This is a genomic window from Variovorax multivorans, assembly GCF_051216835.1.
In the GTDB taxonomy this organism is placed as follows: domain Bacteria; phylum Pseudomonadota; class Gammaproteobacteria; order Burkholderiales; family Burkholderiaceae_C; genus Variovorax.
In genome coordinates this window covers 53,414-108,335 of sequence record NZ_JBPJZL010000014.1, presented here as the reverse complement: position 1 = coordinate 108,335, position 54,922 = coordinate 53,414, and the positions used below count along the sequence as shown (strand labels likewise).

Annotated in this window: 54 protein-coding genes, 1 tRNA gene and 1 pseudogene (2 of these 56 cut by a window edge); 24 read left to right on the top strand and 32 right to left on the bottom strand. The window is 65.8% G+C overall.

Translation table 11 applies throughout. From position 1 onward, the window contains the following. Positions 1-717, top strand: partial view of a PilT/PilU family type 4a pilus ATPase gene (locus ACSFCA_RS29460; RefSeq protein WP_097197835.1) — the 3' portion only. The gene continues 420 nt to the left of window position 1, outside the view; 717 of the gene's 1,137 nt are visible here — the last part of the coding sequence; its start codon lies off the left edge, out of view; the stop codon is at positions 715-717. Positions 718-728: 11 nt separating this feature from the next. Here ACSFCA_RS29460 and ACSFCA_RS29455 read toward each other — a convergent pair whose 3' ends face one another. Together ACSFCA_RS29455 and ACSFCA_RS29450 are read right to left on the bottom strand one after the other, a co-directional pair. Beyond that, positions 729-2,279, bottom strand: a complete 1,551-nt coding sequence (locus tag ACSFCA_RS29455) for an MFS transporter (protein WP_435461948.1) — start codon at positions 2,277-2,279, stop codon at positions 729-731. Then, positions 2,276-2,758 (bottom strand): MerR family transcriptional regulator, encoded by a 483-nt coding sequence (locus ACSFCA_RS29450; RefSeq protein ID WP_258352673.1) that lies wholly within the window; start codon positions 2,756-2,758, stop codon positions 2,276-2,278. Before ACSFCA_RS29450 ends, ACSFCA_RS29455 begins: the two co-directional genes overlap by 4 nt. 87 nt (positions 2,759-2,845) lie before the next feature. Between ACSFCA_RS29450 and ACSFCA_RS29445 the strand changes: the two genes are divergently transcribed. Further along, entirely contained in the window at positions 2,846-3,754 is a 909-nt protein-coding gene (locus ACSFCA_RS29445; protein WP_435461949.1) for an NAD(P)-dependent oxidoreductase, read from the top strand. Between the two features lie 51 nt (positions 3,755-3,805). Here the strand turns inward: ACSFCA_RS29445 and ACSFCA_RS29440 are convergent, their stop codons facing one another. The 3 genes from ACSFCA_RS29440 to ACSFCA_RS29430 form a co-directional block, all read right to left on the bottom strand. Then, complete coding sequence (locus tag ACSFCA_RS29440) at positions 3,806-4,624, bottom strand: BON domain-containing protein (RefSeq protein WP_258352671.1); 819 nt, start codon at positions 4,622-4,624, stop codon at positions 3,806-3,808. Continuing rightward, a complete protein-coding gene (locus tag ACSFCA_RS29435) occupies positions 4,621-5,265 on the bottom strand; it encodes an SIS domain-containing protein (RefSeq protein WP_093057690.1) in 645 nt (214 codons plus the stop codon). Before ACSFCA_RS29435 ends, ACSFCA_RS29440 begins: the two co-directional genes overlap by 4 nt. Before the next feature lie 87 nt (positions 5,266-5,352). Then, the gene (locus ACSFCA_RS29430; RefSeq protein WP_258352670.1) at positions 5,353-5,727 is read right to left on the bottom strand and encodes a YraN family protein; all 375 of its coding nucleotides are present in this window, start codon (positions 5,725-5,727) and stop codon (positions 5,353-5,355) included. Positions 5,728-5,781: 54 nt separating this feature from the next. Here ACSFCA_RS29430 and rsmI point away from each other — a divergent pair, with 54 nt between their 5' ends. Beyond that, positions 5,782-6,732, top strand: coding sequence for a 16S rRNA (cytidine(1402)-2'-O)-methyltransferase (gene rsmI, locus ACSFCA_RS29425; protein WP_435461950.1), 951 nt, complete (start codon positions 5,782-5,784; stop codon positions 6,730-6,732). Positions 6,733-6,734: 2 nt separating this feature from the next. On the opposite strand, the gene ACSFCA_RS29420 is transcribed toward rsmI, so the two are convergent. The 9 genes from ACSFCA_RS29420 to ACSFCA_RS29380 all read right to left on the bottom strand — a co-directional run bounded on the left by ACSFCA_RS29420 (position 6,735) and on the right by ACSFCA_RS29380 (position 15,639). Then, positions 6,735-7,463 (bottom strand): glutathione S-transferase, encoded by a 729-nt coding sequence (locus ACSFCA_RS29420; protein ID WP_435461951.1) that lies wholly within the window; start codon positions 7,461-7,463, stop codon positions 6,735-6,737. A gap of 87 nt (positions 7,464-7,550) precedes the next feature. Then, on the bottom strand, positions 7,551-8,054 hold the full coding sequence (locus tag ACSFCA_RS29415) for a pentapeptide repeat-containing protein (protein WP_258352667.1): 504 nt from the start codon (positions 8,052-8,054) through the stop codon (positions 7,551-7,553). 292 nt (positions 8,055-8,346) lie between these two features. Continuing rightward, complete coding sequence (locus ACSFCA_RS29410) at positions 8,347-9,030, bottom strand: hypothetical protein (protein WP_435461952.1); 684 nt, start codon at positions 9,028-9,030, stop codon at positions 8,347-8,349. 29 nt (positions 9,031-9,059) lie between these two features. Next, positions 9,060-9,722 (bottom strand): SH3 domain-containing protein, encoded by a 663-nt coding sequence (locus tag ACSFCA_RS29405; protein WP_435477461.1) that lies wholly within the window; start codon positions 9,720-9,722, stop codon positions 9,060-9,062. Continuing rightward, positions 9,706-11,019: an N-acetylmuramidase family protein gene (locus ACSFCA_RS29400; protein ID WP_435461954.1), complete on the bottom strand. Its 1,314-nt coding sequence runs from the start codon at positions 11,017-11,019 to the stop codon at positions 9,706-9,708. Before ACSFCA_RS29400 ends, ACSFCA_RS29405 begins: the two co-directional genes overlap by 17 nt. Then, a complete protein-coding gene (locus ACSFCA_RS29395) occupies positions 11,019-13,682 on the bottom strand; it encodes a type VI secretion system Vgr family protein (RefSeq protein ID WP_435461955.1) in 2,664 nt (887 codons plus the stop codon). Before ACSFCA_RS29395 ends, ACSFCA_RS29400 begins: the two co-directional genes overlap by 1 nt. A 239-nt stretch (positions 13,683-13,921) precedes the next feature. Continuing rightward, complete coding sequence (locus tag ACSFCA_RS29390; protein WP_435461956.1) at positions 13,922-14,782, bottom strand: inositol monophosphatase family protein; 861 nt, start codon at positions 14,780-14,782, stop codon at positions 13,922-13,924. A 67-nt stretch (positions 14,783-14,849) separates the two neighbouring features. After that, positions 14,850-14,924: transfer RNA gene (locus ACSFCA_RS29385), tRNA-Arg, on the bottom strand. Between the two features lie 43 nt (positions 14,925-14,967). Next, positions 14,968-15,639, bottom strand: a complete 672-nt coding sequence (locus tag ACSFCA_RS29380; protein WP_307617305.1) for a TetR family transcriptional regulator — start codon at positions 15,637-15,639, stop codon at positions 14,968-14,970. A 177-nt stretch (positions 15,640-15,816) separates the two neighbouring features. On the opposite strand from ACSFCA_RS29380, the gene ACSFCA_RS29375 reads away from it, so the two are divergent. From ACSFCA_RS29375 to ACSFCA_RS29360, 4 genes are all read left to right on the top strand, one after another. After that, positions 15,817-17,100, top strand: coding sequence for an efflux RND transporter periplasmic adaptor subunit (locus ACSFCA_RS29375; RefSeq protein WP_258352661.1), 1,284 nt, complete (start codon positions 15,817-15,819; stop codon positions 17,098-17,100). 18 nt (positions 17,101-17,118) lie between these two features. Continuing rightward, positions 17,119-20,280, top strand: a complete 3,162-nt coding sequence (locus ACSFCA_RS29370; RefSeq protein ID WP_435461957.1) for an efflux RND transporter permease subunit — start codon at positions 17,119-17,121, stop codon at positions 20,278-20,280. Next, positions 20,273-21,694 carry an efflux transporter outer membrane subunit gene (locus ACSFCA_RS29365; protein WP_435461958.1) on the top strand — a complete coding sequence of 474 codons (1,422 nt, stop codon included), beginning with the start codon at positions 20,273-20,275 and terminating at the stop codon, positions 21,692-21,694. Before ACSFCA_RS29370 ends, ACSFCA_RS29365 begins: the two co-directional genes overlap by 8 nt. Before the next feature lie 116 nt (positions 21,695-21,810). Continuing rightward, positions 21,811-22,422 (top strand): c-type cytochrome, encoded by a 612-nt coding sequence (locus ACSFCA_RS29360; protein WP_258352659.1) that lies wholly within the window; start codon positions 21,811-21,813, stop codon positions 22,420-22,422. 48 nt (positions 22,423-22,470) lie between these two features. Here the strand turns inward: ACSFCA_RS29360 and ACSFCA_RS29355 are convergent, their stop codons facing one another. From ACSFCA_RS29355 to ACSFCA_RS29345, 3 genes are read right to left on the bottom strand one after another with little or no spacing between them, the layout of a single operon-like run. After that, on the bottom strand, positions 22,471-23,040 hold the full coding sequence (locus tag ACSFCA_RS29355; protein WP_435461959.1) for a DUF2946 family protein: 570 nt from the start codon (positions 23,038-23,040) through the stop codon (positions 22,471-22,473). A gap of 4 nt (positions 23,041-23,044) precedes the next feature. Then, positions 23,045-24,067: a YheT family hydrolase gene (locus ACSFCA_RS29350; RefSeq protein WP_435462011.1), complete on the bottom strand. Its 1,023-nt coding sequence runs from the start codon at positions 24,065-24,067 to the stop codon at positions 23,045-23,047. Between the two features lie 53 nt (positions 24,068-24,120). After that, positions 24,121-24,573 carry a YybH family protein gene (locus ACSFCA_RS29345; protein ID WP_093057704.1) on the bottom strand — a complete coding sequence of 151 codons (453 nt, stop codon included), beginning with the start codon at positions 24,571-24,573 and terminating at the stop codon, positions 24,121-24,123. Positions 24,574-24,790: 217 nt separating this feature from the next. Between ACSFCA_RS29345 and rutA the strand changes: the two genes are divergently transcribed. The 6 genes from rutA to rutF are packed head-to-tail and all read left to right on the top strand — an operon-like array spanning position 24,791 to position 29,101. Next, positions 24,791-25,903, top strand: coding sequence for a pyrimidine utilization protein A (rutA, locus tag ACSFCA_RS29340; RefSeq protein WP_435461960.1), 1,113 nt, complete (start codon positions 24,791-24,793; stop codon positions 25,901-25,903). A gap of 13 nt (positions 25,904-25,916) precedes the next feature. After that, positions 25,917-26,708 carry a pyrimidine utilization protein B gene (gene rutB, locus ACSFCA_RS29335; protein ID WP_435461961.1) on the top strand — a complete coding sequence of 264 codons (792 nt, stop codon included), beginning with the start codon at positions 25,917-25,919 and terminating at the stop codon, positions 26,706-26,708. 22 nt (positions 26,709-26,730) lie between these two features. Beyond that, on the top strand, positions 26,731-27,123 hold the full coding sequence (rutC, locus tag ACSFCA_RS29330; RefSeq protein ID WP_435461962.1) for a pyrimidine utilization protein C: 393 nt from the start codon (positions 26,731-26,733) through the stop codon (positions 27,121-27,123). Positions 27,124-27,128: 5 nt separating this feature from the next. Beyond that, entirely contained in the window at positions 27,129-27,935 is an 807-nt protein-coding gene (gene rutD, locus ACSFCA_RS29325; protein WP_435461963.1) for a pyrimidine utilization protein D, read from the top strand. Then, a complete protein-coding gene (locus ACSFCA_RS29320) occupies positions 27,932-28,531 on the top strand; it encodes a malonic semialdehyde reductase (protein WP_258352653.1) in 600 nt (199 codons plus the stop codon). The genes rutD and ACSFCA_RS29320 overlap by 4 nt, the downstream gene beginning before the upstream one ends. A gap of 12 nt (positions 28,532-28,543) precedes the next feature. Next, positions 28,544-29,101: an NADH-dependent FMN reductase RutF gene (gene rutF, locus ACSFCA_RS29315; protein WP_435461964.1), complete on the top strand. Its 558-nt coding sequence runs from the start codon at positions 28,544-28,546 to the stop codon at positions 29,099-29,101. 130 nt (positions 29,102-29,231) lie between these two features. On the opposite strand, the gene rutR is transcribed toward rutF, so the two are convergent. Then, complete coding sequence (rutR, locus tag ACSFCA_RS29310) at positions 29,232-29,939, bottom strand: HTH-type transcriptional regulator RutR (protein ID WP_093057710.1); 708 nt, start codon at positions 29,937-29,939, stop codon at positions 29,232-29,234. 206 nt (positions 29,940-30,145) lie between these two features. Here rutR and ACSFCA_RS29305 point away from each other — a divergent pair, with 206 nt between their 5' ends. From ACSFCA_RS29305 to ACSFCA_RS29275, 7 genes are all read left to right on the top strand, one after another. Then, positions 30,146-31,147, top strand: a complete 1,002-nt coding sequence (locus ACSFCA_RS29305; protein ID WP_258352651.1) for an isopenicillin N synthase family dioxygenase — start codon at positions 30,146-30,148, stop codon at positions 31,145-31,147. A 308-nt stretch (positions 31,148-31,455) separates the two neighbouring features. Continuing rightward, positions 31,456-31,842: a VOC family protein gene (locus ACSFCA_RS29300; protein ID WP_435461965.1), complete on the top strand. Its 387-nt coding sequence runs from the start codon at positions 31,456-31,458 to the stop codon at positions 31,840-31,842. 66 nt (positions 31,843-31,908) lie between these two features. Next, a complete protein-coding gene (locus tag ACSFCA_RS29295) occupies positions 31,909-33,015 on the top strand; it encodes a BMP family ABC transporter substrate-binding protein (protein ID WP_097197819.1) in 1,107 nt (368 codons plus the stop codon). A 4-nt stretch (positions 33,016-33,019) separates the two neighbouring features. Beyond that, positions 33,020-34,549 (top strand): ABC transporter ATP-binding protein, encoded by a 1,530-nt coding sequence (locus tag ACSFCA_RS29290; RefSeq protein ID WP_435461966.1) that lies wholly within the window; start codon positions 33,020-33,022, stop codon positions 34,547-34,549. A gap of 19 nt (positions 34,550-34,568) precedes the next feature. Next, positions 34,569-35,690, top strand: a complete 1,122-nt coding sequence (locus ACSFCA_RS29285; RefSeq protein WP_435462012.1) for an ABC transporter permease — start codon at positions 34,569-34,571, stop codon at positions 35,688-35,690. Then, complete coding sequence (locus ACSFCA_RS29280) at positions 35,687-36,619, top strand: ABC transporter permease (RefSeq protein ID WP_435461967.1); 933 nt, start codon at positions 35,687-35,689, stop codon at positions 36,617-36,619. The genes ACSFCA_RS29285 and ACSFCA_RS29280 overlap by 4 nt, the downstream gene beginning before the upstream one ends. Continuing rightward, positions 36,616-37,290: a cysteine hydrolase family protein gene (locus tag ACSFCA_RS29275; RefSeq protein WP_435461968.1), complete on the top strand. Its 675-nt coding sequence runs from the start codon at positions 36,616-36,618 to the stop codon at positions 37,288-37,290. The genes ACSFCA_RS29280 and ACSFCA_RS29275 overlap by 4 nt, the downstream gene beginning before the upstream one ends. 1 nt (position 37,291) lies before the next feature. Here ACSFCA_RS29275 and ACSFCA_RS29270 read toward each other — a convergent pair whose 3' ends face one another. Then, positions 37,292-38,050, bottom strand: a complete 759-nt coding sequence (locus ACSFCA_RS29270; RefSeq protein ID WP_435461969.1) for a hypothetical protein — start codon at positions 38,048-38,050, stop codon at positions 37,292-37,294. Positions 38,051-38,096: 46 nt separating this feature from the next. Here ACSFCA_RS29270 and ACSFCA_RS29265 point away from each other — a divergent pair, with 46 nt between their 5' ends. Genes ACSFCA_RS29265 through ACSFCA_RS29255 form a run of 3 tightly spaced genes read left to right on the top strand, consistent with a single transcriptional unit; the run spans position 38,097 to position 40,160 of the window. After that, complete coding sequence (locus tag ACSFCA_RS29265; RefSeq protein ID WP_435461970.1) at positions 38,097-38,696, top strand: LemA family protein; 600 nt, start codon at positions 38,097-38,099, stop codon at positions 38,694-38,696. Positions 38,697-38,706: 10 nt separating this feature from the next. After that, positions 38,707-39,615, top strand: a complete 909-nt coding sequence (locus ACSFCA_RS29260; RefSeq protein WP_435461971.1) for a TPM domain-containing protein — start codon at positions 38,707-38,709, stop codon at positions 39,613-39,615. A 5-nt stretch (positions 39,616-39,620) separates the two neighbouring features. Beyond that, complete coding sequence (locus ACSFCA_RS29255) at positions 39,621-40,160, top strand: TPM domain-containing protein (protein WP_435461972.1); 540 nt, start codon at positions 39,621-39,623, stop codon at positions 40,158-40,160. On the opposite strand, the gene pdeM is transcribed toward ACSFCA_RS29255, so the two are convergent. Further along, positions 40,157-40,837: a ligase-associated DNA damage response endonuclease PdeM gene (pdeM, locus tag ACSFCA_RS29250; protein WP_435461973.1), complete on the bottom strand. Its 681-nt coding sequence runs from the start codon at positions 40,835-40,837 to the stop codon at positions 40,157-40,159. The two genes, ACSFCA_RS29255 and pdeM, sit on opposite strands and share 4 nt — an antisense overlap. Positions 40,838-40,914: 77 nt before the next feature. Between pdeM and trxC the strand changes: the two genes are divergently transcribed. Next, positions 40,915-41,364, top strand: coding sequence for a thioredoxin TrxC (gene trxC / locus ACSFCA_RS29245; RefSeq protein WP_435461974.1), 450 nt, complete (start codon positions 40,915-40,917; stop codon positions 41,362-41,364). A gap of 5 nt (positions 41,365-41,369) precedes the next feature. On the opposite strand, the pseudogene ACSFCA_RS29240 reads toward trxC, so the two are convergent. From ACSFCA_RS29240 to atpD, 12 genes and pseudogenes are all read right to left on the bottom strand, one after another. Further along, positions 41,370-43,983, bottom strand: a pseudogene (locus tag ACSFCA_RS29240) (ligase-associated DNA damage response DEXH box helicase). Then, the gene (locus tag ACSFCA_RS29235) at positions 43,980-45,635 is read right to left on the bottom strand and encodes an ATP-dependent DNA ligase (protein ID WP_435461975.1); all 1,656 of its coding nucleotides are present in this window, start codon (positions 45,633-45,635) and stop codon (positions 43,980-43,982) included. Before ACSFCA_RS29235 ends, ACSFCA_RS29240 begins: the two are co-directional and overlap by 4 nt. Beyond that, complete coding sequence (locus tag ACSFCA_RS29230) at positions 45,632-46,660, bottom strand: ligase-associated DNA damage response exonuclease (RefSeq protein WP_435461976.1); 1,029 nt, start codon at positions 46,658-46,660, stop codon at positions 45,632-45,634. The genes ACSFCA_RS29235 and ACSFCA_RS29230 overlap by 4 nt, the downstream gene beginning before the upstream one ends. A 39-nt stretch (positions 46,661-46,699) precedes the next feature. After that, the gene (locus ACSFCA_RS29225; protein WP_258352637.1) at positions 46,700-47,227 is read right to left on the bottom strand and encodes a DUF3617 domain-containing protein; all 528 of its coding nucleotides are present in this window, start codon (positions 47,225-47,227) and stop codon (positions 46,700-46,702) included. A gap of 77 nt (positions 47,228-47,304) precedes the next feature. Further along, on the bottom strand, positions 47,305-48,012 hold the full coding sequence (locus ACSFCA_RS29220) for a phosphatase PAP2 family protein (protein WP_435461977.1): 708 nt from the start codon (positions 48,010-48,012) through the stop codon (positions 47,305-47,307). Between the two features lie 25 nt (positions 48,013-48,037). Continuing rightward, positions 48,038-49,201, bottom strand: a complete 1,164-nt coding sequence (locus ACSFCA_RS29215) for a Gfo/Idh/MocA family protein (RefSeq protein WP_435461978.1) — start codon at positions 49,199-49,201, stop codon at positions 48,038-48,040. 156 nt (positions 49,202-49,357) lie between these two features. Then, entirely contained in the window at positions 49,358-50,320 is a 963-nt protein-coding gene (locus ACSFCA_RS29210; RefSeq protein ID WP_258352630.1) for a substrate-binding domain-containing protein, read from the bottom strand. A 43-nt stretch (positions 50,321-50,363) separates the two neighbouring features. Beyond that, the gene (locus ACSFCA_RS29205; protein ID WP_435461979.1) at positions 50,364-51,395 is read right to left on the bottom strand and encodes an ABC transporter permease; all 1,032 of its coding nucleotides are present in this window, start codon (positions 51,393-51,395) and stop codon (positions 50,364-50,366) included. Further along, a complete protein-coding gene (locus ACSFCA_RS29200; protein WP_435461980.1) occupies positions 51,358-52,896 on the bottom strand; it encodes a sugar ABC transporter ATP-binding protein in 1,539 nt (512 codons plus the stop codon). The genes ACSFCA_RS29205 and ACSFCA_RS29200 overlap by 38 nt, the downstream gene beginning before the upstream one ends. Beyond that, the gene (locus ACSFCA_RS29195) at positions 52,893-54,062 is read right to left on the bottom strand and encodes an ROK family protein (protein ID WP_435462013.1); all 1,170 of its coding nucleotides are present in this window, start codon (positions 54,060-54,062) and stop codon (positions 52,893-52,895) included. Before ACSFCA_RS29195 ends, ACSFCA_RS29200 begins: the two co-directional genes overlap by 4 nt. 230 nt (positions 54,063-54,292) lie before the next feature. Next, positions 54,293-54,712 carry a F0F1 ATP synthase subunit epsilon gene (locus ACSFCA_RS29190; RefSeq protein ID WP_093057730.1) on the bottom strand — a complete coding sequence of 140 codons (420 nt, stop codon included), beginning with the start codon at positions 54,710-54,712 and terminating at the stop codon, positions 54,293-54,295. Between the two features lie 18 nt (positions 54,713-54,730). Next, a protein-coding gene (atpD, locus tag ACSFCA_RS29185) for a F0F1 ATP synthase subunit beta (RefSeq protein ID WP_435461981.1) crosses the window boundary here: on the bottom strand, positions 54,731-54,922 show its 3' portion. 1,209 nt of this gene lie beyond the right edge of the window; only the last 192 of its 1,401 coding nucleotides appear in the window; its start codon lies beyond the right edge, outside the window; it ends in the stop codon at positions 54,731-54,733.

Here is a 54,922-nt window from a genome sequence, read left to right as displayed (position 1 = left end):
TCGGGCAAGTCGACCACGCTGGCCGCGATGATCGACTGGCGCAACGAGAACTCGTACGGCCACATCGTGACGGTGGAAGACCCGGTCGAGTTCGTGCATCCGCACAAGAATTGCGTGGTGACGCAGCGCGAAGTGGGCATCGACACCGACAGCTGGGAAGCCGCGCTGAAGAACACGCTGCGCCAGGCGCCCGACGTGATCCTGATGGGCGAAATCCGCGACCGCGAGACCATGGAGCACGCCGTGGCCTTCGCCGAAACCGGCCACCTTTGCATGGCCACGCTGCACGCCAACAGCGCCAACCAGGCGCTGGACCGGATCATCAACTTCTTCCCAGAAGAGCGTCGCGCACAACTGCTGATGGACCTGTCGCTGAACTTGCGTTCGCTGGTCTCGCAGCGGCTGGTGCCAACCGAAGACGGCCAGGGCCGCGTGGCCGCGGTTGAAGTGCTGCTGAACACGCCGCTGATTTCCGACCTGATCTTCAAGGGCGAGGTCGGCGAAATCAAGGAGATCATGCGCAAGAGCCGCAACCTGGGCATGCAGACTTTCGACCAGGCACTGTTCGACCTGTTCGAAAGCCACTCGATCACCTTCGAAGATGCCATCCGCAACGCGGACTCGGCGAATGACCTGCGGCTGCAGATCAAGCTGAACAGCCAGCGTGCGCGCAGCACAGACCTGGCCGCCGGCACCGAGCACTTCGCTATCGTTTAAGCGGCAATCGCTCAGTCGATCGTTCGCTGCCACGCAGCGAAGATTCCTGCCGCCAGCGCAACCACCGCCATCGCGGTGAACCCGTCCAGCGAGGCCATGAACGTGGCCTGCTGTTCGAGTGTGCGATACAGCGTGCCCAGCGCCATGGCATGCGCCTCACCGGCAGCGTGGCCCACCGCCGCGAACCCATGGGTCAACGAATCCAGCGCCTGCATGAAGCTCGTGTTCGCGGCATTGGCCGATTCGCTCAGCCGCACCTCGTGCAGCGCCAGCCGGTGCTGCTGCAGCGCGATCACGCTCGAGGTCGCGAATGAAATCGCCAGCTGGCGCACGAGGTTCTTGAGCCGGTAGCCGTGCGCGAACTCTTCAGCCGCGAAAGGCTTGAAGGTGAGGTTTGCCACCGGCAGCACGACGAAGAGCATCAGCAGCCCGCGCAACAGCAGCGGCACGAGCAAAGCCTCGCGCCCTGCCTGCGGCGTGACCCGCGACAGCCACCACGCTGCCAGCGCCGCAATGCCAAAGCCCGTGACGATGAGCCACTTCTTGCGAGCCAGCCGCGCCGAGTACTTCAGGTAGACGAACACCAGCAGCCCGGTCGCAAGCGAGGCCGCGCCCGTGAAATAGCCGGTGTTGCCCACGGTGAAGCCGAGCCCGCCTTCCATCATCCGCGGCAGCAGGTAGCTGAAGCCCGTCGAGAGGTAGTAGTAGACGACGTAGAGTGCCAGCCCCACGCGGAACGACGCGTTGCGCAGCGCATGCAGCCGCACCAGCGGCGCAGGATGCTGCCATTGCTGCCAGCCGAACCATGCGAGCCCCGCCACTCCGGCGATGGTGAGGCCGATCAGCGCGGGCGAGCCGGTGAACAGCTCGAAGTGCGAGCGCGTCAGCACCACCTGCAGCGCAGCCTGCGCGAGCGCGAACACCACGTAGGCGACGTAGTGCGGCTCGGTGCGCTCGTGCGGCCCGACGTCGCCGATGTCGGGCAGCGTCCAGAGCACGAGCAGCCCGATGAGCGCCGCGGCCGGCGCGGTGCTCGCGAACAGCCAGCGCCAGTCGAAGTTGGTCACGAGAAAGGCGCCCGCGATGGGCGCCAGCGCGCCGCCGAAGACGATCAGCACCATGAACGCCTTCAGCGCCTTGGCGCGGCGCGCGGGCGGAATGCCGATCTGGATCAGGATGCGGCAGGCGCCGAGCATCGGGCCGACGAAGTAGCCCTGCACGGCGCGCGCCAGCGTGAGCTGCATCGAGCTGTCGCACAGCGCCGCGCCCACGCCGCCCAGGGCGAAGGCGAACATGCAGACGGCCAGGTAGCGCCGGTAACCCAGCCGCTCGATCCACGCATGCTGATGCAGGATGCCGAGCACCGCGCCCAACGCATAGGCGCTCGAAGCCCACACCAGTTCGTCGGGCGAGGCGTTGACGCCGCCGGCGATGTAGCTGGCGAAGAAGGCGAACAGCGCGTTGTCGAAATAGTCGATGGCCGTGACGAGGCCGATGGCCCAGGGCAGCAGCGCGGCCGCGGCATTACCGCGCGAAGGCCACGCCAGAGCCGAAGTGTTCATGACGCCGGCCGTTCCTTGCGGCGCTGCTCGAGCGCCTCTTCTACCGGCTCGCCGGCGAGGCGGCGCTCCACATAGTCGAGGTCGCGCCGTATTTGAGCCTGTAGCGAAGCCGCCTCCTTGAGCTCGCGGCGGACCTGCGCCACGCGCGCATCGAGCGTGCCCAGCTGCTCGGTGAGCGTTTCGCGCAGCGTCTTTAGTGACGCATTCGACAGCCGCGGGCGCCCGCCTTCGGCCGGCGCCTCCATCGGCTGCTGCAGCATCGTGGTGATGGCCGTGAGCGAAAAACCCAGCGAGCGCATGCGAAGCACGCGCGCCAGCTTGTCGAGGTCGGCCTGCTCGTACAGGCGGTAGCCGCCCTCGCTGCGCACCGGCACCACGATGCCCAGTTCCTCGTAGTACTTGAGCGTGCGCGGAGTCACGTCGAGCCGGGCCGCGGCATCGCGCACGGTGATGGTCTTGGCGGGGCTCGCTTCAGTCATGGTGAAGCGATTCTACCCAAACCTATACGTTCACGTACATGTTTGAGCCATCGCGCCTGTCGCGGAATGGCTTTAAGCTGTCGCCCCATGAGCAGCATCAATACCCGCACCTACGAATCCGTCCCCGCGCAGACAGTGGCTTTCCTCGGCCTCGGCGTCATGGGCGGCCCCATGGCAGGCCACCTGGCCAAGGCCGGCCACAGCGTCACGGTTTACAACCGCACACCCGCCAAGGCACAAGCCTGGGCCGCCGAGTTCGGCCCGCCCGGGCGCCATGCCGCCACCCCGCGCGAAGCAGCCGCTGGCGCCGACATCGTGTTCTGCTGCGTCGGCAACGACGACGACCTGCGCTCGGTGGTACTGGGCGACGACGGCGCTTTCTCCGGCATGAAGAAGGGCGCCGTGCTGGTCGACCACACGACCGCCTCGGCCGACGTGGCGCGCGAACTCTCCAAGGCTGCACAGGCGCTGGGCCTGCACTTCATCGACGCGCCCGTCTCGGGCGGCCAGGCCGGCGCGCAGAACGGCGCGCTCACCGTGATGTGCGGCGGCGACGCAGCGGCATTCGAACGCATCAAGCCGGTGGCCATGGCGTTCTCGCGCGCGGTCACGCTGCTGGGCGAAAGCGGTGCCGGCCAGCTCGCGAAGATGGTGAACCAGATCGCCATCGCGGGCCTAGTGCAGGGCCTGTCTGAAGCCATTGCCTTCGGCCAGCGCGCCGGGCTCGACATGGAGGCTGTGCTGGGCGTCATCAGCAAGGGCGCGGCCCAGAGCTGGCAGATGGAAAACCGCGGCAAGACCATGATCGAAGGCAAGTTCGACTACGGCTTCGCGGTCGACTGGATGCGCAAGGACCTGGGCCTGGTGCTCGACGAAGCCAAGCGCAACGGCGCGCGCGTGCCGGTGACAGCGCTGGTCGACCAGTTCTACGCCGACGTGCAGCAGGCCGGCGGGCGGCGCTGGGACACGTCGAGCCTCATCATTCGACTCAAATGAAAAAAGCCCGCATCAGCGGGCTTTTTTCATTGTGACGCTGCCACCGGTTTGTCAGCGCACCGGCGAGGTCGTCGCGTTGCCCGAAGGCTGCGTCGACGTGGAGCCCGACCCAGGCAGCGGATCCATCGGCGGCAGCGGCACGCGCGAGGTGGAAGACGACGACGAAGGCGTGGACGGCGAGGCCGACGTCACCGGCGCCGGGCCCGTGCCGCCGCGCTGCGCCGCGGCCTGGTTCGCCGCCTGGCTGGCTGCCAGGTCTGCCTCGCTCACTATCTCGACCACGCGCACCACCTTCACCACACCCGAGATGCCGCGCGTGATTTCGGTGGCGCGATCGGTTTCGCGCCGCGTGGCGATGCCCATCAGGTAGACCGTGCCGCGCTCGGTCACCACCTTGAAGGAATTGGCGAAGATGTCCTTGGCGTCGAGCAGCGAGGCCTTCACCTTGCCGGTGATATAGAGGTCGTTCGAGCGGTCCTGGAAGGTGCTCGAGGCGCCGATGGTCAGCTCGTTCACCACCGAGCGCACGTTCACGATGCGGCTCACCTCGTCCTCGACGCGGCGGCGGTCGGCATCGCTGCCCACGGCGCCGGTCAGCAGCACCTGGCGGTTGAAGCTGGTGACGCTCACGTACATCTGGTCGTTGGCGATGTCGCGCACGCGGGCCGCGGCACGCAGCTCGATGCCCTGGTCGTCCAGTTGCGCGCCCGAGCTGCGGCGGTCGGTGGCCACCATGCCCACGCCCACCACGGCCGCGCCACCCACGACGAGCGGCACGCAGGCAGAAAGGCCTGCAACCAATGCGGCGCCCAGGGTCAGGGCAAGGGCGAAACGCTGGGTCGATGTCGTCTTCATGGTCGTCATGGTCATGAGGAAGCTTCCTGTTCTCCGAGTAACTGGGCATCCACGCCGTCGCACAGGCAATGCAGCGCGATCTGGTGGATTTCGTGGATGCGTGCCGCACGCTCGTGCGGCACGCTGATCTGGACGTCGGTTTCGCGCAGCGCGCGGCCGATGGCGCCGCCCGAGCCGCTGCTGCCCGCGCCCGGAGCCGAGGGCACGCCCGAAACGGCATTGCCCAGCAGCGCGACCACGGTCATATCGCGCTCGTGCGCTGCAGCCACCGCGGCCAGCACCGACGCGGACTGCCCGCTGGCGCTCAGAGCGAGCAGCACGTCGCCGGCCTGGCCGAGCGCACGCACCTGGCGGGCAAAGCGATCGGAGTCCGCAGCACTGGCGCTGTCGGCCTCGGGGTCGGTAGTGTCGCCTGGCAGCGCGATGGCGCCGAGCTCGGGCCGCTCGCGTTCGAAGCGGCCCACGAACTGCGCGGCGAACTGGGCCGCCAGCAGGCCAGACACGCCGGCGCCGCAAGCCAGCACCTTGCCGCCGCTGGTCACGCAGGCCAGGATGGCCTGCATCGCTTGAGAGATGGGTTTGCTGAGGACCGGTCCGGTCTGGTATTTGAGGTCGGCACTATCGATGAAGTGCTGCTGAATACGTTGCTCGAGCATGAGGCGGGATGATAACTGGGGGTTGTGAAACAAGACGTGTGAGTTGTGGAGCCCTCGGCAGGGCTTCAGTTCCCCATGCAGGGCACATCAGCCGGCGTCGAAGGCGCCTTGAAGCCAGGTGATTTTCTCCTCGACCAGCACCACGTCGAAACGGCATGGCGGCACCGCGCGCAGCCGGCTCAGGTAGTGCTGCGCGGCGAACACGATGCGCCGCTGTTTCAGCCCGGTGATGCTGCCGCCCGCGCCGCCGTGCGTGCCGGCGCTGCGCTGGCGGACCTCGACGAACACCAGCGTGCCGCCTGAGGAGCCGCGCGGATCGCGCATGATCAGGTCGATCTCGCCGCCGCCGCGCCCGGGCGTCCGATAATTGCGCGCGAGCAGCAACAGGCCGGCGTCCCGCAGGTAGTCGAGCGCGGCGTCTTCCGCCGCATCGCCCCGATGCTTCGTTGTGGTGGTCTTCATGGCTCCCTGCCTGCAATCTTCTTTTTTGTTCGTTCATTCCGACGGAGAAACCTCTTGGCTTCACTCGCCCCTGCTTCTTTCGGCGCCGCCCTCGCGGCCGCGCACGACGCCGCGGGTGCGCAGCATTATCCGCAGGGCACGCTCTACGTGGTCGGCACGCCCATCGGCAACCTGGCCGACATCACGCTGCGCGCGCTGCATGTGCTGCAGTTGGTGGACGTCATCGCCTGCGAGGACACGCGCCACACGCAGAGCATGCTGCGCGCCTACGGCATCGACCGTCCCGGCGCGCGGCTGCTGGCGGTGCACCAGCACAACGAAGCCGAGGCCGCGCAGACCGTGGTCGCGCGGCTCGCGCAGGGCGAGCGCATCGCGTATGTCAGCGACGCCGGCACGCCCGGCGTGAGCGACCCCGGCGCGCGGCTGGCCGCAGCCGTGCGCGCGGCCGGGCAGCGCGTGCTGCCACTGCCCGGTGCCAGCAGCGTGACCACGCTGATCAGCTCGGCAGGCCTGGTGGCCGATGGCGGCGGCGACGGCAATGCCAGCAGCGCCTTCGTCTTTGCTGGCTTCCTGCCGAGCAAGGCCGGCGAGCGCGACACCGCCGTGCAGGCGCTGTCGCAGGAACCGCGGGCCGTTGTGCTGCTCGAAGCGCCGCATCGCATCGAAAGCCTGGCGCGTGCGCTGGCTACGCTGGGCGAGCGCCGCATCACCGTGGGTCGCGAGCTCACCAAGCAATTCGAGGAAATCGCCACCGTCGCGGCCGGTGCCCTGCCCGAGTGGTTCAGCGCCGACCGCGACCGCACGCGCGGAGAGTTCGCGCTGGTGCTGCACCCCGTGGCGGTGAGCGGCGATGGCGGCGCGGAAGGCGAACGCGTGTTGCGCCTGCTGCTGGCCGAGTTGCCCGTGAAGACCGCGGTGAAGCTGGCTGCCGAGATCAGCGGCGCGCCGCGCAACACGCTGTACGAGACCGCGCTGCGCATTCGCAATGGCGCGGAAGAGGCCTAGCCTTAGCCGTCCAGTTCGGCGTAGCGCCTGAAGATGCCGTCTTCGTTGAACGCGATACGGCGCGGGCTCTGCAGGTAGTCATGCACGCGCTGGCGGCGCCTCACGTTGGCGTGCAGCTTCTCGACCGCGGGCGTTGCGGCCAGCGCCCGGGCCGTGGCCTTCGGAAATGCGTAGTGCAGGCCGTCCACCAGCTGGAACAGCGACAGGTCCGCATAGGTCAGCACGTCGCCCACCAGGTGCAGGTTGCCCGCGGGATTGCGCTGCAGCACCCGCTCGAACCAGTTCAGGAACTTCGGGATGCGCTCGTCGCGAAAGGCCCGTGCACGCTGCACCGCCGCGTCGCGCTGGTCTTCGTAGTAAGCGTCGACCGAGATCGGATGGTGCGTGTCATGCGCCTCGGCCACCACGTCGGCGATGGTGAGCTGCAGCTGGTGCGTCCACAGCCCGTCGGACTCGCCCACGCCAGACAGGCCGAGCCGAGGCCCCAGGTACAGCAGGATCGCGGCGGTCTGCCCGACCACGATGTCGCCATCGACGAGAAAGGGCGGCGCGAACGCGGGGCGCGCGCTGTTGGGGTCGTCCAAACGCTCGCCGAGTGCGGACTCGCCTCCGCCCTTGGCTTCAGGTAGCCGCGCCACGTCGACATAGTCGGCGCCAGCCGCCTCGAGCGCGAGCCGCACGAATTCACCGCGGCCCTGGATGGTGGGCCAGTAATGGAGTTGGTAGGGCATGCGGCCATGGTGTCACGAGTGCGGGGACCATGGCAACCGTGCGCGTGTGCGCATGTCAGCGCAGCACCGTGCGGCTAAGAACGCTCGTCACATCGCGCTGTTGAGGATCGTGTCCTCAAACTCCAGCTGCTCGAAGTTGCTGCCCATGAAGTCAATGCGCTCACCGCGCAATCCAACGGCTTTGATCCGCGTACCGGTGCATTCGAGCAGCTTGACTTCAGACCAACGACCCTGATCGAAGCTGACCTCGTTCAAGCTGCATTGCATCAAGCAACTACCACTGAGGGTGCTTCGCTCGAACTCGGTGTACTCGAAGACACAGTTGACGAAGGTGCAGTCTGAGATCGAGATATCGCCGAAACCGCAGCCACTGAAGACACAGTCGGTGAACGTGCAGGCAACCCACCGGGCCTGATGAAAAGTCGTGCCGGTGAAACTGCTACCGAAGAACGCTGACTCGGTGAACTGGGCCAGATCGAGGTCAAGACCGACGTAGGCAGAACTATCTGCTTGTCCAACCAAGCCGGCCGGGGCACCGCCCGCGCCTTTGCGCCAGAGGTCGTGGTTGAGGATGATTTCTTGCGAGCTCATTGCGGTCCGTTCATTCGTGGCTTTGCTGGCGAGGAGGCCACTCGATGCGCGAGAGCTGAACTGCGGGAGAGCGAGCATTCCAGGCTTGCAGGCAAGCCTCGCTGCAGCACGGCCACCAGCCGAGCGGCCCGTCCGCAATCAATTCGCCACAACCTGCGCGGCACCATCGGGATTTTTGGAGTGTCGAGCGTGCCCGCAGGTAATTGGATTTTGTGCTGTGCGATTTTTGGGCGAGAGGCCTCAAATCCGTCTCAGGCTGATGTGATTCCTCCATCAGACCCTCCGACCATCATTAGTGAGAGATTGCATTACCAACATCGGACGATTTGATCCACCCAGAAGACTTTATTTTGTAAGCCCCCGTGCCATATCCAAAATAGCGATCAATATAAGAGAAATCAGCTTTTCTCTTGATGATCGCCACAAGATCGCCTTTCCTCAAAAGATCGCGCCTAGAGCCATTTACTTCAGATTTACCGCCATCCTCATCGTAGTAATTTGCGTCTTTTTTCAATACATAAATTCCAAGAACGGTCTTTTTTTCTTCCACAGAAAATCTGCCAGCAATTTTCTCATTTAATGAAAAGAGGCGCCATGGAAACAATCGGCACCCAGCACTTGGGAATTCAATTCGAATCCTCCAATCATCGCCTTCCCTATAAAGGTAACCATTCGCCTCGGCGCGAGAGTATCGATTTTTCTCTTGCGCGAATATTTTGCGCTTCTCATATTTTTTACTTTTATCTATAGTCTTGAAAATAAATTTGCACTCAAGTGACTTTCCATCCGCACGCGCCACATTCAAATAAGATCCACCAATCCTTCCCGCTTCTTCAAAGGCAATAAGCTCACCACTTGAAAAATAATAGAGCGTACCAGCCAGAGAACCCTCACACCACAGAAAGCACAACAAAATTGCGATGCTCCTCATATATTTCACAACAATCTCCCTGCCATTTAATTTACCTATTTGCACCCACCCTCACATTTCGGAAAACAGCGCTCCTAATTTGGAAAAGGATTCACGAGAGTTTCAGTTTTCACCCATCCCTCTGTTGTCTGATTACTCTTTGAGTTCAAAAATCGAATTTTAGAAAACCCCTCTTCTTCATCGACAACTGCCACAACATCCCCAGGAACAAGAAATACTCTCGATGAAGTAAAGCTTTTCCCTCGACTAAAAATGTTCGCCTTTTTTATCACCAGGCGCAAATAGAACGCGCTTACGCTTCCTATAACTTCAAACCGCATGACCTCTTGATCATCAGGACCGAGTCGAAAATTCCAGCCCGCCGCACTGTCGCAACCAGCATCTTGATGCCGCATCTGAACAATCCAACTAGAGCCACGGCGAAATATTGAAGCAGGACTATCAATTGACTTCTCTCTTTCTTCAAAAGAATTTCTCGTAAGAAAAGCCTTTGCCGGATATTTAACATCTATCCCTGATGATTTATCAGTGGAGTAAAAGAAAAACCTGCATTCAACAGAGTACGGCCGGACACCGCTCACTTTCGGCAACGCAGATCCGTAGTAGCCATACACCCTATCTTTTGATTCAAGAATCAAAAGCGTTGGATATTCAAATTGCAGCAATACTCCGGCATGCGCAAAATTTGCAGACAGAAAAACAACAAGCAGCAAAATTAGCTTATTTATTCTCATCATAGGCCTTTTTCATTTTTGCGGGATAATCTGGATTTTGAGCCTTCCAATTGGCACCGTTGTAGTAACGCGTGAAGCCCTCCCAGTCCTTATCGATCAGTGTTTTAATTATTGCCACCTCTTTGTTTTTCATTTTTATATATTCCATGAAAAGCTTGGCCTGCCCGTCAATAGATGCCATGCATTCATTGGCAAGATTTTCTGGACTACCGTATCCCATTGAATGCCAATATTCGCCCATCACTTGAAACGCTCCCCAAGAACATGACTCCACCGCCGCGGCACGATTCAATTGAGCCGCTTTGACTAGACGTTCATATTGCCAAATTCGTATAGGATCGGGCCCGTAATCGGCGGGCAGTTTGTAGCCACCTGGAATAGGGTTGCAGATATCAGGGAATTTTGCATATGGATGCTTTCCATTTGCAGGCTTTGTCAACTTGAAAAACTTATGGCGCTCAAACAATATGGCAGGCAGACCATTTGAAAAATAAGCCGCGCTATTACTTTCCGTTTTTGCCACTGCTCTGATTGCAGCCACTTCGCATCCGAGTTCTTTGGCCATCCTGGCGTACTGTGCCTCGGTTATTTCGGTTGCGATTGGATAATTCAACCGAGATCCAAGCACATACATTACAACTGTATGCGGCTTTTTGGTGTCAACCGCTTGGTAGTGATGTTCGATCTCTATCTTTGTTTTTGTTTTGCGAGTCTTTGGATCTATGGTCACAACTCTTTTCTTGATGGGGTGGTCCTTAATCACTTTCCCGGTTTCCGTCACCACCTGCTTGGACGCAATGTAAGGAGCTAACACCCCTGTCAATCGCTCCACCGTCATGATTTCCCCTTCCTTGACGCTGGGGATATTCAGATCCTGCTCCAGTTGCTCTTCAGCATCCAGTTTTGTAATGGCTTCGAGGTGGTATTCAGGACTCTGGATCGTGTAATTGTTGACATCCAGTTTGGGCGTGACAGTGCCTTTGAGATCCAAATCGCCGGTCCGTTTCTTGACGTAAATCTTGATCGGTTCGCCACGTTTGGCATCAGACCAAGTCGCGGCGGTGCCATCCTCGCCGGTGGTGGCGATCTCGCTTTTTCCGCCTCCCTCCATCTTGACGTCCAGCCCTTTGATGCCGTGCTTGACCGCATCCACGAACACAAAGGTGACTTCCACTTCAGGATCACCAGGCTTGCGCACAACTCCGACAGGGCCAGGCGGCGCCAGCTCGGAGGGAGGGAGGACATCGCCAGCAGTGCTTGGCTTGCCATCAGTTGGCGTATTGAAAGTCGGATTAGCCATTACCAGGCACCTTGGTTCTCGTGGTTCTGCTTGGCGTCACTGCCATTGGCTTGCTCGTGGTCATATCCGTGTTCATGCACCGTCCAATCGCCCGCCCCGATTTCGCAGCGCACCTTGGTTGATGTTTTCGTGCGGACCTGAGCAGTCGTCTCGGACACGTTGCCTTGCTGGATCAAGGTCTCATCCGGTAGATAGATTCGATACGGCTGGCCTTGCAGCACTGCAGCCATTGGGGCGTAGTCGACCAACGTGGTGACATCGAATTTCTGAACGTACTTGTGCTCCTCGTCTTGCTTGATTTCCGCAATGGGAAGAGTCGCGAAGGGCGCAGGCAGATTCTTCGGCCCTGCATAGCTATGAGTGCCCGCGTGCTCACGCCAAAGGCCTTTCGTCCCATGCACGATCCCCGAGGCGCTCCATTTGGTGAAGCTGCTGCCTCCATTGATCAGGATCTCTTCCTTGGCGGTGATGCTGATCTTGTTGGCCTCCAGCTTGATGTCGAGCTTGGCCAGCAGGTTGATGCTGTTCTGCAGGGCGACGATGTCTATGCCGGCGGTAGCGGCTGTCAGGCGGATGGCCTTGTAGGCGAAGAGGCGTGCGGCCTCCTTCACGCTGACCAGGAAGCCCTTGCCTGCGCTGATGCTGGTATGGCCACCGCTGCTCAGCGCGTTGTGGGTGATGCTGGCGATGTGGGTGGCGCCCGCCGCGGTGCTCTGGATGCCGGCCGCGCTGGCGAGCACGAGGTGAGGTTCGCTGAGTTCCGGAAACGCGCCTTGCTGCGGGCCACCATCGCCGCCCTTGCCCTTGATGGCGTCGTTCTGCTCCTTGAGAACCGTCGTGACCGCATCCTGGTCGCCCGCTTCGTGCGCCTTGGCTTCTTGGGCAGTTTGGCTCTGGCGTTCGTGCAAATCGCGTGCGGCTGTCAGGCGCGCCACGGTCTCCCCCAGGTCGGTGATATGCGCCTGCGCATTGGGTCGTGTCTCGGTGGAAAGCAACAGGCCCCTGGCGGCGCGCACTGCGGCATGGCCATCGGTACGCAGTTCGGCGCCCTCGCCGCGGTCGTCCTTGCGGCCTGCCGTGTCATCGATGCGACCGATGTGGCCAAGGCTCAGGCTGCTGCTGAGGTGGTCGCTCTTGAGTTGCGCCTGGATCTTTCCGGGGTGGTCGTCCAGCGCCAGATGATTGCCGCGTGCTCCGCCCGTACCGCCCGAACCATCGTTTGCGCTCAGCTCGCGGCTGCGAATGCCTGAGATATTCGTCTGTTCGGGCAAACGCCACGCCGGCATGTTCTCTGCGTTGAACACGCGTCCGGTGATGATGGGGTAGTCCGGATCGCCACTCAGAAAATCGACGATGACTTCATGGCCGATGCGTGGCAAGGCCGCTGTGCCGAAGGTGTCGCCGGCCCAGGACGTGGACACGCGCACCCAGCAGCTGGAGTTCTCGTTGCGCTGGCCGAGGCGATCCCAGTAGAACTGGACTTTGACGCGGCCGTACTGGTCGGCCCATATTTCTTCATTCTTCTGGCCGACCACGATGGCCGTCTGCGGACCACGCGTGCGAGGCTTTGGCGTGGTGCGCATCGGTCGCCATGCGTAGCTGACTGGCTGCGCTTCGAAGGCAAAGCGCTGGACGGAGCCCTCGCCGGCATTGGCACCTTCGCTGGCCTGGAGGTTTTCTTGCAGCTCGTATTCGACGCTGGTCAGAAGGTACTTCTGGTTCTGGTCGTTCCTTAGGTGGCTGGCGAGCTCGAAGGTATGGCCCGGTGCAAGCTCGCGCCGGTTGGAGCGCCCGCTCGCAACACAACGTGCGCTCAACTGCTCTTCGGTTCGGATGCGCGTGTAGGTCTCTCCGTCGTCGTGCTGCTTGTAGCCGCCGGGCCATGCGTACAGCTCGAAGTCGTCGAATGCATGACCCGAGTGCATTTGCAGCTGACTCGAGAGGTCCGCCCTGGGTTTGAGGGGGTCGTATTCATTGGTGAAGTGAAAGCCGGAGCGGACTTCTTCGCCGCTCTTCCATTCGTAGATGCGCTCGTTCGGCCCTGGGCCTCCTCCAGTCATGCCCGCCTTCTCCAGGGGATGGAAACGCACGGTATCCCCACCGGGCAGCGGATCGTGCGATGTGGCGATGTCGTCTGCGAACACGAGCACCTGTTGCGAGGCCTCGTGCCTGAAGTAGTAATAGATACCTTCGTGTTCGCACAGGCGCGAGACGAAGGCGAAGTCAGTCTCGTCGTATTGAGTGCAGTAGTCCCACGTGCGGTAACTGCGGCTGAGCTTCTGCTCGGAGGGAAAGCCGTAGCGCTCCAGCACTTCCATCACGATTTCGGGAACGCTCCTTGACTGGAATACGCGGAAATCGCTGCGCCTGGTCGCGAGCCACAGCCAAGGCCGCAACTGAAGTCGATAGAAAGAATGCCGGGCGTCTTCCTGCTGGAACCCGAATGCTGCGGCGATACCACCCAGGTAGCGCGTGCCGCCGCTTTCGGTTTGCACCGCCACGGTGGCGGGCTTTCCGAGCAGCAATTTCGGATCGATGCCGTTGCTGCTGCCCAGCAGGTCGATTACGAAATCGTAGAGCTGGCTCAGCACCTCACGACCGGCAAGCCGATGGAATTGCAGCGCCGCTCCCAGCGGCGTTTGAATAGTGACGCGGCGTGTCATTGCACCGCCGAAGACGCAAAGACGCACGCCGGGCGAACATGCCAGCGCGTGCCATCGAAGATGGACATGGATCCTCCCTGAAATCGCTCCGCTCTAACGGCGGTAAGCTTTGTCAGAGTATGTAAGTGCCTGGGGCTTTCCAGCAGGCAGCAGCGAGAAGTGCCTGCGAATCCGTGAACGAATACACGCGCCAAAAGTGGCTTGCGTGCCTCGGCAAGAACGTTGGTTCCGAATGTTTACTACTGGTTGACTGTCGGATCACCTTCAGGCGAATCCGAGAAAAGAACGTCTCTCAACAAACTCCAAGAGCTCTGATCGGGCGCGCAGATCAACCCGCCAGTGAGATGGTCCGGCCTGTACGGCGACCCGTCGAAATGAGCGCTGTAGCCGCCTGCCTCTTTATGAATGAGCCAGCCCGCGGCGTGGTCCCAGGGCATCAGCTTGTTGTAGACCAGCGCGTGGCAATGGCCCGCGGCCGCCATCCTGTATTCATGCGCAGCACAGCGCATCCAGAAGTTCATGGCGACCTTCGGCAAATTTCGGATCACCGTCGAGCGCATCGGCTCCGGAAGAAAGTTCGTGCCGGCCACTACGTGCATCTGGTTGACCGGCACAGGGAGAGCGACCTTTATCTCCTTGTCGATCAGGTCGGCCCCTTGCCGCCAGGCACCGCCCCCGCGCACTGCGAATGACGTGTCGTCGCAGACAGGGTCATGGATGATGCCCAAGACGACCTCGCCTTGCACCGTGGCCGCAAGCATGACGCCAAAGAGAGGAACACCGGAAGAGAAGTTCTTCGTTCCGTCGATGGGGTCGATGATGAACGCGAGCTCGGCCGCTGCGATCCGCGACAGCACGCCGGGGTCGCGACCAGCCGCCTCCTCGCCAATGACGAGCGCGCCCGGATAGAGCTGAAGCAGCCGCTGCGCAATCTCGCGTTCCGCAGCCTCGTCTGCATCCGTGACCACGTCGAAGGTGGAGGACTTTTCTCTCGTGCTGCTGGCCATCGAGCCATTGAAGCGCGGCATGATCTCGGCGCGCGCGACTTCGGCCAGGATCTTCCCCACGATCACCGCGTCATGGCGAGTGAATGTTTTCATGCAGAGGCATTTCTCCGGGGAAAAATGAAAAAGGCCGGAAGCTTCTGAAAGCTTCCGGCCTTGTATCTGGTCCCGCCGCCAGGAATCGAACCTGGATCTCAGCCTTCGGAGGGCCGAATTCTATCCGTTGAAATACAGCGAGGAATTGGGGTCCGGCATGCACCGGAGCCACGCATTATCGCCTATCAGGCGGCGACCGTTTCGGCTTCAGCCGCAACAGCGGTGCCCGGCAGCGGCCGGGCGAACCCGAGCCCCGCCAGATAGACCCGGAAAGTGCGCCTTCCGGTGTGCACCAGGTCGAAGGCCTCGGGGTCGAGCAGCCAGTTCTGGATGAGCCCGCTGATGAGTGCGTGCAACCCCTGCGCCGCCGCGTTGCCCGGCAGCGGCAGCTTGATATGGCCGCGGCGCGCGGCCAGGCGCAGGGCCTTCTCGAAGTCGCCCACGCAGGCGTTGCGGGCGTCGAGGTGGCGCTGCTGCACCGAGGCCATGTCGTGGGTGTATTCGACCTTGTGGGTCGCCACGTCGAACACGCGGCGCACCTGGGGGTCGGTGGCCATGAGGGTGAGCGCGTGGATCATGCCCTCCTCGATCTCGGCCAGGGGGTCGTCGGTGACGCCTGCGGTGGCGGGCTTCGGCGCGGCTTCCAACGGCAGGATGACCCGCTCCATCATCGCGTTGAAGAGGTCGGCCTTGTCCTTGAAATGCCAGTAGATGGCGCCGCGCGTCGCGCCGGCCTGCTGCGCGATCTGCTGCAGCGTGGTCTGCGAAACGCCCTGCGCCTGAAACAGCAGCTCCGCGGCATCGAGCAACCGATGCCGCGTGGCCAATGCTTCTTCTTTCGTCCGACGTGCCACCAAGTCTCCTGATTTGTAAAGACAACGCCCTCTATGTATCGTGGGGCCATTCGCGGTTGTCACTATACATCCATGAATGTATGTAAACTCGCCGGTTTCCTCGATGGCCCACCTGGCTACACAGGTTTCCGGTTTGTTCCGCGAACGCGCCATCTCCCGTCTTCGCTTCAAAGGAATCGCATGCCTCTCCTGCATGTTTCGCGTCATTCGTCCTTTTCGCCGCGTCTCGCGACCGTGGCCGCCGTCGTCCTGCTGGTCCTTGCGGGCTGTGGCAAGAGCGATGCGCCCGCCGGTCCGGGCGGCGCCGGCGGTGGTGGCCATCCCCCTGCACCGGAGGTGGGCGTGGTGGTGGCTGCGCCGACCGATGTCGGCCTCGTCACCGAACTGCCCGGCCGCCTCGAGGCCTCCCGCGTCGCCCAGGTCCGCGCCCGTGCCTCGGGCATCCTGCTGAAGCGCGAATTCCGCGAAGGCAGCGACGTGAAGGCCGGCCAGCTGCTTTTCCGCATCGACCCCGCCCCGCTGGTGGCCGCCACGCAGAACGCCCAGGCCACGCTGGCCCGCGCCGAAGCCAATGCCGTGCAGGCCAAGGCCCTCGCCGACCGCTACAAGCCGCTGGTCGAAGCCAATGCGGTCAGCAAGCAGGAATACGCGACCGCCGTGGCCTCCGCCAAGCAGGCCGAAGCCGATGTGGCCTCGGGCCGTGCGGCGCTGCAGACCGCCAAGATCAACCAGGGCTATGCCGACGTGACCTCGCCCATCGCGGGCCGCATCGGCCGCGCCCTCGTCACCGAAGGCGCACTGGTGGGCCAGGGCGACGCCACCGAGCTCGCCGTGGTGCAACAGGTCAACCCGCTGTACGTGAACTTCACGCAGTCGGCCTCCGACGCGATGAAGCTGCGCCGCGCCGTGGCCGCCGGCCAGTACAAGCGCGCGAGCGGCGAAGAAGCCGCAACCATCCGCGTAGTGCTGGAAGACGGCACCGACTATCCGCTGGAAGGCAAGCTGCTGTTCTCGGACCTCACGGTCGACTCCACCACCGGCCAAGTCACGCTGCGCGCCGAAGTGCCCAACCCCAAGGGCGAGCTGCTGCCCGGCCTGTACGTTCGCGTGAAGCTCGAGCAGGCGCAGGCCACCAACGCGATCACGCTGCCGCAGCAGGCCGTCACGCGCACCCAGCAGGGTGACACCGTGTCGGTGGTCGACAAGGACGGCAAGATCAGCAAGCGCACCGTGAAGATCAGCGCCGCCAAGGACAACCAGTGGGTGGTGCTCGATGGCCTGAAGGCCGGCGAGCAGGTGATGGTCGACGGCTTCCAGAAGCTGCAGATGATGCCGCCCGGCACGCCGGTGAAGGCGGTCCCCTGGACCAAGCCGAATCCGAACGCCGCGGCCACGCCGGCCGCAGCGGGGTCCGCACCGGCGGCGCCTGCCCCGGCCGACAAGGCCGCGGCCGAGAAGAAGTAATCAGGAGCGCGCCCGCAAATGGCCAAATTTTTTATCGACCGACCGATCTTCGCCTGGGTGATCGCACTGTTCATCCTGGTGGTGGGCGGCGTGTCAATCACCCAGCTGCCGATCTCGCAGTACCCGCCGGTGGCGCCTCCCGCCATCGTCATCAACGTCGCCTACCCCGGCGCCTCGGCCCAGACGCTCGAGGACAGCGTGCTGTCCGTCATCGAGCGTGAAATGAACGGCTCGCCAGGCCTGATCTACATGGAATCGGTGGCCCAGGCCGACGGCACCGGCTCCATCACGATCAGCTTCGAGGCCGGCACCAACGACGACCTCGCACAGGTGGACGTGCAGAACCGGCTGTCGCGCGCGACGCCGCGCCTGCCGGCTGCCGTGACGCAGCAGGGCGTGCGCGTGGACAAGTCGCGCAACAACTTCCTGATGTTCGTGATGCTGTCCTCGGACAATCCGAACATCGACCCGGTGGCGCTCGGCGACTACACCGCGCGCAACGTCGTGCCCGAGTTGCAGCGCGTGGTCGGCGTGGGCCAGGCCCAGCTGTTCGGCTCCGAGAACGCGATGCGCGTGTGGATCGATCCGGCCAAGCTGCAGGGCTTCAACCTGTCGGCGACCGACGTCAACAACGCCATCCGCGCACAGAACGCCCAGGTGTCCTCGGGCACGCTCGGCGACCTGCCCAACATTCCCGGCCAGGCCATCGCGGCCACGGTGACCGTGAACGGCCAGCTCGTCAACGTTGAGCAGTTCAAGAACATCGTGCTGCGCGCCAACACCGATGGCTCGACCGTGCGGCTGAAGGACGTCGCGCGCGTCGAACTCGGCGGCCAGTCGTATGCCACCTCGGCCCGCCTGAACGGCGTGCCCGCGGTCGGTATCGGCGTCCAGCCCACGCCCAACGGCAACGCGCTGCAATCGGCCAAGGCGGTTCGCGCGAAGATGGCCGAACTCGAGCGCTACTTCCCGCAGGGCGTGAAGTGGAACATTCCGTACGACAGCTCGCGCTTCGTGCAGATCTCGATCACCGAAGTGGTCAAGACGCTGCTGGAAGCCGTGGCGCTGGTGTTCGTGGTGATGTTCCTGTTCCTGCAGAACTGGCGCTACACGATCATCCCGACCATCGTGGTGCCGATCGCGCTGCTGGGCACGTTCGCCTCGCTGCTGGCGCTGGGCTTCTCGATCAACGTGCTGACCATGTTCGGCATGGTGCTGGTGATCGGTATCGTGGTGGACGACGCCATCGTGGTGGTGGAGAACGTCGAGCGCATCATGAGCGAGGAGGGGCTGCCGCCGCTCGAAGCCACGCGCAAGGCCATGAAGCAGATCTCCGGCGCCATCATCGGCGTGACGGTGGTGCTGATCTCGGTGTTCGTTCCGCTCGCGTTCTTCGCGGGTTCGACCGGCAACATCTACCGCCAGTTCTCGGCGGTGATGGTGGCTTCGATCGCCTTCTCGGCATTCATGGCGCTGTCGCTCACGCCGGCACTTTGCGCCACGCTGCTCAAGCCGGTGGAAGCCGGCCACCATCACGAGAAGACCGGCTTCTTCGGCTGGTTCAATCGCGGCTTCGCGCGCACGGCCAAGGGCTATGAGAGCGTGGTCGCTCGCATCCTGCGCCGCGCTGCCCGCTACCTCGTGATCTACCTCGCCATCATCGGCGCAGTGGTGTTCACCTACACCCGCCTGCCGAGCTCGTTCCTGCCGCAGGAAGACCAGGGCAACATCATCGTGAACGTGCAGTTGCCGCCTGGTGCGACACAGGAGCGCGCGCTGTCGGTCATGCAGCAGGTCGAGGGCTTCATCCTGAAGCAGCCGGAAGTGCAGAGCATGGTGGGCGTGATGGGCTTCAGCTTCTCGGGCCAGGGCCAGAACGCGGGCCTCGCCTTCGTGACGCTGAAGGACTGGGACGAACGCAAGGACCCGGCGCACTCGGCCAGCGCGCTGGCCGGCCGTGCCTTCGGTGCGCTGTCGGGCATCCGCGACGCCTTCATCTACCCGCTGAGCCCGCCGCCCATTCCTGAACTGGGCAACGCCAGCGGCTTCAGCTTCCGTCTGCAGGACCGCTCGGGCGCGGGCCACGAGGCGCTGATCAACGCGCGCAACCAGCTGCTGGGCATGGCCTCGCAGAGCAAGGTCCTGGCGCAGGTTCGCCCCGACGGCCTGGAAGACGCGCCGCAGTTGCAGATCGACATCGACCGCGACAAGGCGAATGCGCTTGGCGTGAGCTTCGACGCGATCAACGCGACGCTGTCGACCGGCCTGGGTTCGAGCTACATCAACGACTTCCCGAACCGCGGCCGCCTGCAGCGCGTGGTGGTGCAAGCCGACGCTCCGGCGCGGATGCAGCCCGACGACCTGCTCAAGCTGAACGCCAACAACACGCAGGGCCAGCCGGTGCCGCTGTCGGCCTTCGCGACCACCAAGTGGGTCACGGGTGCCACGCAGACGGTGCGCTACAACGGCTACCCGGCGATCCGCATCAGCGGCGACGCCGCCGCCGGCTACAGCACGGGCGCCGCGATGGCCGAGATGGAAAAGCTCGCCGCGCAGCTGCCGCAAGGCTTCGGCTTCGAGTGGACCGGCCAGTCGCGTGAAGAAAAGCTCGCGGGCTCGCAGGCCATCGTGCTGTACGGCTTCGCGATCCTGGCGGTGTTCCTCTGCCTGGCTGCGCTGTACGAAAGCTGGTCGATCCCGCTGTCGGTGATTCTGGTGGTGCCGCTCGGCGTGCTGGGCGTGCTGGTGGCGACGATGCTGCGCGCCTATTCGAACGACGTGTACTTCCAGGTGGGGCTGATCACCATCATCGGCCTGTCCGCGAAGAACGCGATTCTGATCATCGAGTTCGCCAAGGACCTGCAGGCGCAGGGCAAGGGCGTCATCGAATCGGCACTGGCGGCTGCCCACCTGCGGTTCCGCCCGATCATCATGACCTCGCTGGCCTTCGGCCTCGGGGTGGTGCCGCTCGCGATCGCCTCGGGCGCCGGCTCCGCCAGCCAGCGCGCCATCGGCACCGGCGTGCTCGGCGGCATGGTGACGGGCACTGCACTGGCCGTGATCTTCGTGCCGGTGTTCTTCGTGGTGGTGCGCACGCTGTTCAAGGGCAGCGCGCGCCAGCATGAAGCCGACAAGCGACACGCCGAAGCCGCCGGCATCGCGGAGGAAAAACATGACTAAGAAACTGATTCCCACAGCCCTGGCCGCCGCGATGCTGCTGGCTGGCTGCTCGCTGATTCCGACCTACGAGCGCCCCGCCGCGCCGGTGCCCACCACCTACCCGGGCGACCCGACGCAGCCACCCGGCCAGGCCGCAGCCAACCTGCCCTGGCAGGACTTCTTCACCGACGCGCGGCTCGCGGGCCTGATCCAGACCGCGCTCGTGAACAACCGCGACCTGCGGGTGTCGGTGCTCAACATCGAGCAGGCGCGCGCGCAGTTCCAGATCCAGCGCTCGGCGCTGTTCCCGGCTGTGGGCCTCACTGGTTCGGGCTCGCGCTCGAGCCCGAACCCCTACCAGGCCTTCGACTCCAGCGTGGGCAGCGTGTCGTCGTCGTACAGCGTCAACCTGGGCTTCAACGCCTGGGAGCTGGACTTCTTCGGCCGCATCCGCGCGCTGAAGGACCAGGCGCTGGCGCAGTACCTCGCCACCGACGAAACGCGCAAGGCAGTGCAGATCAGCCTGATCGCGTCGGTCGCCAACGGCTGGCTCACGCTGCTGGCCGACGACGAGCTGCTCGAGATCACGCGCCAGACGATGGTCACGCGCGAAGAGTCGGTGCGCCTCACGAAGATGCGCTTCGACAACGGCGTGTCGTCGGAGCTCGACTTCCAGGCCGCCAACTCGCTGCTGGAAACGGCGCGCGCCTCCTATGCACAGCAGCAGCGCACGCGCGCGCAGGACGAAAACGCCCTCGCCCTGCTGCTGGGCGCGCCGGTGCCGGCCGACGCCACGGCGGGCGGCATCAAGGGCCTGGATGGCATCAAGCCGATGCCCGACGTACCGGCCGGCCTGCCTTCCGACCTGCTGGCCGAACGGCCCGACATCCGCTCGGCCGAGCAGCAGCTGATTGCGGCCAACGCCAACATCGGCGCGGCCCGCGCGAACTTCTTCCCGCGTGTGTCTCTGACGAGTTCCATCGGCACCGCGAGCAGCGAGTTCTCGGGCCTGTTCGACCGCGGCTCGAAGGCCTGGTCCTTCGCACCGACAGTGACGCTACCGATCTTCGACGCCGGCAGCAACATCGCCACGCTCGACTCGGCCAAGGCCGGGCGCGAGATCGCGGTGGCGCAGTACGAGAAGTCGATCCAGACCGCGTTCCGCGAAGTGGCCGATGCACTCGCGGGCCGCGCCACGCTGGGCGAGCAGGTGCGCGCACAGCGTGCGCAGGCCGATGCGGAGGCGGTGCGCTTCAAGCTCTCCGACCTGCGCTATCGCAACGGCATCGCCAGCGCGCTCGACCTGCTCGACGCACAGCGCTCGCTGTTCACGGCGCAGCAATCGGCCGTGACCACGCGCCTGCTGCAGCTGCAGAACCAGGTCACGCTGTACCGGACGCTGGGTGGCGGCTGGGCCACACGCGACAAGGGCTGAGACGCCAAGGCGTCCGATAAGGGTGGTCCCTTGTCCGTTCGGGCAAGGGGCCTCTCTATAATCGCCGGTTGGTTAGGACAAGCCCCCCGACGAGCCCCCGATAATTGAGGACGCCAATGAGCGCAGACCCGCATTACCAGGCCACAGAAGAAGCCCACACCGGGCCGATCAAGAACCCGAAGCAACTGCTGCTCGCGGTATTTTTCTCCTTCATAGCCCCGATCCTGATCATCGTGGGTCTTGTCTCCTACGTGGTCTCGGGCACCAAGCCCGCCGGCATCGCGGAGGGCGACAGCATGTCGCTCTACGGTGTGACCAAGGAAGCGCGCGACCGCGAAGTGGCCGAACGCCTCAAGAAGGTCGGCGCCATCGAGATCCGCGACGCCAACCGCCCGCTCGCTGCAGGCGAGGTCGTGTTCAAGGCTCAGTGCGTCGCCTGCCACGGAGCACCCGGCATTCCCGGCGCTCCGCACTTCCAGGACGCAGCCGCTTGGGGGCCCCGCATCGGCCAAGGCTACGCAACCCTCCTCGAGCATGCCCTGAAGGGCAAGGGCGCCATGCCCCCGCAGGGCGGCGGCGACTTCGAAGACCTCGAAGTGGGTCGTGCAGTGGTCTACATGGCCAATGCCGGCGGCGCCAAGTTCCCGGTGCCGGACCGTCCGGCCGCTGCTGCACCTGCTGAAGGTGCCTCGGGTGCGGCCCCTGCGGCCAGCGCTGCTGCCAAGTAAGCGTTTTCCCTAGTCACGAAAGAAAGCCGGCCTCAGCGCCGGCTTTTTTCATGGGTGTGCGGCCGGGGCTGGTGTGGCCGCTTCGGCGTGGCGCTCCGCCGGGCTCAGCACGTGTCCGAAGCGACCGGGCAGTTCGCTGGCCTGCACCGCCTCCGGTATCCACAGGCCGCGTTCGACGGCCTCCGCAGCGATGCCCACGTCCTGCGTGTGCACCAGCCCTAGCCCAAGAGGCGAAACCAGATAGAGCCGGCCTTCCTCGTCGAGCAGGCAGCCCGACACCTCGGTCGCCTTGCCTGTGTGAGCTGTGACGGTGAAACCACCACCCTCGTCTTCGGCGACCCGCCATACCAGCGGCGAAGCCTCAAGTTCCACATACACACGCTGCGGCCCGTTCTGGAAGAACCACTGCCCTTCGTCGTCGTGCTCGTAGTTGCGATGGATGAAGTCGATCAGCTTGTCGTGCCTGAGCATCGAGCCCTTGGCTTTACGAAACGGGCCCTGCGCCTGGGTACGGTCGTCACGCATGTACCAGTTGCCGCGCGCATCGAGGCCGAGCCAGCCGTAGCAGTGCGGCACGTTGGGCCATTTCGCGAGCGCTTGTTTGACGATGTCGTCCATGGCGTCATTCTCGTCCTGGTGGCAAGCCCCCACCGTCAGTGGAAGCGCCGCCATGCAGCTGCAGCCAGCCGCCCACCAGCTCCGGCATGCCGCGCACATGCCCCGGCGGCGGCCCCATCGGAAAGCCCACATGCCCGCCGTGCGCGGGCTGCCACAGCGTGACGTGCGCCCCCACCTCGCCGGGCTTCGGCAGGCTGCGAGCCGGAATGAAGGGATCGTTGCGCGCATTCACCACCAGCGCAGGCACGCGGATCGAGGCCAGGTGCGGCTTGGCCGAACCCCGCGACCAGTAGTCGTCGACATCGCGAAAGCCGTGCAGCGGGGCGGTGAAGACGTTGTCGAAGTCGTAGAGGTTGCGCGACGACATCAGCCGCTCCCGGTCGAACAGGCCCGGAAACTGCGCCAGCTTGGCCAGCGCCTTGGGCTTCATGGTCGCGAGGAACATGCGCGTGTACACCAGCTTGTTGAAGCCCTGGCCAATGGCTTCACCGCCTGCCGCAAGGTCGAGCGGCGCGCAGACCGAGGCCACGGCGCCCACCACGCCCGAAGCGGTCTCGCCCGCCTCCGAGGCCCATCGCATCAGCGCATTGCCGCCCAGCGACACGCCCGCCGCCAGCACCGGCCCGCCACCCTTTTGCGCATGCTGGTCGCGCATGCGCGCCAGGATCCAGCCAATCTCCTCGAAATCGCCCGAGTGGTAGGCGCGCGGCGCCAGGTTCAGCTCGCCGCTGCAGCCGCGGAAATGCGGCACCGCGAAGGCCATGCCGCGAGACGCCGCAAAGGCGGCGAAGGCTTCGGCGTAGTGGCTGCGCGACGAGCCTTCGAGCCCGTGGAACAGCACCAGCAGCGGCCTCGATCCCGGCGTTGGCGCATCCACGAAGTCGACGTCGATGAAGTCGCCGTCCGGCGTGGGCCAGCGTTCGCGCCGGTAGACCGGGGCCGGCCCGTCGAAGCGCCGGGCGTAGAGCGCGGCCCAGATGGTCTGCAGGTTGCCGCCGGGCAGCCAGCGCGGCGCCGCGTAGTCCATCGACTGAAGAGCGGCAGGAGAAGAAGCCGAAGAAGAAGTGACGAAGGAAGGCATCAATGCAGGGTCTGGGGCGGATCGTTCGCGTCGTCCGGCTCGCGCGCACTGCCCGGGCTCGCATGGTGCGCCACCATGCGCCAGCCCTGGGCGGTCTTGTGATAGACGTTGGTGGCCAGCACGAAGGCGTGGCGCGGGCCTTCGGCCGTGAGCACCTCGATGCGTTCGAGCACGTTGTGCACGGCGCTGCCGAGCGACTCGATCTTGCGCACCCGCGCCGGCATGGCGTGGATCGCGCCGTTGCCGAACATCTGCTCGAAGGCCGCGCGGATCGCCACGGTCCCCACCAGCCGCGGGCCGCCGGGGTGCACGCAGAACACTTCGTCCTCGTCGGCCCAGCAGGCCATCAGCGCATCGATGTCGCCGCGTTGCAGCGCTTCATAGAAGGCCGCTTCGACGTCGTCGGCAGTGCCGCCGATGGCCGCAGCGGCGCGGAGTGGGGTCTTGGGCATTGCGCGATTTTGCCGCGCTGTCCGTGACGGCGGCACTGCACCGCTTTGGTCCGGCCTGCACCGTGCTGCCGCAATCCGGTTGGAACGCCCGCTCCACTTTGGACCAAATGGTCAAAACGCGGATGCCATTTCTCCATAAGCCATTGATTTAAAACGACTTATACAACTGGCACGGCGCATGCAAGGAGCTTCGCGACCTCGCAACAGGAGCCCTTCCATGAACGTCGGCATCTTCATTCCCATCGGCAACAACGGCTGGCTGCTTTCCGAAAACGCACCGCAGTACAAGCCCAGCTTCGAACTCAACAAGCAGATCACGCTGAAGGCCGAGCGCTACGGCGTCGACTTCGCGCTGTCCATGATCAAGCTGCGCGGCTTCGGCGGCAAGACGGAGTTCTGGGACCACAACCTGGAGTCGTTCACGCTCATGGCCGGCCTCGCGGCGGTCACCAGCAAGATCAAGCTCTTTGCCACCGCCGCCTCGCTGGTGATGCCGCCGGCCATCGTGGCGCGCATGTCGTCGACCATCGATTCGATTTCCAACGGCCGCTTCGGCCTGAACCTCGTCACCGGCTGGCAGCGGCCCGAGTATTCGCAGATGGGCATGTGGCCCGGCGACCAGTTCTTCGGCACGCGCTACCAGTACCTGAGCGAATACATCCAGGTGCTGCGCGACCTCTGGGGCACCGGCCAGTCCGACTTCAAGGGTGACCATTTCAAGATGGACGACTGCCGCCTGAGCCCGCAGCCGCAGGCTGACATGAAGGTGATCTGCGCCGGCCAGAGCGACGCGGGCATGGAGTTCTCCGCGAAGTACGCCGACTACAACTTCTGCTTCGGCAAGGGCGTGAACACGCCCAAGGCCTTCGCGCCCGCGGCCGAGAAGCTGATCGAAGCCACCACGAAGACCGGCCGCCACGTCACCACCTACGTGCTGATGATGGTGATCGCCGACGAGACCGACGAGGCCGCGCGCGCCAAGTGGGAACACTACAAGGCCGGCGCCGACCACGAAGCCATTGCATGGCTGGGCCAGCAGGGCGCGGCCGACACCAAGTCGGGCGCCGACACCAACGTGCGCCAGATGGCCGACCCGACCTCGGCCGTGAACATCAACATGGGCACGCTCGTCGGCTCCTATGAAAACGTCGCGCGCATGCTCGACGAAATGGCCGAGGTGCCCGGCACCGAAGGCGTGCTGCTGACCTTCGACGATTTCCTGCAGGGCGTCGAGGCCTTCGGCGAACGCATCCAGCCGCACATGAAGAGCCGCGCGCACGTGCAGAGCCCCGTGCCGTCGCGGGTCGAACCCGAACGCCTCGCGGCCTGAGCAGGAGCCTCACGTGAGCACTCCGGCACGCAACACCACCCTCACATCGAACACCCCCGCCGGCGCACCGCGCCTGCCGGGCGCCCCGGCACCGCTGGTGCTGCCCGCGCGCCCCGAACCACTGGCACTGCACGCGAGCGACTCCGCGCTGATCGTCGTCGACATGCAGAACGCCTATGCATCCATCGGCGGGTACGTCGACTCGGCCGGCTTCGACATCTCCGGCGCGCAAGGCACCATCGCCAACATCGCGCGCACCATAGCGGCGGCGCGTGCGGCCGGCATGCTGGTCGTGTTTCTGCAGAACGGCTGGGACGCGGCATACGTCGAGGCCGGCGGCCCCGGCTCGCCGAACTGGCACAAGTCGAACGCGCTCAAGACCATGCGTGCCAAGCCCGAGCTGCAGGGCAAGTTCCTCGCCAAGGGCGGCTGGGACTACGAACTCATCGAAGAGATGAAGCCGCAGCCCGGCGACATCGTCGTGCCGAAGACGCGCTACAGCGGCTTCTTCAACAGCACGCTCGACAGCACGCTGCGCGCGCGCGGCATCCGCCACCTGGTGTTCACCGGCATCGCCACCAACGTGTGCGTCGAATCGACGCTGCGCGACGCATTCCACCTCGAATACTTCGCCGTGATGCTCGAAGACGCCACGCACGAACTCGGTGGACCCGCGATCCAGAAGGCAGCGGTCTACAACGTCGAGACCTTCTTCGGATGGGTCTCCACGGTGGATTACTTCTGCAGCACCTTCGCACCCGCATCCATCACCCAACCCGCACCGGCCGAAGCGGCCACTGTCTGATTCTTTTCAAGGAGCTCTCTTCATGCCCAAGCAAGCCATCATCCCGCCCGGCACCGGCGTGCCACTCGCCCCCTATGTTCCCGGCACGCTCGCCGACGGCGTGCTCTACGTGTCGGGCACGCTGCCCTTCGACAAGGACAACAACGTGGTGCATGTCGGCGACGCAAGCGCGCAGACAAGGCACGTGCTCACCATCATCAAGGGCGTGGTCGAGGCCGCGGGCGGCACCATGGACGACGTGACCTTCAACCAGATCATGCTCAAGGACTGGGCCGACTACGGGAAGATCAACGCGGTGTATGCCGAGTTCTTTCCCGGCACCAAGCCCGCGCGCTACTGCATCCAGTGCGGCCTTGTGAAGCCCGATGCGCTGATCGAGATTGCCTCGATCGCGCACGTCGGCAAGAAGGGCTGAGCTTCATGAGCGCCCTGCACTATGAGGTGCACGGACCGTCCGATGCAGCAGCCACCGTGCTGCTGTCGTCGGGCCTCGGTGGCTCGGCCGGGTTCTGGCAGCCGCAGCTCGGCGCGCTGGTTGCCGCCGGGCACCGCGTCATTGCGTACGACCAGCGCGGCACGGGCCGCAGCCCTGCAGCATTGCCAGAGACGTATGCCATCGAAGACATGGCGAAGGACGTGATCGAGATCCTCGATGCCACGAACACTTCGCAGTGCCACTTCGCGGGCCATGCGCTCGGCGGCCTCGTGGGTTTGCAGCTCGCGCTGGATGCGCCCTCGCGCATCGCGAGTCTCGTGCTCATCAACGCATGGTCGAAGCCCAACCCGCATTCGGCGCGCTGCTTCGATGCGCGGCTCGCGCTGCTCGGCGCCTGCGGTCCGCGCGCGTACGTGGAAGCGCAACCGATCTTCCTGTACCCCGCAGCCTGGGCCGCCGAACACGCACAGCGCGTGGCCGACGAAGTCGATCACGCCTTCGCGCACTTCCCGGGCGAGGCCAACATGCGCGCACGCATCGCCGCCTTGCGCGCCTTCGACATCGACGCCCGCCTCGCCGACATCACTGCGCCCACACTCATCGCCGCGGCGAAAGACGACACGCTCGTGCCCTGGACCTGCTCGCAGCGCCTGGCCGATGGCCTGAGCGACGTCACGCTCGACTTCATGCCGCACGGCGGCCATGCCCACAGCGTGACCGAAGCCGAAGCCTTCAACCGCAGCCTGCTCGACTTTCTCTCGCGGGTCAGCGCATCCGCCGTTCCAGCATGACCACTCTTGCATCCACACTCGACGACGCCGCGCTGTCGCTTCTCTTCACCGGCGCGCGCACCCACAACGGCTGGACCGACGAACCCGTCACCGACGCACAGCTGCAGCAGATCTATGCGCTGGCGAGCCTCGGCCCCACATCGGCCAACTGCTCGCCCGCGCGCTTCGTGTTCGTGCGCACGCCCGAAGGCAAGCAGCGCCTCGCACCCTCGCTCTCCAAGGGCAACCTCGACAAGACCATGGCCGCGCCGGTCACGGTCATCGCGGCGTGGGACCGCAAGTTCTACGACAAGCTGCCCACGCTGTTCCCGCATGCCGATGCGCGCAGCTGGTTCACCGGCAGCCCCGAGGCCGCGCACGAGACCGCCTTTCGCAATGCCAGCCTGCAGGCGGGCTATCTGCTGCTCGCAGCACGCGCGGTCGGCCTCGATGCAGGCCCGATGTCGGGCTTCGACAAGGCGAAGGTCGACGCGGCCTTCTTCGAAGGCACCGACTGGACCGTCAACTTCCTCATCAACCTGGGCCACGGCGATGCGTCGAAGGTGTTCGGCCGCCTGCCGCGGCTACCCTTCGACGAGGCCTGCGTGCTGGCCTGAAGGACTCACCACATGCTGCTGAATGCCATGGCCTCCCACGCTGCTTCATCGTCATCGAACCCCGCCGGCCTGCTGCCGAGCCTGGAGAAGGCCGACTACCGTAATGCGATGGCCCGGCTGGGCGCGGCGGTGAACATCATCACCACCGACGGCCCCGCGGGTCGCGCCGGCTTCACGGCATCGGCCGTGTGCAGCGTGACCGACGAGCCGCCAACGCTGCTGGTGTGCCTGAACCGCTCGGCCTCGGTGTACCCGGCGTTCAAGACCAACGGCGTGCTGTGCGTGAACGTGCTGGCCGCGGGACACCAGTCGCTCTCGGCATTGTTCGGTGGCAAGACGCCGATGGACGAGCGCTTCGCCGCCGGCAACTGGAGCCGCAAGACTACCGGCTCGCCGATGCTCGACGATGCAGCCGTGTCCTTCGACTGCCGCGTGGTGCATGCCACGAGCGCGGGCACGCACGACGTGCTGTTCTGCGAAGCGGTGGCCATTGCCATCGGTGGCGCGACGCAGGGCTTGATCTACTTCGACCGGCGCTATCACGAGATCGCGGCGCCGCCGCAGCACTGACCCGTCCTATCCCCTCTCCCCTCGGGGAGAGGGTCAGGGTGAGGGGGCAGCGGCGCTTGCAAAGGCAACATTGGCTTCGATGCCGCAGCCCTCACCCCAGCCCTCCCCCCGAGGGGAGAGGGAGCAAGACTCAGCGCGGCGTGATGCCTTGAAGAAAGATGCGCTGCACGTTCTCGACGGTCTTCTCGAAGAACGCTTCATCGTCCAGCGTGTGCCCCGACAGCGCCTGCACCTGCACCCCGAAATCCGCGTAGTGCTGCGTCACCGCCCACAGCGCGAAGATCAGGTGATGCGGATCGACAGGCGCCAGCTTGCCCGCTTCGACCCACGCGCGAATCACCTCCGATTTTTTCTCCACCAGCGTGCGCAGTTCACGGTCGAGCTCGTCGCGCAGCAGCGGCGCGCCCTGGATCATTTCCAGGCAGAAGAGCCGTGACGCATCGGGCCTGTCACGCGAAACCACCAGCTTGCGGCGGATGTAGTCGCCGATGGCCTCGCCCGGGTCCTGCTCGGCACTGAAGCCGCGCAGTGGCTCGAGCCACAGCGCGAGCAGATCGCGCAGCACGTTGACGTAGAGCTCTTCCTTGTTCGCGAAGTAATAGAGCAGGTTGCTCTTCGATACATCGGCACGTGCCGCCACCTGGTCGATCGACGTGCCATGCAGGCCGAAGCGGGAGAACAGCCCCAGCGCCGCACCGAGGATCGCGCTGCGCTTGTCCTCGATCTGGCGCAGCCGGCGGCTCACCGCGGACGCACTGCGCACCGCGGGTTTCGCGCGCTTGCGCGCCGGGCTCTTCTCTTTGCTGGCACTGGCGGCCAGCGCTTTGGTCTTCGGCATCTTCCCTCGCTCTTGTTCGTTCGTTAGTGAATCGGCAGACAGCACAGCGCACCACTGTAAGGCCGTGATGCATCGCCTTGCGCCGCAGCAGCCTTGGCAGCGCGTCGTTGCGCACCATGCTGACGCGACGGATGCGTTTTGTCCATTTGGTCCAACTGGCACAGACGTTGCATGGCGAAAGGCATGCCAAGCATGAGGAACCTGCCATGACCCTGCTGTCCGTACCCATCATCGATCTAGCGCCCTACTTCGCGGGCACCGCCGAAGGCAAGGCCGAGGTCGCGAAGAAGGTCGACGAGGCCTGCCGCAGCATCGGCTTTCTCGTCATCACGAACCATGGCATTGCGCCCGGGCTGATCTCGCGCGTGTCGTCGCTCTCGCGAAAGTTCTTCGACATGCCGCTGGGCGAAAAGCGCAAAGTCGATCGTCCACGCGAAGACGCGGTGCGCGGCTACAGCGCGGTAGGCGAGGAAGGGCTCTCGTACAGCCTCGAAGAAGCGGCCCCTGGCGACCTGAAGGAATCGTTCTCCATCGGCCCGTCGAACGTGCCGCAAGACGACTACCACCGCGGCCCCGCCGCCGGCCCGCATTTCGAGCCCAACAGCTGGCCGCCCATCGAGGGCTTCCGCGAAGCCTACGAGGGCTACTTCGAGGCGATGAGCGATCTCTCGCGCTCGCTGATGCGTGTCTTCGCGCTCGGCCTGTCGTTGCCCGAGACCTTCTTCGACGACAAGATCGACAAGCACATCAGCATGTTCCGCGTGCTGAGCTATCCACCGCAGCGCGAGCAGCCGTTGCCCGGCCAGTTGCGCGCGGGCGCGCACAGCGACTACGGCAGCCTCACCATCGTGCTGCCCGATGACAAGGGCCTGCAGGTGTTCAACAAGGCCGGCCAGTGGGTCGATGTGCCGCAGGTCGAAGGCGGCCTGGTGGTCAACATCGCCGACCTCATGATGCAGTGGACCAACGACCAGTGGGTGTCCACGCTGCACCGCGTGATCAACCCGCCCTTCGAGATTGCGAGCACCAATCGTCGGCAATCGCTGGTGTTCTTTCACCAGCCGAATTACGACGCGATGGTCGAGTGCTTGGCTAGCTGCCTTGCACCGGGCGAGACGGCGAAGTACGCACCGATTTCCTCGGGTGACCATCTGACTTCAAAGTTCGTCAAGCAGACGACCTTTGGTGGCACGAAGGCGATGGCTTGAGATGACGGCTTGCTGTTCTTCGGGGCGCGATCACGCCGACGGGGTACCTTGCTCCGCGAATGTCCCCCGGCCTGCGGCCTCCTCCTTTATTTCGCTGCGCAAGGCACCCCATCGGCGTGATCGTTCAGAGCACTGGTTGATCGGCCAGCACAACGGCTGCGCCCATGTGCGAATGGCATCGGGTGCTCCCCGCAGCGAAATAAAGGAGGAGGCCGAAGGCCGGGGGACATTCGCGGAGGGGAGTACCCGGTGTCATTCGCACGCACCCCGAACAAGAACACCAACAACCGCGCAATGAGCAACTAAACATGGCCCACCTCTCCTACGTCAACGTCTTCGCAAAAGACGTGGTCGCACTCAGCGGCTTCTACCAGCGCGTATTCGGCTTCCCCGAGATCGAAGCAATCCGCTCGCCGATCTTCCGAGGCCTGGATACCGGCAAGTCGAGCCTGGGCTTCAACGCACTCGATGCCTACGAGCTGCTGCACCTGAGCGAGTTTTCAGACACGCGCGGCGTCAAGTTCCTGCTGAACATCGACGTCGACAGCCAGGCCGACGTCGACAGCATGGTGCCTGTCGCGCTCGAAGCCGGCGCCACGCTCGTCAAGCCGCCGTACGTCACCTACTACAACTGGTACCAGTCGGTGCTGCTCGATCCCGAGGGCAATGTGTTCCGCATCAATTTCATGATGTGACGCGCGCTGCGCTCGTTCTTTTTTTCGTCCTCCCTTTCTTCAAAGCCTCTCACCAAAGGTAGTCCCATGCAGTTGCGCACCCTCACTCCCGGCCTGGGCCTCGCGATGACCGTCGCGGCCAGCGGCGCCTTCTTCACCACGCTGCCCGCCGCGGCCGCCGACGGCTTCACGCTGAAGGACAAGCCGAAGATCGCAATGCTCTACTTCGGCCCGAAAAATGACGGCGGCTGGACGCAGGCCTTCGACGAGGCCCGCGTGAAGATCGAAAAGGAAATCGGCCAGAAGATCCAGTTCGTCGAGAACGTGCCCGAAGACGCATCGGCCATCAAGCCCGCTGCGGAGAAGTTCATCCAGCGCGGCGCCAACATCGTGATTGGCACCGCCTTTGGTTATTCCGACAGCTTCAAGGACCTGGCCGCCAAGTACCCCGATGTTGCCTTCCTCAACGGCTCGGGCACCACCAACGGCAGCAACCTCGAATCGTTCTACGGCCGCACCTACGAAAGCCAATACCTCTGCGGCATGGCCGCCGGCGCGGCCTCCAAGACGGGCAAGCTCGGCTTCGTCGCGGCCAACCCCTTCGGCGTGGTGAACTGGACCATCAACGCCTTCGCGCTCGGTGCGCAGAAGATGAACCCGAACGCCACGGTGAACGTGATCTACACCGGCGCCTGGAACGACCCGGTGAAAGAACGCGCCGCTGCCGCCGCGCTCATCGACCAGGGCGCCGACGTGATCGGCCAGCACGTCGACAGCCCCACGCCGCAGATCGTCGCGCAGGAGCGCGGCGTGTACGGCACCGGCCACCACCGCGACCTGCGCCAGTTCGCGCCCAAGGCCACGCTGTGCTCGTCGGTGTGGGTGTGGGACCGCTTCCTGACGCCTGAGCTGAAGAAGGTGATGGCCGGCAACTGGAAGCCCGCGCAGTACGGCGCCTTCATCGAAATGAAGGACGGCGGCACCGACATCGCAGGCTTCGGCCCCGCCGTGCCCAAGGACAAGGCCGCGGTCATCACCGCCGAGCGCGACGCGATCATGAAGGGCAAGCAGGTCTACGCCGGCCCGCTCGCCGACCGCGACGGCAAGGAGCGCGTGGCCAAGGGCGCGGTACTGTCCGATGCCGACCTGTGGAAGATGGATTGGTTCGTCAAGGGCGTGGTCACGCAGAAGTAATTTCATGCCCAACAACGCGCTAGAACTCACCGGTATCCGCAAGTCCTTCGACGGCTTCGCGGCGTTGACCGACGCTCACTTTGCCGCGCGCTGGGGCGAGGTGCATGCGCTGCTGGGCGAGAACGGCGCGGGCAAGTCTTCGCTGATGAACATCGCGGCCGGGCTCTATGCGCCCGAGGCCGGACAACTGCTGGTGGACGACAACGCGGTGCGCTTCGCGGGGCCACGCGACGCAGCGAAGCACCGTATCGGCATGGTTCACCAGCATTTCAAGCTGGTGCGGCCTTTCACGGTGGCGCAGAACATTTTGCTCACCGCGCCGCCACCAGCCGAATTTCAAAGCCATGGCGAACGGCTGCGCGAGATCGAGCGCGACATTCGCAACAAGGCCTCGGAGCTGGGCTTTGACATCGATCCGTCGAAGCGCATCGATGCGCTGTCGATTGCCGAACAGCAACGCGTCGAGATCCTCAAGGTGCTGCTCGCGGGCGCGCGCATCCTGATCCTCGACGAACCCACGGCCGTGCTGACCGACCAGGAAGCCGCGCGCCTGCTGCAGACGGTGCAGGGGCTGGCGCGTGCGGGGTCTGCCGTGGTGCTGGTCACGCACAAGATGGCCGATGTGAAGACCTATGCCGACCGCGTGACGGTGATGCGCGGCGGGCGCACGGTGGCCACGCTGCGGCCGGGCGAAGCATCGGTCGCCGAGCTGGTGAAGCTCACGGTGGGTGAATCGATTGCCACGCAAGGATTCCAGGCTTCGACCGTATCGCGCGGCCCCGTGCGCCTTTCGGTGCGCGGGCTGCGCACGCCCGCCTCGCCAGAAGGCCGTCGCGTGCTCGACGGCGTGGACCTCGAACTGCACGCGGGCGAAATCTACGGCCTTGCTGGTGTCGGCGGCAACGGCCAGGGCGAGCTGGCAGGCGCGATCATGGGCCTGCCGGGTGAAGCCACCGAAGGCGAGATCCGGCTCGAAGGCCACGGCGACCTGAAGACCATGGCCGCGTCGGCACGCCGCGGCATCGGCATTGCAGCCATTCCGGCCGACCGATACGGGCTCGCGCTAGCGGGCGGCCTGTCGGTGGCCGAGAACTACGCAATCGGCCGCGTGCACACCGGCCGCTACGGCCCCGTGTGGCGCCTGCGCCGTGGCCGCATCCAGAGCGACACGCAAGAAGCTGTGCACGCCTTCGACGTGCAGGGCGTGCGCTCGGTCGCGCAGAAGGCCGCGCTGCTCTCGGGCGGCAATGCGCAGAAGCTGGTGCTCGCGCGCGAGTTCGGCAAGTCGCCCGCGCTGGTGCTTGCGCACAGCCCGAGCCGCGGGCTCGACGTGCGCGCCAGCGCCGAGGTGCATGCGCGGCTGCGCGCCGCGCGCGACAGCGGCGCGGCGGTACTGCTGATCAGCGAAGACCTCGACGAAGTGCTGCAGCTGGCCGACCGCGTGGGCGTGATGACGCGCGGGCGCATCGCCGGCGAGTTCGCGCAGCCTGCCGACCGGCAGGCCATCGGACAGGCGATGGTGGACCATGGCTGATGCCTCGCTCTCAGTCGACATGGCACACGCGCCCAGGACCCAGGTGAACTCGCAGCAGCACACACAACCGCTCGCGCGCCGCCGCTACGCGCTCGAGATCCGCCAGCACATGGCCTGGCGCTGGCAGGCGCTGATCCTTGCGGCCGCACTGCTGGTGGGCTTCGCCATCTCCGCTGCGATCCTCGTGGGCGCTGGCGTGCCCGCCGATGAACTCGCCAACGAGTTCGTGATGCAGACCTTCTTCGACGGCCAGAACTTCCGCGCCGTGTTGTTCCAGGCCGCGCCAATGATCCTCGTCGGCCTGGCGGGCTCCATCGCATTCCGCGCGCGCTTCTGGAACCTCGGCCTCGAGGGCCAGATGATCTGGGGCGCCATCGGCGCGACCACCGTCTCGATGTGGCAGATCGGCCCCGAGAACCTGCGCCTGCCGCTGATGTTCGCGGCCGCCATCGGCTGCGGCCTGCTGTGGGTGCTGGGCCCCGCGTGGCTCAAGCTGAAGCTCGGCGTGAACGAGATCATCTCGACGCTGATGCTCAACTACATGGCGGCCAACTTCCTGCTGCACCTGGTCTACGGCAGCTGGAAGGACCCGAAGGACAACTTTCCCTACTCGCCGCAGTTCCGCGTGTTCGAGCGGCTGCCCGAGCTGGGCGCGGGCATCGGCAGCTCGATCGTGCTCGCGGGCGTGGTCGCGTTGCTGGCGTGGTGGCTGGTGAGCGTGAGCCGCGTGGGGCTCTACCTGCGCTTCGTCGATGCGAATCCGCGCGTCGCGCATGCCAACGGCGTGCCGGTGCGGCGCACGATCTACGGCGCGGTGCTGCTGTCGGGCGCGATGGCCGGGCTCGCGGGCTTCGCGGTGGTCGCGGGGCAGGAGGGCCGGCTCACACAGGCCTTCTATCAGGGCTATGGCTTCTCGGGCATCCTCATCGCCTTTCTCGCGCGCAACAACCCGCTCGCGGCAACGGTGGTGGCGCTGCTGGTGGCGGCGCTGTTCGTCACCGGGCGCAGCCTGCAGGTGTTCTACCAGGTGCCGTTCTCGATGGTGCAGCTCATCCAGGCGGTGATCGTGGTGTGCGTGGCGTCGAGCGACTTCTTCATTCGCCACCGGCTGCGCCGCGTGGGCGGGGAGGCCTCTGCATGAGCGGCGGCATTGTTCTCAACTGGCTCGCGAGCACGCCGGACTTCGCGGTGCCTTATGCGCTCGCGGCACTCGGTCTCATCATCTGCGAGCGCGCGGGCGTGCTCGCGCTCGGCGCCGAAGGGCTGATGCTTGTCGGTGCACTGGCCGGCATCGGCGCACAGATTGCCATCGGGCAGCCGGCCGTGTCGCTGGTACTCGCGATGCTGGCGGCCAGCGTGGTGTCGGTGCTGTTCGCGGTAATGGTGATCTGGCTGCGCGTGAACCAGGTGATCGCCGGGCTCGCACTGGTGTTCTTCTGCCAGGGGCTCACGGCGCTGGTCGGTTCGATGGCCGACTGGACCAACCATGCCACCGAAGGCATCGGCGCGATGGCGCTGTGGCCGCTGTCGCTGCTGCCGGGCGTGGGCAGGCTCTTCGAGCAGAACGCGATGGTGTGGCTCACGCTGCCGATCTTCGGTGCGGTGGCGTGGTTCTTCGCACGCACATCCACCGGCCTGCGGCTGCGCGCGGTGGGCGAGAACCCGCAGGCGGCCGACGCAGCCGGCATCCGCGTGACGGCATGGCGCTTCGCGGCGGTGCTCGCGGGCTCGGCACTGGTGGGGCTGGCGGGCGCGTACATCTCGGTCGTCAGCACCAAGCTATGGATCGCGGGCATGACAGGTGGACGCGGCTGGATCGCGGTGGGCCTGGTGATCTTCGCGCGCTGGTCGCCGTGGAAGGCGCTGGTCGGCGCGCTGCTGTTCGGCTGCATCGAGGCGCTGATTCCGCAGCTTGCCGCTGCCGGCGTGCAGCTGCCGCAGTACTTCGTGATGATGACGCCGTATGCGGTGACGCTCGGCGTGATGGTGTGGGTCGCGCTCTCGCGGCGCGGCGCCGATGAAGAGCCCGGCGCGCTGGGCCAACCCTATGTGAGAGAAGAACGCCGATGAAGGCCTGGGTCTACAACGAGGAGCGCGAGCTCGACGCGGCAAAGTTCGCCGACTACCTGAACCCCGCCACCACCGCGGTCGTCTCCATCGACATGCACCAGGGCCACCTCGACGACAGCCCCGACTGCCCCTGCCCCGCACCGCGCGCACGCGACGTGGTGGCGCCCATCGACAGCTTTCATGACGAAGTGCGCGCGCTGGGCGTGCGCATCGTGCACATCAAGTCGGTGCTGCGGCCCGACGGCGTGGACGACATCCGCGGCATTCCGTCCGCATGGCGGCGCACCTTTCCGCTGCACGTCGGCGAAATTCCGAATGCCGACGCGCACGCCATCGAAGGCTCGAAGTGGACCGAGTGGGTCACGCGCGTCGAGCCCGGCGACATGCGCGTGGACAACAAGCGCCGCCTCTCGGCCTTCTACCCGACCGACCTCGACTTTCTGCTGCGCAACCAGCGCATCGAGACGGTGGTGCTCAACGGCGGCTTTACCGACTGCTGCGTGCTTAACACGGCCTTCGACGCCAACAACCACAACTACCGCGTGATCGTGCTGCGCGACCTGGTGCGCGGCACCGACCCGCATCTGGAAGGCGCGGCGCTTGCAATGGTGTCGCTGCACCTCGGGCTGGTGGTCGATTCGGCGGAGCTGCTGCGCCAGTGGCGCGGATGAATTAACCCGATACGCCAAGCCAGCGTGCGGCCACGCCGGGCATGTCGCCCTGGGCGGCCTGCCACACCATTTCGGGTGCGGCCACGTGCACGCCCGGCGGCGCGATGCGCAGCGCCACGTCGACCAGTTCGGCCACCTTCGACGCGCGCACCGGCTGCTCGCTGCTTGGCACCATGAAGCGCACGACGGACAGCATCCACGCGGCCAGCCGCTCGAGCGGGTTGGCGAACTTCGCATTCACCGGCTTGCGCGCCGAGCGCACGAGGATCACGCGCTCGAAGCCGCAGGCCACCACCGCTTGCTCGTCGAGGCTCGCGAGCCCGCGCTTGAGCGCCTCGGGCAGCCGGCCCTGGTCGTGCGGCTGCACGATGGCCAGCGTCTGCACGCCGCAAGCGCGTAGCCAGCGGGCCAGTTCGGGCAGGTTGGAAGGCTCGGGCACCCACAGCGCACGCTCGCGGTCGTGGTACAGCCGCGGCGGGTCGAAGGCAATGATGGCGGTGTGGGCCGAAGTCAGCGGCCATTGCGCGATCGGCTGGGTCGGGCTCAGGTAGGTTTCCACGCCGCGCAACCCGTCGCGGATCGGCTCGCGCGCCAGCACGCGGGTGTGGGCATGCCGGTGGCTGCCGGCCAGTCGCCGCAGCAGCTCCGATCCCAGCGCACCGGTCGCGCCCGCAATCAGCAGCGTGCCGAAAGCGTCGGAAGCAACGGGCAGTACCGCACGGTTGGCGGCCCGCAGGGCTTGTAGAGGGTCGAGGGACATAGAGCCATCTATGCTACCTTCCGGCAATTCTGCGGAGGTAATGCAAATGATGATGAAGCGCTGGCTCTTGATTCTCGCGGCGGTCGTGTCCCTGAGCGGATGCGGCTACAACCAGTTCCAGTCCCTCGACGAGGCCAGCAAATCGGCCTGGAGCGAGGTGCTCAACCAGTACCAGCGGCGCGCCGACCTCGTGCCCAACATCGTGGCCACCGTGAAGGGCGAGGCCAGCTTCGAGCAGGACACGCTCACCAAGGTAATCGAGGCGCGCGCCAAGGCCACCTCGATCCAGGTGACGCCCGAGACGCTGAACAACCCCGAGGCCTTCAACAAGTTCCAGCAGGCGCAGGGCGAACTTTCTTCGGCGCTGTCGCGGCTGATGGTGGTGTCGGAGCGCTATCCCGAGCTCAAGGCCAACCAGGCGTTCCGCGACCTGCGCGTGACGCTGGAAGGCACCGAGAACCGCATCACCGTGGCGCGCAACCGCTACATCGAAAGCGTGCAGGAGTACAACGTGCTCGCGCGCAGCTTCCCGACCAACATCACGGCCAAGATCTTCAGCTACGCGCCGAAGCCCAACTTCTCGGTGCAGAACGAGGCGCAGATTTCCACGCCGCCTACTGTCGACTTCAGCGCTCCGAAGAAGTAAGCCAGCACCAATGGCCATTGCCGCACTGCTCCGTCGCGCACTGGCCGCGCTCGTTCTCGCGACCCTGGCCGGGGTCGCGCTGGCCCAGGGCCTGCTGCCGGTGCCCGCACTCACCGCGCGGGTGATCGACCAGACCGGCACGCTAGACAGCGCGCAGCGCAACGGCCTGGACACCAAGCTCGCGGCCTTCGAGCAGCGCAAGGGTTCGCAGATCGTGGTGCTGATGGTGCCGACCACCGCGCCCGAGGACATCGCCAGCTACACGCAGCGCGTGGGCGACGCCTGGAAGATCGGCCGCAAGGACGTCGGCGACGGCCTGCTGGTGGTCGTGGCCAAGGACGACCGCAAGATGCGCATCGCCACCGCCAAGGCGCTCGAAGGCGCGGTGCCCGACCTTGCGGCCGTGCGCATCATCGACGAGGAGATGAAGCCGCGCTTTCGCAACAACGACTTCGCGGGCGGGCTGAACGCGGCAGTAGACCGGCTCATCGGGCTGGTCGGCGGCGAGCCGCTGCCGGAGCCTTCGCGCGACACGGGCAGCGGAGGCGGCGGCGGCGGTGGTGGCTTCGACTGGGAGAACCTCGCGATCTTCCTGTTCGTAGGCGTCTTCATCGGTGCGCCGGTCGCGCGCGCCGTCCTCGGCAAGAAGCTGGGCACGGTGGTCGTGGGCGGCGGTGTGGGCGTGGTCGTTTTCTTCATCACCACCAGCATCGCCATCGCGGTGATCGCGGCGCTTGTCGCGCTCATCGTCTCGCTGGTCGCGGGCGCCGGGCGTCCGGGCGGCGGCGGTGGTGGCGGCTGGAGCTCCGGTGGAGGCGGTGGCTGGAGCAGCGGCGGTGGGGGCGGAGGCGGAGGTGGTGGTTTCAGCTCCGGCGGCGGTGGCAATTTCGGCGGCGGCGGCGCGTCGGGGGACTGGTGAACACGATGACGACGACCAATCCAACCGAAGCAGGCTTCCTCTCGAAGCTCGGCCGCATCTGGCGCCACCGCTGGATCGACGAGTCCGAGGTTCGCCGTGCGCTGCCCGCAGCCGCGCTGGAGCGCCTTGCAGGCCGCGTGGCCGCGAGCGAGCGGCGCCACAGCGGCGAGATCCGCATCTGCGTCGAGGCCGGCCTGCCGATGTCGTACCTGTGGCGCCATGCGCCGCCGCGCGAGCGTGCCGTCACGCTGTTCGGCAAGCTGCGCGTGTGGGACACCGCGCACAACAACGGCGTGCTCATCTACCTGCTGCTGGCCGAACACGCCATCGAGATCGTGGCGGACCGCGGCATCAATGCGCGCGTGAACGATGCCGAATGGGCCGCGATGGCGCAGCGCATGGGGGCAGCTTTTGGTGAAGGGCGCTTCGAGGATGGGCTCACGCAGGCGCTGGAAGAGATCTCGGCCCTGCTGGTGGAACACTTTCCGCTGGGCGAGAACGATGTGGACGTGAACGAGCTGCCGGACGAGCCGGTCGTGCTCTAGCCTTCCTGCGGCGGCAAGGCCCACACGGCATCGCCACCCACCGCATGAAAGCGCCGCCCCGGCGCCGATTCCATCAGCCAACCACCTGTGAACTCGCCGAATGCCGGCAGCACAGCCTGCTGCGCATCGCTCACGAAGCAAGGCAGCCGCACGCTGTCACGGCCCGGGCCATGAAGCCTGCAAACGGGATGCAGGTGCCCCGCCAGCACGAAGTGCGTGGCATGGGTCTGCGGATGGTGGCAGCAGGCGAATGGCCCGAGCAGAAAAGGCTCGTCGACCACCTCGATGCCGAACGTGTCCGGCGGATCGCCCGCGCGGCTGTCGTGATTGCCGCGCACCAGCGTCATTGCGACGGCTGTATGGCCCACGCGCCAGGCCTCCACCGTGGCGAGCACCGTGCGTGCCTGCGCCGCGTGCAGGAAATCACCAAGGAACACGATGCGCTGCGGAGCATGCCGTTCGATCAGCACATCGAGCCGCGCCAGGTTTTCCTGCGTGGTGCCGCCCGGCACCGGCTGGCCGAGCGCGCGGTAGGTCGCGGCCTTGCCCAGATGCAGGTCGGCCACGAACAGCACGCGCCCATCGGGCCACCACAGTGCCCGCTCGGGCAGCAGGTGCAGCAGTTCGCCCGCCCAATGGACAGGGAGCGGCGATGCGGAGGAGCCTGGGGAGGTCACGGACTGGAAGTGTCGCAAAAGACGCTCCGGCAGGCGACCGTCTTGCAATGGGCTCCAGCAGCCCCCAGTTTCTGCAGATGACCGAATCGCCCCCGCTGCACATCGTCTGCCCGCACTGCCACACGACCAACCGCGTGCGCGCGGCGCAGCTGGGCAGCGCGCCCGACTGCGGCAGCTGCCACCAGCCGATTTTCACCGCCCATTCGACCGCGCTGCCGGACGAAGCTACCTTCGATCGCCACATCTCGCGCAACGAAATCCCGGTGCTGGTCGACTTCTGGGCGCCCTGGTGCGGCCCCTGCCGCCAGATGGCGCCGGGCTACGAGCAGGCCGCGGCCCAGCTCGAACCGCAAGTGCGGCTGGCCAAGGTCGACACCGAGGCCGTGCCTGCCCTGGGCGCGCGCTTCAACATCCGCAGCATCCCGACGCTGGCCCTGTTCCGCGGTGGCCGCGAAGTGGCGCGACAAGCAGGCGCGATGAGTGCGGCGGACATCGTGCGATGGGTGAAGGCGCACGGCGCCGGCTGATCTGCTCACAGGGGCGGCAACGGACGCGAAGGCCGCCTGCGCTCGCGTCGGGCGCTTGAAGGCCTCGCCGGCTTGCCCAACCCCTCCTGCCCAAAGGCCAGCGTGCCCTTCACGCGCTCCACGCCGCCGGCCGTGACCGCTCCGCCCGCAGCCTTCTCCAGCTGCTCGACCATGCGTGCGATGCGGTCGGCCACGCTCTCATTCGACAGCTTCTCGCGGAACAGCTCGACCATCAACGGAAACGAGAACGGCGTCGGCCGCGCAAGCGGCTTCAGCACGAGCTGCTGCGTCGCCATGCGCTCCAGGCTGGCGCGCAGGCGGCCGATTTCGAGTTCCTGAGAGAGCAGCTCCTGCTCAGCCTGCTGCAGCAGCCTGTTGCCGGGGTCGTACTTGCGGAACACCTCCCAGAACAGCGAGGACGAGGCCTGCAGCTGCTTGCTGCTGCGCTTCTCGCCCGGGTAGCCCTGGTAGATGAGCCCCGACACGCGCGCGATCTCGCGAAAGCGCCGCTGCGCGAGTTCGCTCGCGTTGAGCGACGCCAGCACTTCGTGCAGCAACGCCGCATGCGCGTCGTCGCCTTCTGGCAGCTTCAGCACCTGCGGCAGCAGTGCAGCCCAATCGACCTCTGTCGCACTCAGCAACTCGAAACCGTAGTCGTTGACCGCGATCGAGAAAGTGCGCGCCTCGTGCTGCGCAACGCGCCAGGCCAGCAGGCTCGCGAGCCCGAGGTGCACATGCCGGCCCGCGAACGGATAGAGGAAAAGGTGCGAGCCCTCGCGCGTGCTCAGCGTCTCGGCCAGCAGCGTCTGCGGCGTCGGCAGTGCCGACCACTGCTGCTGTATTTCGAGCAGCGGGCGCACGCATTGCAGCTCGGGCGAGTCGTAGTGCCCCTCGCCGGCCAGCGCCAGCTGCTGCACCACCGCATCGGCCAGCGTGTTCGACAGCGGCATGCGCCCGCCGCTCCAACGCGGCACCGCAGGTGCGCTTGCCACTCGCGCGCCGCACCCAGGCCGTCATGTCATGGATACGCACGAGCTCGAGCAGCCGGCCGCCGAACAGGAAGCAGTCGCCGGCCTTCATGCGCGCGACGAAGCTCTCTTCGACGTTGCCGATCTTCGAGCCACCGAGGTACTGCACCGACATGCTCGCATCGCTCACGATGGTGCCGATGTTCATGCGATGCCGCCGCGCGAGCCGCGCATCGGGCACGCGCCAGACACCTTCCGCATCGGGCACGGCGCGCCTGTAGTCCGGGTAGGCCGCGAGCGAGGGGCCGCCTTGCGAGACGAAGTCGAGGCACCACTGCCAGCTCTCGCGCGAAAGGCCTTCGTACGCAGCCGTGCCGCGTACCTCGTCATACAGCTCGTCGGGCACGAAGCCACCGCCGAGCGCCACAGTCACCAAGTGCTGCACCAGCACGTCGAGCGGCTGGTCGGGTGATTGCCGCGCCTCGATGTGGCCCGCCGCAATGGCCGTGCGCGCAGCCGAGCCCTCCACCATTTCCACGCTGTGCGTGGGCACGAGCGTGATGCGCGACGGCCGCCCCGGTGCATGGCCCGAACGGCCCGCGCGCTGCAGCAGCCGCGCCACGCCCTTGGGCGAGCCGATCTGCAGCACGCGCTCGACCGGCAAAAAGTCCACGCCCAGGTCGAGGCTCGATGTGCAGACCACTGCCTTCAGCTCGCCGCTTTTCAGGCCCAGCTCGACCCACTCGCGCACTTCGCGGTCGAGCGAGCCGTGATGCAGCGCGATGAGGCCGGCCCATTCGGGCTTGGCTTCGAGCATCGCCTGGTACCAGATCTCGGCCTGCGAGCGCGTGTTGGTGAAGACCAGCGCAGTCTTGCTCGCGGCAATCTCACTGATCACCTGGGGCAGCATCGTGAGGCCGAGGTGCCCGCCCCACGGGAAGCGCTCGGCGGTGCCGGGAAGCAACGAATCGATGACGAGCTTCTTCGGCACCTGGCCCTGCACGAGCACACCCTCTTCATGACCCAGCAGCGCATGCATCGCCTCATGCAGATTGCCCAGCGTGGCTGACATGCCCCAGATCGCGAGGCCAGTGTTCCAGCGCTTCAGCCGCGCGAGCGCAAGCTGCACCTGCACACCGCGCTTGTTGCCGAGCAGCTCGTGCCATTCGTCGACCACCGCCATCTGCACGTGGCCGAGCACCTCGCGGGCATCGGCACGCGCGAGCAGCAGCGAAAGGCTTTCGGGCGTGGTGACGAGCACCGTGGGCAGGCGCTGGTTCTGCGCGCTGCGTTCGGCAGACGTGGTGTCGCCACTGCGCGCGCCCGCGCTCCACGGATGCACTTCGGCGCCAAGGGCTTCGAGTGGTTGCTGCAGGGCGCGCAGCGTGTCGGCCGCAAGCGCGCGCATGGGTGTGAGCCACAGCACGGTGAGCGGCGGGGCCGCAGGCCGCGCGCTTGCCTTGCGAGCCTGCGATAAGGCTTGTAGCGCGCCGAGCCACACCGCGTAGGTCTTGCCCGCGCCGGTAGTGGCATGCAGCAGGCCGGACCTGCCTTCGCCGATGGCCTTCCAGACCTCGCGCTGGAATTTGAAGGGCTTCCAGCCGCGCGCGGCGAACCACGCATCGAGCGCCTGCTTGACGGCCTTTTTCATACGGGCAACAACGCCGCCAGCGTCTGCAGGGTGTCCGCCTCTTCCACCGACTTGTCTTCGCGCCACCGCAGCATCCGCGGGAAACGCACGGCGATGCCGCTCTTGTGCCGCGTGCTGCGCGCGATACCTTCGAAGCCCAGCTCGAACACCAGCGTCGGCTTCACGCTCTTCACAGGTCCGAAGCTTTCCACCGTGGTCTTGCGGATGATTGCGTCCACGCGCGCCATCTCGGCATCGGTGAGGCCCGAGTAGGCCTTGGCGAAGGGCACGAGCTTGCGGTCTTCCTGCTCTGGCGGGCCGTCCCACACGGCGAAGGTGTAGTCGCTGAAGAGGCTCGCGCGCCGGCCGTGGCCGCGCTGCGCGTAGATCAGCACCGCATCGACGCTGAGCGGGTCGATCTTCCACTTCCACCACACGCCGACGTCCTTGGTTCGGCCCACGCCGTACTGCGCGTCGCGGCGCTTGAGCATCATTCCTTCGACGCCCATGGTGCGTGCCGCTTCGCGCTGGCGTGCGAGATCACTCCAGTCGATGCCCGTGAGCATCGGGCTCGGCAGCAGCGAGGGATGCTGCATGCGCGTGACCAGATCGTCGAGCAGCGTGCGGCGTTGCGACTGCGGCAGCGTGCGCAGGTCGCGCCCTTCCCATTCAAGGATGTCGTAGGCCAGCAGCACCACGGGAATGTCGCGCAGCAGCTTCGCGCCCAGCGTCTTGCGGCCGATGCGCTTCTGCAGCTCGGCGAAGGGCTGCACGCGGTCGTCGCGCCACACGGCAATCTCGCCGTCGAGCACGGTGCCATCGGGCAGAGCCTCGCCCAGGACGGCGAGCTCGGGGAAGCGCTCTGTCACCAGTTCTTCGCCACGCGACCACAGCCACACGACGCCCGCGCGCTTGATGAGCTGCGCACGGATGCCGTCCCACTTCCACTCCACGATCCAGTCGGAGGGTGGGCCCAGCGCGGCATCGAACTGTTCGAGCGACAGGTTGAATGGATGCGCGAGGAAGAAGGGGTACGGCTGGCCGCTGGTCTTCTGCACCTGCTCGGCGCCCGACTCGGGGGCGATGAGCGTGCGGTAGTCGTCGGCCCTTGGCCGCGCGCCGATGTGCGTGTAGCCCATGAGCCGCTGCGCGACGCGCTTGGCATCGATGCCACCGACCGCGGCGAGCGCCTGCGTGACCTGCAGCTTCGACACGCCGACGCGGAACGCACCGGTGATGAGCTTGAAGTACACCAGTCGCTCTTCGGCAGCGAGCTGCCGCCACTGTGCGCGCAGGCGGTCTGCAAGCTGCTCGGGCGAGGTCTTTGCGGCTTCGCGCAGCGGCAGCAGATGCTGCTCGACCCAGCCCGCGAGGCCGAGCTCATGCGCCTCGCTCGGTGGCGGCAACAGCAGCGCAATGGTTTCGGCGAGATCGCCCACGGCGTCGTAGCTTTCGTCGAACAACCATTCGGGCAGGCCCGCCGCTTCCTGTGCGAGCAGGCGCAGCAGCTTGGTGGGCACGAGCTGGCGCGGCTTGCCGCCGGCGAGGAAGTAGACGGCCCATGCGGCATCGGCTGCATCGGCCTCACGCAGGTAGCGCTGCAGTGCCGCCTGCTTGGCGAGGCTCGACGTGCTGGAGTCGAGGTCGCGGTAGAGGGCGGCGAAGGCTTTCATGCCTCTGTCTCCTGATCGTCTTCGTCGCCGTACTCGGTCTTGAAGCCCTGCGCGTCGAGTCCGTTCTCGGTGAGCCATCGCACCATCACCTGCACGCTGCCGTGCGTGACGAACACGCGCTCCGCGCCTGTGCCCGCAATCGCCTGCTGCAGGCCGGGCCAGTCGGCATGGTCGGACATCACGAAGCCGCGGTCCACGCCGCGCCGCCGCCGGGTGCCGCGCAGCTGCATCCATCCGCTCGCGAAAGCGTCTGCGTAGTTGCCGAAGCGCTTCATCCACGGCGAGCCCTGTGCAGATGGCGGCGCGAGCACCAGCGCGCGCTTCAGCAATGCGGCATCGACGCCTTCATCGCTCACGCGCAAGGTAGGCGGCAATGCCACGCCCGCCGCCCGGTACACGGCGTTGAGCGGCTCCACCGCCCCGTGCACGACGATCGGCCCGATGCTCGCGTCCACCCCATGCAGGATGCGCTGCGCCTTGCCGAAGGCGTAGCAGAACAGCACCGATGCGCGCCCTGCTTCAGCATTGGCGCGCCACCATGCATCGATTTCCGCGAACAGCACGGCCTGCGTGGGCCAGCGGTAAATCGGCAGGCCGAAGGTCGACTCGGTGATGAAGGTGTCGCAAGGCACGGGCTCGAAGGGCGTGCAGGTGCCGTCGGGCTCGGTCTTGTAGTCGCCCGAGGCCACCCACACGCGCCCACCATGTTCGAGCCGCACCTGCGCCGAGCCCAGCACATGGCCGGCGGGATGCAGCGAGACGCGCACGCCGTGGTGCTCGATGGCTTCGCCGTAGGGCAGCGTCTGCAGGTCGATGTCAGGGCCGAGCCGCGCGCGCAGCGTGCCGGCGCTGTCGGTGTGGGCCAGGTAGTGCGCATGCCCGGGGCGCGCGTGGTCAGAGTGCGCGTGCGTGATGACGGCGCGCGCCACCGGCCGCCACGGGTCGATGTAGAAATCGCCGGGCGGGCAGTACAGGCCCTCGGGCCGGGCGACAACGAGGAGATCTTCTTCCTGCTTTGCGGGCATGGCACGCCATGGTAGGCGCAGCCGGGCTTGCGCGACAGGCTATGGTTTTTGCGGCCGGTTCTTCATCATGTCGAGCACGTTCATCTTCATGCCGTTGGACATGACCATGTCGCCCGGCTTCTGGTCGGCCTTGCAGGGGCCGATCCACTTGGCTTCCATGACGCTCGCGCCTTCGGCGCGGCCCATCAGCGGCGGGTTGTAGGTCGACTTGCTTTCCATGCGGTAGGCGGTGCTGAAGTCGCCGCTCATCACCGCATGCGAGGTGGCGACGGTGTTGCCGATCTTGCAGACCGAGTCCATCACCAGCTTGCCGCCGTCGGCACGCAGCTCCTGCTTGGAGCACATGTCCTTGCCCATGCCCTGGCCCATGTCGCGCAAGGCCTTGTCGCTGGCCGCGTCGATGCACTGCTGCATGGTGTGACCAGCGCCGGCGCCCTTGCCCGTGGGGTCGCCGGTCTGGATTTCCCACAGGCCGGGCTTGCGCGATGGAAAATCGAGCGCGAACGCGGGACACGCGGTGGCACTGGCCGCCATGCAGGCAGCGACGGCGGACAAACGGATCTTCATGACGGGCTCCCGCATCGGTGGACGACGATCCCCGGGTTGTACCGCGCGCACCGCGGCGGCGGAATAGCGCAATCGGCCTAAGCCGGACGCGCCTGCTGCGCCGGCGCGAGCACCGGGCCGCGCTGCCGCGTGGCGACACCGAGGGCCACGCCCAGCGCAAGGCCACCCAGCACATCGATCAGCACGTGCTGGCGCACCGCCATCGTCGAATAGACGATACCCACGGCCCAGGCCACGTTAACGACGCGAAGCCACACCGGCGCCCCCACATCGCGCAACTGCCGCGCCAGCATGACGCAGGCGAACACCGAGAACGAGACATGCAGCGAGGGAAAGGCATTGCCAGCCGAATCGACCATCTTGAGGAACTGCAGCGAGGTGCCCGGCGCGGCCTCGACCGCGAAGTTGGGAATCGCCGTGGGCATGAACCAGAACACGAGCAGCGCCAGGGCCGTCATGGCCGCGCAGCCGAAGGAAAAGCCCAGCAGCTCGCGCCTGTCTTTGGCCAGCAGCACCGGCAGCGCGATATAGCCCCAGAGCGAGAGGTACACCGGCAGCAGCGCCGGCCAGAAGGCGATCAGCCGGTCGATGGGCGTGAGCGGCAGCACCCAAGCCTGGCCGGCGTTCTTCATGATCCAGAAGTACAGCGGGAAGAAGCCGAGTGTGGCGACCGTGTTGCCGACCAGCTTCAGGGCGAACAGCGTGATGCAGCGGCGCCAGAGGGCGGCGAGCCAGGGCTGCGTTGCCGATGAAGTGGAAGAAGCTTCGGATGCGGAAGGTGTCATGGAGGCCTGAGCAGCGCGTTGCGCGCTACCAGGGCGTCCACTTTAATTCGCTTTTCGACGAAGCCACCGTGCGTTCGATGAAGCGCACCCCACGCGCGCCGTCTTCCACGCGCGGGTAGTCGGCATCCAGCGGATCGGCCGGCTGGCCCGCAAGCCGGGCGCGGATGTCCGCCGCCACGCCCATATAAACATTCGCAAAAGCCTCGATGAAGCCTTCAGGATGCCCCGCCGGCAGCCGGCTTGCGCGCTGCGCCGATTCGCAAAGCCACGCCGCGCCGCGCGTCAACACGCGCAGGGGCCCGTCATGCGGCAGATGCACCAGCCGGCTCGGCTGCTCCTGGCGCCATTCGAGCGTGCCCAGCGTGCCCGACACGCGCAGGCGCAGGTCGTTCTCCAGGCCGGTGTTGATCTGCGAAGCGATGAGCACGCCGCGCGCACCGCCCTCGAAGCGCAGCAGCAGGCTGCCGTCGTCGTCGAGCATGCGTCCCGGCACCAGCGCACCTAGGTCGGCGCACAGGCTCTCGATCTCCAGTCCGGTGACGGTGGCCACGAGGTTCTCGGCATGCGAGCCGATGTCGCCGATGGCACCGGCCGCGCCGCTGCGCGCGGGGTCGGTGCGCCAGTCGGCCTGCTTGTTGGTGCCGCCTTCGACATGGCTCGCAAGCCAGCCCTGGTTGTATTCGACGACGACCTTGCGCACCTCGCCGATCTGGCCCGAGCGCACCATCTCGCGTGCCTGCCGCACCATCGGATAGCCGGTGTAGTTGTAGGTAACGCCGAACACCGTGCCCTGCTTCGCCACGGTCGCGACCAGCGCATCGGCCTGCTCGCGGGTGTGCACCAGCGGCTTGTCGCACACCACGTGGAAGCCCGCTTCGGCAAAGGCCTGTGCCACCGGAAAGTGCACGTGGTTGGGCGTGACGATCGACACGAAGTCGATGCGCTCGCCCGCCGGGCGCTTCAGCTCGTCGGACAGCAGCGCCTGCCAGTCGCCGTGGTTGCGGTCGTCGGCCAGGTCGAGGTCGCGGCCCGAGGCGCGCGCCTTGTCCGGGCTCGACGACAGCGCGCCGGCCACGAGCTCGATCTGGCCGTCGAGCGCCATGGCCTTGCGGTGCACGCCGCCGATGAAGGCGTCGCGACCGCCGCCGACCATGGCGTAGCGGAGCTTGCGCAGAGGTGTGTCGGTCATCAATCGTCTCGGTATTTCCTGAAACTGTTCCCTCTCCCTCTGGGAGAGGGCTAGGGTGAGGGCATCGGCGCTTGCGCGCGCACAGCCTTTGCCATCGCCGTCGGCCCTCACCCCAACCCTCTCCCCGAGGGGAGAGGGAGCAAGGCAAGGCGACCGTCAGAACGGCGAGTTCGGGTGGTAGAAGTCCTTGGCGTTGTCCTTCGTGATGAGCACCGAAGGAATGATCGTCGTCGCCGGCAGCTTCTCGCCCTTCAGGCGTGCCTCGGCCGTCAGCTTGATCGCGTCGTAGATGAACTTCGGCGAGTAGCTCACGTCGGCCGTGATGCGCTTGTCCTTGCCGTCCATGATGGTCTTGACCATGCCCTTGGCGCCCGCGCCGCCGAAGATGATCTTGATGTCGTCGCGCTTGGCCTGCTCGATGGCCTTGAGCACGCCCACGGCCATGTCGTCGTCGGCGGCCCAGATGGCGTCGATGCTCTTGAAGCGCGTCAGGTAGTCCTGCGTGACCTTGAAGGCGTCGTCGCGGTTCCAGTTGGCGTACTTGGCATCGAGCAGCTTGATGTCGGGGCTTCCCTTGAGCACGGCGTTGAAGGCGTCCATGCGTTCGTTGTCGAGCGTGGTCGCAATGCCGCGCAGCGCCACCACGTTGCCCTTGCCGTTCAGCTGCTTCACGATGTACTCGGCCGGGATCTTGCCGAAGGCCGTGTTGTCGCCGGCCACGTAGGCATCTTGCGCGCTGGTGTCGGTGAGGCCGCGGTCGACCACGGTGACGTAGGCGCCCTTGGCCTTGACCTGCGCGACAGGCTTGGTCAGCGCTGCCGATTCGAAGGGGAACACGACCAGCGCGTTGATCTTGGTGACGGTCGACAGGTCTTGCAGCTGGTTGGCCTGCTCTGGCGCGTTGGCAGCTGTCTTGATCGTGATCTTCAGGTCCTTGTGTTCCTTCTCCAGGTCTTTCTTCGCCTGGTTGGCCCAGTAGTTGATGCCGCCCATGAAGCTGTGCGTGGCCGCGGGAATCGAAACGCCGAGGTTGACCTTTTCCGCGGCAAGCGCGGGCAGGCTGGCGAACGCTGCGGCGGCAACCGCCGTGAGTGCGAGGCGTCGGGTGAAAGTCGTCATGCTGGGTGTCTCCTTGTGGTTGATGGAACGAACGGGAAAGGGATTAGCGGCGTCCTCGCTGAAGGAACGCGACGATGATGATCACGAAGCCCTGCACCGCAGCGTTCAGGTACACGCTGATGATGCTGGTGAGGTTCAGGATGTTGCTGATGACCGAGAGCAGGATCGCGCCCACCACGGTGCCGGTGATGCTGCCCGAGCCACCCTTGAGCGCGGTGCCGCCGACGATCACCGCGGCGATAGCTTCGAGCTCCCACAGCAGGCCGGTGGTCGGCGAGGCCGAGCCCAGGCGCGGCACGTACAGCAGCGTGGCAATGCCCACGCACACACCGAGCAGCACGTAGGTGAGGATCTTCACACGGTCGACGTCCACGGCCGCATAGCGCGCAACCTGTTCGTTCGAACCGATGGCCTGCACGTAGCGCCCGTAGGCCGTGCGGTTGAGGATGACGCCGCCGATCACCGCGACGATCACGAACACCCACACCGGCACCGGAATGCCCGCGAGGCTCGCGTAGTACACCGGCGCATAAAGGTCCGACAGGTCGTTGTCGAGCGTGAGCGCGCCGCCGTCGGCAAAGTACGTGAGGTATGCGCGGAAGATGCCGAGCGTGCCCAGCGTCACGATGAAGGGCTCGATGCGGCCCTTGGTGATGAGCAGGCCATGCGCAAGGCCGAACACCGCACCGAGCACCACCGCCAGCACCGCCCCCATCACCACCGCGAGCAGCGGCGAGCCCGAGGCCGGCCCGGCCCAGTTGATGAACATGATCACGCTGCCCGCGATGAGCGCGGCCATCGAGCCCACCGACAGGTCGATGCCGCCCGAGATGATCACGAAGCACATGCCCACCGCGATGATGCCGATGAAGGCCGTGCGCGTGAGCACGTTCATTGCGTTGTCGAGGGTCGCGAAGTCGCCGTTCAGCAGCGTGCCGGCGATGCACAGCAGCACGAGGCCGATGACCGGGCCGAGCCCGTGCAGGCGCTGCACCCAGCCCGGCTTGGCCTCGCTGCGGTGCTGCTGCTGCGCGGCTTCAAGCGTCTGCGGTGGTGTTGGCTGTTCCGGTGGCATGAGCGATGAGCTCCTCTTCAGTCAGATGGTCCGCGTCGAGCGTGGCAACGAGGCGGCCCGCGCGCATCACCGCGACGCGGTGGCACAGGCCGATCAGCTCCATGAGCTCCGACGAGACGACGATCACTGCGAGCCCTTCGCGGGCGAGTCGCTGGATCAGGAAATAGATGTCGCGCTTGGCACCCACGTCGACGCCACGCGTGGGCTCGTCGAGCACCACCACCTTGGGCTGCGGCTGAAGCACTTTTGCAAGCGCGAGCTTCTGCTGGTTGCCGCCCGACAGCGACGATGCCTTGACGTCGAGCGAACCGGTGCGGATGCCGTAGTCCTTCACCGCCTCGGCCAGCGCGCCGCGCTCGGCATCGGGCTTGAGCCAGGGCTGCGCATAGCGTTCGAGCGCCATCAGCGTGAGGTTCTGGCGCAGGCCGAAGTTGACGTGCAGGCCCTTGCCCTTGCGGTCTTCACTGAGGTAGGTGAGGCCGTGCTTCGCGGCATCGCGCGGGTTGCGCCAGCCCTTGTTGTGGGGCACGGGCTTTCCGAGCATCTCCACGCCTCCGCTCGCGGGGCGCAGGCCGAGCAGTCCCTCGAAGAGCTCGGTGCGGCCCGCGCCGACGAGGCCCGCGAAGCCGAGGATCTCGCCGGGGCGCACTTCGAAGCTCGCGTCCTGCGCCCAGCCGGGCACGCTGAAGTTGCGCACGCGCATGGCGGGTGCGTCGGCCGCGACGACCACGTCGCGCGGCGGGTACAGGTCGGCCAGTTCGCGGCCCACCATGAGGTTGGCCATCTGCTGGCGTGTGACCTCGGACGTAGGTGCGCGCGCGACAAAGCGGCCGTCGCGCATGACGATCACTTCGTCCGTCACCTGCTCCACTTCGTCGAGCTTGTGCGAGATGTAGACGATGGTCACGCCATCGGCGCGCAGCTGGGCAATGAGCTTGAACAGGCGCTCGGTTTCGCCGGGCGTCAGCGTGGCGGTGGGCTCGTCCATGATGAGCAGGCGCGCTCGGCGGGCGATGGCTTTTGCGATCTCGACGAGCTGCTTCTCGGCGACGATGAGCTTTCGCACCTTGGTGCGAGGGTCGATGTTCAGGCCCACTGCTGCAAGTGCGGTGGCGGCGTCGCGCTCCATCGATGCGTCATCGAGCAGCCAGCCTTTCTTCTTCTCGTGGCCGAGGAAGATGTTCTGCGCCACGCTCAGGTCTTCGGCGAGATTGAACTCCTGGTGGATCAGCACGATGCCCAGCGCTTCGGCATCACGCGAACTCGCGAACTGCTGCGGCTGCGCGTTGACGCTCAGCGTGCCACCGCTCAGCGGCTCGTAGCCAGCCAGGATCTTCATCAGTGTGGACTTGCCCGCGCCGTTCTCGCCGAGCAGGCCGTAGACATGGCCGGGCGCGAGCGCAAAGCTCACGCCGTGCAGCACTTGCACGGGACCGAAGGCCTTGACCACGCCATCGAACTCGACGGCCACGCTGCCCTTGATGTTCTCAGCCGCGTTCATGGCGCCACTCCGCGGGCCTTCAGGGTCTCTTGCATCGCAAGCACGCCGGCACCGATCAGACCGCCCTGCATGCCCAGCGGGGTGTACTGAATTTCGAGATGTCGCGTGGAGAGCGCCAGCGAGCGCTGATACACGCTCTGCCGCACGGCCGCGAGAAACAGCGGGCCGATGCGCGTAATGCCGCCGCCAATGAACACATGCGACGGATTGAAGAAGTTGACGACCGACGCGAGCATCTGCCCGATCAGGCTTCCCGCGCGCTGGATGATGGCGTTGGCGGCCGTGTCGCCGCCGCGGCTGGCCTGGCCCACATCGATGGCGTCGATGCGCCCATGCACGCGCAGGCATTCGGCCAGCGTCACGCTTTCACCGGCCTCGGCGGCCTGCATCGCCATGCGCGTGATCGCAGGGCCGGCGGCCATGGCCTCGACGCAGCCGAGGTTGCCGCAATGGCAGCGCGGGCCTTCCTGGTCGACGCAGATGTGGCCCACGTCGCCGGCCGAGCCCGCCGCGCCGCGGTACACCTCGCCGTGGCAGACGATGCCGCAGCCGATGCCGGTGCCGATCTTGATGACGAGAAAGTTGGTCAGCGAACGCTTGAGGCGCCACAGTTCGCCGAGCGCCATGAGATTCACGTCGTTGTCGACGAAGACGGGCGCCGCGTAGTCCTCGCGCAGGTAGTCGCGGATCGAGAAGCTGTCCCATGCGGGCATCAGCGGCGGATTCACGAGCTGGCCGATCTCGAAGTTGACGGGGCCGGGCACGCCGATGCCGATGCCCAGCACGTCCTTGGCGCTCGCGTTGCAGCGGGCCAGCAGTTCGCGCATGAGGGTGCGCACTCGGGCCAGCACCACGGCCGGGCCTTCGCGCACGTCGGCGGGTTCGTCGTGCTGCGCGAGCACTGTGAGGTCGGGCCGCAGCACGGCCACGTCGAGGCTGGTGGCGCCGATGTCGATGCCGATGAGCACGCCGAGTCCGGCATGCAGCTGGAGGTTTTCGGCGCGACGGCCGCCCGATGAGCGTTGCAGGCCAGCTTCGGCGAGCAGGCCCTGGTCGACGAGGCCGGCGATCAGCCCGTTGGCCTTGCTCTTGGAAAAGCCGAGCTGCTCGGCCATGGCATGGCGCGAACCGCCGGCCGACCAGAAGGTCGTTTCCAGCAGCCGCATTTCGTCCGCAGTGATGCCACTCCAGGGTGCCACGCGCTTTGTCTCCGGTGTTCTTTTGCTTTGCGCCCGCAGCCCCGGCTGCTGGACGAAGGCGAATACTAGGCGGCACTCTTCAGCCAGACAAGGCCGAACTTCGACCATGTTTCAGCCAAAGATGATCGAATGAAAGCGTACAGGCGCAAAAAAGCCGCCCGAAGGCGGCTTCTTGTCGGAGCAATCGGAAAGGCCGATTACTTCTTCTGGCGGTACTTGCGCAGTGCTGCGATCTGGGCGGCCATCACGGCCAGTTCCGATTGCGCCATCGCGATGTCGATGTCGCTCTTCGCGTTCTTCAGCGCTTCCTCGGCGGCGGCCTTGGCCTGGTTGGCCTTCTCGTCATCGAGGTCCTTGCCGCGGATCGCGGTGTCGGACAGCACGGTAACGGCGTTGGGCTGCACTTCGAGAATGCCGCCGGCCACGAAGACGAACTCTTCCTTGCCGTCGGCCGTTTCGATGCGCACTGCACCAGGGCGGATGCGCGTGATCAGCGGAGTGTGGCGCGGATAGATGCCGAGCTCACCGGCTTCACCGGGCAGCGCGACGAACCTGGCTTCGCCCGAGAAGATCGACTCTTCCGCGCTGACCACGTCGACGTGAATGGTGTTTGCCATCTGAGTTCCTATGCCGCCTTAAGCGACCTTCTTGGCTTTTTCGAACGCTTCGTCGATGCTGCCCACCATGTAGAACGCTTGTTCCGGCAGGTGGTCGGCTTCGCCGTTCACGATCATCTTGAAACCACGGATGGTTTCAGCCAGCGGCACGTACTTGCCGGGCGAGCCCGTGAACACTTCGGCTACGTGGAACGGCTGCGACAGGAAACG

What these genes read in the sequence shown, in the direction of transcription:
- ACSFCA_RS29455 (WP_435461948.1), bottom strand. Translation starts at nt 2,279, where the DNA reads ATGAACACTTCGGCTCTGGCGTGGCCTTCGCGCGGTAATGCCGCGGCC.
- ACSFCA_RS29450 (WP_258352673.1), bottom strand. Translation starts at nt 2,758, where the DNA reads ATGACTGAAGCGAGCCCCGCCAAGACCATCACCGTGCGCGATGCCGCG.
- ACSFCA_RS29445 (WP_435461949.1), top strand. Translation starts at nt 2,846, where the DNA reads ATGAGCAGCATCAATACCCGCACCTACGAATCCGTCCCCGCGCAGACA.
- ACSFCA_RS29440 (WP_258352671.1), bottom strand. Translation starts at nt 4,624, where the DNA reads ATGACCATGACGACCATGAAGACGACATCGACCCAGCGTTTCGCCCTT.
- ACSFCA_RS29435 (WP_093057690.1), bottom strand. Translation starts at nt 5,265, where the DNA reads ATGCTCGAGCAACGTATTCAGCAGCACTTCATCGATAGTGCCGACCTC.
- ACSFCA_RS29430 (WP_258352670.1), bottom strand. Translation starts at nt 5,727, where the DNA reads ATGAAGACCACCACAACGAAGCATCGGGGCGATGCGGCGGAAGACGCC.
- ACSFCA_RS29420 (WP_435461951.1), bottom strand. Translation starts at nt 7,463, where the DNA reads ATGCCCTACCAACTCCATTACTGGCCCACCATCCAGGGCCGCGGTGAA.
- ACSFCA_RS29415 (WP_258352667.1), bottom strand. Translation starts at nt 8,054, where the DNA reads ATGAGCTCGCAAGAAATCATCCTCAACCACGACCTCTGGCGCAAAGGC.
- ACSFCA_RS29405 (WP_435477461.1), bottom strand. Translation starts at nt 9,722, where the DNA reads ATGATGAGAATAAATAAGCTAATTTTGCTGCTTGTTGTTTTTCTGTCT.
- ACSFCA_RS29400 (WP_435461954.1), bottom strand. Translation starts at nt 11,019, where the DNA reads ATGGCTAATCCGACTTTCAATACGCCAACTGATGGCAAGCCAAGCACT.
- ACSFCA_RS29395 (WP_435461955.1), bottom strand. Translation starts at nt 13,682, where the DNA reads ATGACACGCCGCGTCACTATTCAAACGCCGCTGGGAGCGGCGCTGCAA.
- ACSFCA_RS29390 (WP_435461956.1), bottom strand. Translation starts at nt 14,782, where the DNA reads ATGAAAACATTCACTCGCCATGACGCGGTGATCGTGGGGAAGATCCTG.
- ACSFCA_RS29375 (WP_258352661.1), top strand. Translation starts at nt 15,817, where the DNA reads ATGCCTCTCCTGCATGTTTCGCGTCATTCGTCCTTTTCGCCGCGTCTC.
- ACSFCA_RS29370 (WP_435461957.1), top strand. Translation starts at nt 17,119, where the DNA reads ATGGCCAAATTTTTTATCGACCGACCGATCTTCGCCTGGGTGATCGCA.
- ACSFCA_RS29365 (WP_435461958.1), top strand. Translation starts at nt 20,273, where the DNA reads ATGACTAAGAAACTGATTCCCACAGCCCTGGCCGCCGCGATGCTGCTG.
- ACSFCA_RS29360 (WP_258352659.1), top strand. Translation starts at nt 21,811, where the DNA reads ATGAGCGCAGACCCGCATTACCAGGCCACAGAAGAAGCCCACACCGGG.
- ACSFCA_RS29355 (WP_435461959.1), bottom strand. Translation starts at nt 23,040, where the DNA reads ATGGACGACATCGTCAAACAAGCGCTCGCGAAATGGCCCAACGTGCCG.
- ACSFCA_RS29350 (WP_435462011.1), bottom strand. Translation starts at nt 24,067, where the DNA reads ATGGACTACGCGGCGCCGCGCTGGCTGCCCGGCGGCAACCTGCAGACC.
- ACSFCA_RS29345 (WP_093057704.1), bottom strand. Translation starts at nt 24,573, where the DNA reads ATGCCCAAGACCCCACTCCGCGCCGCTGCGGCCATCGGCGGCACTGCC.
- rutA (WP_435461960.1), top strand. Translation starts at nt 24,791, where the DNA reads ATGAACGTCGGCATCTTCATTCCCATCGGCAACAACGGCTGGCTGCTT.
- rutC (WP_435461962.1), top strand. Translation starts at nt 26,731, where the DNA reads ATGCCCAAGCAAGCCATCATCCCGCCCGGCACCGGCGTGCCACTCGCC.
- rutD (WP_435461963.1), top strand. Translation starts at nt 27,129, where the DNA reads ATGAGCGCCCTGCACTATGAGGTGCACGGACCGTCCGATGCAGCAGCC.
- ACSFCA_RS29320 (WP_258352653.1), top strand. Translation starts at nt 27,932, where the DNA reads ATGACCACTCTTGCATCCACACTCGACGACGCCGCGCTGTCGCTTCTC.
- rutF (WP_435461964.1), top strand. Translation starts at nt 28,544, where the DNA reads ATGCTGCTGAATGCCATGGCCTCCCACGCTGCTTCATCGTCATCGAAC.
- rutR (WP_093057710.1), bottom strand. Translation starts at nt 29,939, where the DNA reads ATGCCGAAGACCAAAGCGCTGGCCGCCAGTGCCAGCAAAGAGAAGAGC.
- ACSFCA_RS29305 (WP_258352651.1), top strand. Translation starts at nt 30,146, where the DNA reads ATGACCCTGCTGTCCGTACCCATCATCGATCTAGCGCCCTACTTCGCG.
- ACSFCA_RS29300 (WP_435461965.1), top strand. Translation starts at nt 31,456, where the DNA reads ATGGCCCACCTCTCCTACGTCAACGTCTTCGCAAAAGACGTGGTCGCA.
- ACSFCA_RS29295 (WP_097197819.1), top strand. Translation starts at nt 31,909, where the DNA reads ATGCAGTTGCGCACCCTCACTCCCGGCCTGGGCCTCGCGATGACCGTC.
- ACSFCA_RS29290 (WP_435461966.1), top strand. Translation starts at nt 33,020, where the DNA reads ATGCCCAACAACGCGCTAGAACTCACCGGTATCCGCAAGTCCTTCGAC.
- ACSFCA_RS29285 (WP_435462012.1), top strand. Translation starts at nt 34,569, where the DNA reads ATGGCACACGCGCCCAGGACCCAGGTGAACTCGCAGCAGCACACACAA.
- ACSFCA_RS29280 (WP_435461967.1), top strand. Translation starts at nt 35,687, where the DNA reads ATGAGCGGCGGCATTGTTCTCAACTGGCTCGCGAGCACGCCGGACTTC.
- ACSFCA_RS29275 (WP_435461968.1), top strand. Translation starts at nt 36,616, where the DNA reads ATGAAGGCCTGGGTCTACAACGAGGAGCGCGAGCTCGACGCGGCAAAG.
- ACSFCA_RS29270 (WP_435461969.1), bottom strand. Translation starts at nt 38,050, where the DNA reads ATGTCCCTCGACCCTCTACAAGCCCTGCGGGCCGCCAACCGTGCGGTA.
- ACSFCA_RS29265 (WP_435461970.1), top strand. Translation starts at nt 38,097, where the DNA reads ATGATGATGAAGCGCTGGCTCTTGATTCTCGCGGCGGTCGTGTCCCTG.
- ACSFCA_RS29260 (WP_435461971.1), top strand. Translation starts at nt 38,707, where the DNA reads ATGGCCATTGCCGCACTGCTCCGTCGCGCACTGGCCGCGCTCGTTCTC.
- ACSFCA_RS29255 (WP_435461972.1), top strand. Translation starts at nt 39,621, where the DNA reads ATGACGACGACCAATCCAACCGAAGCAGGCTTCCTCTCGAAGCTCGGC.
- trxC (WP_435461974.1), top strand. Translation starts at nt 40,915, where the DNA reads ATGACCGAATCGCCCCCGCTGCACATCGTCTGCCCGCACTGCCACACG.
- ACSFCA_RS29235 (WP_435461975.1), bottom strand. Translation starts at nt 45,635, where the DNA reads ATGAAAGCCTTCGCCGCCCTCTACCGCGACCTCGACTCCAGCACGTCG.
- ACSFCA_RS29230 (WP_435461976.1), bottom strand. Translation starts at nt 46,660, where the DNA reads ATGCCCGCAAAGCAGGAAGAAGATCTCCTCGTTGTCGCCCGGCCCGAG.
- ACSFCA_RS29225 (WP_258352637.1), bottom strand. Translation starts at nt 47,227, where the DNA reads ATGAAGATCCGTTTGTCCGCCGTCGCTGCCTGCATGGCGGCCAGTGCC.
- ACSFCA_RS29220 (WP_435461977.1), bottom strand. Translation starts at nt 48,012, where the DNA reads ATGACACCTTCCGCATCCGAAGCTTCTTCCACTTCATCGGCAACGCAG.
- ACSFCA_RS29215 (WP_435461978.1), bottom strand. Translation starts at nt 49,201, where the DNA reads ATGACCGACACACCTCTGCGCAAGCTCCGCTACGCCATGGTCGGCGGC.
- ACSFCA_RS29210 (WP_258352630.1), bottom strand. Translation starts at nt 50,320, where the DNA reads ATGACGACTTTCACCCGACGCCTCGCACTCACGGCGGTTGCCGCCGCA.
- ACSFCA_RS29205 (WP_435461979.1), bottom strand. Translation starts at nt 51,395, where the DNA reads ATGCCACCGGAACAGCCAACACCACCGCAGACGCTTGAAGCCGCGCAG.
- ACSFCA_RS29200 (WP_435461980.1), bottom strand. Translation starts at nt 52,896, where the DNA reads ATGAACGCGGCTGAGAACATCAAGGGCAGCGTGGCCGTCGAGTTCGAT.
- ACSFCA_RS29195 (WP_435462013.1), bottom strand. Translation starts at nt 54,062, where the DNA reads ATGCGGCTGCTGGAAACGACCTTCTGGTCGGCCGGCGGTTCGCGCCAT.
- ACSFCA_RS29190 (WP_093057730.1), bottom strand. Translation starts at nt 54,712, where the DNA reads ATGGCAAACACCATTCACGTCGACGTGGTCAGCGCGGAAGAGTCGATC.